Source organism: Thermoplasma sp. Kam2015, assembly GCF_003205235.1.
Taxonomy (GTDB): domain Archaea; phylum Thermoplasmatota; class Thermoplasmata; order Thermoplasmatales; family Thermoplasmataceae; genus Thermoplasma.
In genome coordinates, this window is sequence record NZ_QJSM01000019.1 from 1 (window position 1) to 56,917 (window position 56,917).

At 41.5% G+C, this 56,917-nt stretch carries 55 protein-coding genes and 1 pseudogene; 34 read left to right on the top strand and 22 right to left on the bottom strand.

The features are described from left to right. Window positions 1–255: 255 nt before the first annotated feature. The gene (locus tag DMB44_RS02960; protein WP_110640688.1) at window positions 256–1,422 is read right to left on the bottom strand and encodes an acetyl-CoA C-acetyltransferase; all 1,167 of its coding nucleotides are present in this window, start codon (window positions 1,420–1,422) and stop codon (window positions 256–258) included. Between the two features lie 243 nt (window positions 1,423–1,665). Between DMB44_RS02960 and DMB44_RS02965 the strand changes: the two genes are divergently transcribed. The 9 genes from DMB44_RS02965 to DMB44_RS03005 all read left to right on the top strand — a co-directional run bounded on the left by DMB44_RS02965 (window position 1,666) and on the right by DMB44_RS03005 (window position 11,425). Further along, window positions 1,666–2,646, top strand: coding sequence for an actin-like protein (locus tag DMB44_RS02965; RefSeq protein ID WP_110640690.1), 981 nt, complete (start codon window positions 1,666–1,668; stop codon window positions 2,644–2,646). A 7-nt stretch (window positions 2,647–2,653) separates the two neighbouring features. After that, window positions 2,654–2,962, top strand: coding sequence for a hypothetical protein (locus tag DMB44_RS02970; RefSeq protein ID WP_110640692.1), 309 nt, complete (start codon window positions 2,654–2,656; stop codon window positions 2,960–2,962). 180 nt (window positions 2,963–3,142) lie between these two features. Further along, window positions 3,143–3,490: a DsrE family protein gene (locus DMB44_RS02975; protein WP_110640694.1), complete on the top strand. Its 348-nt coding sequence runs from the start codon at window positions 3,143–3,145 to the stop codon at window positions 3,488–3,490. 10 nt (window positions 3,491–3,500) lie between these two features. Beyond that, window positions 3,501–4,331, top strand: coding sequence for a sulfite exporter TauE/SafE family protein (locus DMB44_RS02980; RefSeq protein ID WP_110640790.1), 831 nt, complete (start codon window positions 3,501–3,503; stop codon window positions 4,329–4,331). A gap of 199 nt (window positions 4,332–4,530) precedes the next feature. Next, entirely contained in the window at window positions 4,531–9,606 is a 5,076-nt protein-coding gene (locus DMB44_RS02985; RefSeq protein ID WP_110640696.1) for an ATP-dependent helicase, read from the top strand. Window positions 9,607–9,693: 87 nt separating this feature from the next. Next, window positions 9,694–10,137, top strand: coding sequence for a universal stress protein (locus tag DMB44_RS02990; protein ID WP_110640698.1), 444 nt, complete (start codon window positions 9,694–9,696; stop codon window positions 10,135–10,137). A gap of 30 nt (window positions 10,138–10,167) precedes the next feature. Beyond that, a complete protein-coding gene (locus tag DMB44_RS02995) occupies window positions 10,168–10,395 on the top strand; it encodes a 30S ribosomal protein S17e (RefSeq protein ID WP_110640700.1) in 228 nt (75 codons plus the stop codon). Window positions 10,396–10,448: 53 nt separating this feature from the next. Further along, the gene (locus DMB44_RS03000) at window positions 10,449–10,838 is read left to right on the top strand and encodes a hypothetical protein (RefSeq protein ID WP_110640703.1); all 390 of its coding nucleotides are present in this window, start codon (window positions 10,449–10,451) and stop codon (window positions 10,836–10,838) included. Window positions 10,839–11,233: 395 nt separating this feature from the next. Further along, window positions 11,234–11,425, top strand: a complete 192-nt coding sequence (locus DMB44_RS03005; protein ID WP_110640704.1) for a hypothetical protein — start codon at window positions 11,234–11,236, stop codon at window positions 11,423–11,425. Window positions 11,426–11,448: 23 nt separating this feature from the next. Here DMB44_RS03005 and DMB44_RS03010 read toward each other — a convergent pair whose 3' ends face one another. From DMB44_RS03010 to DMB44_RS03030, 5 genes are all read right to left on the bottom strand, one after another. Beyond that, complete coding sequence (locus tag DMB44_RS03010) at window positions 11,449–13,359, bottom strand: ATP-binding protein (protein ID WP_110640706.1); 1,911 nt, start codon at window positions 13,357–13,359, stop codon at window positions 11,449–11,451. Next, window positions 13,356–14,291 (bottom strand): hypothetical protein, encoded by a 936-nt coding sequence (locus tag DMB44_RS03015; protein ID WP_110640708.1) that lies wholly within the window; start codon window positions 14,289–14,291, stop codon window positions 13,356–13,358. The genes DMB44_RS03010 and DMB44_RS03015 overlap by 4 nt, the downstream gene beginning before the upstream one ends. Then, window positions 14,288–14,557, bottom strand: coding sequence for a hypothetical protein (locus DMB44_RS03020; RefSeq protein WP_237265260.1), 270 nt, complete (start codon window positions 14,555–14,557; stop codon window positions 14,288–14,290). The genes DMB44_RS03015 and DMB44_RS03020 overlap by 4 nt, the downstream gene beginning before the upstream one ends. 81 nt (window positions 14,558–14,638) lie before the next feature. Beyond that, window positions 14,639–15,961: a phosphoribosylamine--glycine ligase gene (purD, locus tag DMB44_RS03025; RefSeq protein ID WP_110640710.1), complete on the bottom strand. Its 1,323-nt coding sequence runs from the start codon at window positions 15,959–15,961 to the stop codon at window positions 14,639–14,641. 190 nt (window positions 15,962–16,151) lie between these two features. Then, complete coding sequence (locus DMB44_RS03030; protein ID WP_110640712.1) at window positions 16,152–16,733, bottom strand: SMC-Scp complex subunit ScpB; 582 nt, start codon at window positions 16,731–16,733, stop codon at window positions 16,152–16,154. A gap of 229 nt (window positions 16,734–16,962) precedes the next feature. Between DMB44_RS03030 and DMB44_RS03035 the strand changes: the two genes are divergently transcribed. The 9 genes from DMB44_RS03035 to DMB44_RS03075 all read left to right on the top strand — a co-directional run bounded on the left by DMB44_RS03035 (window position 16,963) and on the right by DMB44_RS03075 (window position 26,975). Continuing rightward, window positions 16,963–18,327, top strand: a complete 1,365-nt coding sequence (locus tag DMB44_RS03035) for a cytosine permease (protein ID WP_110640714.1) — start codon at window positions 16,963–16,965, stop codon at window positions 18,325–18,327. 33 nt (window positions 18,328–18,360) lie between these two features. Then, the gene (gene dcd / locus DMB44_RS03040) at window positions 18,361–18,840 is read left to right on the top strand and encodes a dCTP deaminase (protein ID WP_110640716.1); all 480 of its coding nucleotides are present in this window, start codon (window positions 18,361–18,363) and stop codon (window positions 18,838–18,840) included. An 88-nt stretch (window positions 18,841–18,928) separates the two neighbouring features. Beyond that, a complete protein-coding gene (locus DMB44_RS03045; RefSeq protein WP_110640718.1) occupies window positions 18,929–19,426 on the top strand; it encodes an acyl-CoA thioesterase in 498 nt (165 codons plus the stop codon). Between the two features lie 362 nt (window positions 19,427–19,788). Beyond that, window positions 19,789–20,046, top strand: a complete 258-nt coding sequence (locus DMB44_RS03050) for a UPF0147 family protein (protein ID WP_110640720.1) — start codon at window positions 19,789–19,791, stop codon at window positions 20,044–20,046. 327 nt (window positions 20,047–20,373) lie between these two features. After that, the gene (locus DMB44_RS09615; protein WP_255414305.1) at window positions 20,374–20,502 is read left to right on the top strand and encodes a hypothetical protein; all 129 of its coding nucleotides are present in this window, start codon (window positions 20,374–20,376) and stop codon (window positions 20,500–20,502) included. Window positions 20,503–20,751: 249 nt separating this feature from the next. Next, window positions 20,752–21,114 (top strand): ArsR family transcriptional regulator, encoded by a 363-nt coding sequence (locus DMB44_RS03060; protein WP_010901025.1) that lies wholly within the window; start codon window positions 20,752–20,754, stop codon window positions 21,112–21,114. 352 nt (window positions 21,115–21,466) lie between these two features. Then, window positions 21,467–23,461: a hypothetical protein gene (locus DMB44_RS03065; RefSeq protein ID WP_110640724.1), complete on the top strand. Its 1,995-nt coding sequence runs from the start codon at window positions 21,467–21,469 to the stop codon at window positions 23,459–23,461. Between the two features lie 393 nt (window positions 23,462–23,854). Then, window positions 23,855–25,402, top strand: a complete 1,548-nt coding sequence (locus DMB44_RS03070; RefSeq protein WP_110640726.1) for an aldehyde dehydrogenase family protein — start codon at window positions 23,855–23,857, stop codon at window positions 25,400–25,402. A 43-nt stretch (window positions 25,403–25,445) separates the two neighbouring features. Further along, on the top strand, window positions 25,446–26,975 hold the full coding sequence (locus DMB44_RS03075; RefSeq protein WP_110640728.1) for an oligosaccharide flippase family protein: 1,530 nt from the start codon (window positions 25,446–25,448) through the stop codon (window positions 26,973–26,975). 31 nt (window positions 26,976–27,006) lie between these two features. Here the strand turns inward: DMB44_RS03075 and DMB44_RS03080 are convergent, their stop codons facing one another. Next, window positions 27,007–27,636 carry a translation initiation factor IF-2 subunit beta gene (locus DMB44_RS03080; protein ID WP_110640730.1) on the bottom strand — a complete coding sequence of 210 codons (630 nt, stop codon included), beginning with the start codon at window positions 27,634–27,636 and terminating at the stop codon, window positions 27,007–27,009. 184 nt (window positions 27,637–27,820) lie between these two features. Here DMB44_RS03080 and DMB44_RS03085 point away from each other — a divergent pair, with 184 nt between their 5' ends. Then, the gene (locus tag DMB44_RS03085; RefSeq protein ID WP_110640732.1) at window positions 27,821–28,231 is read left to right on the top strand and encodes a ribbon-helix-helix domain-containing protein; all 411 of its coding nucleotides are present in this window, start codon (window positions 27,821–27,823) and stop codon (window positions 28,229–28,231) included. After that, entirely contained in the window at window positions 28,228–28,974 is a 747-nt protein-coding gene (locus DMB44_RS03090; RefSeq protein ID WP_153280111.1) for a hypothetical protein, read from the top strand. The genes DMB44_RS03085 and DMB44_RS03090 overlap by 4 nt, the downstream gene beginning before the upstream one ends. A gap of 407 nt (window positions 28,975–29,381) precedes the next feature. Here the strand turns inward: DMB44_RS03090 and DMB44_RS03095 are convergent, their stop codons facing one another. After that, complete coding sequence (locus DMB44_RS03095) at window positions 29,382–29,813, bottom strand: Lrp/AsnC family transcriptional regulator (RefSeq protein ID WP_110640736.1); 432 nt, start codon at window positions 29,811–29,813, stop codon at window positions 29,382–29,384. A 132-nt stretch (window positions 29,814–29,945) separates the two neighbouring features. Between DMB44_RS03095 and DMB44_RS03100 the strand changes: the two genes are divergently transcribed. Then, window positions 29,946–30,890: an asparagine synthetase A gene (locus DMB44_RS03100; protein WP_110640738.1), complete on the top strand. Its 945-nt coding sequence runs from the start codon at window positions 29,946–29,948 to the stop codon at window positions 30,888–30,890. A 399-nt stretch (window positions 30,891–31,289) separates the two neighbouring features. Here the strand turns inward: DMB44_RS03100 and DMB44_RS03105 are convergent, their stop codons facing one another. Both DMB44_RS03105 and DMB44_RS03110 read right to left on the bottom strand, forming a co-directional pair. Further along, entirely contained in the window at window positions 31,290–32,666 is a 1,377-nt protein-coding gene (locus DMB44_RS03105; protein WP_237265261.1) for an MFS transporter, read from the bottom strand. Between the two features lie 37 nt (window positions 32,667–32,703). After that, the gene (locus DMB44_RS03110; protein WP_110640742.1) at window positions 32,704–33,126 is read right to left on the bottom strand and encodes a cyclic nucleotide-binding/CBS domain-containing protein; all 423 of its coding nucleotides are present in this window, start codon (window positions 33,124–33,126) and stop codon (window positions 32,704–32,706) included. Between the two features lie 373 nt (window positions 33,127–33,499). Between DMB44_RS03110 and psmB the strand changes: the two genes are divergently transcribed. From psmB to DMB44_RS03125, 3 genes are read left to right on the top strand one after another with little or no spacing between them, the layout of a single operon-like run. Beyond that, entirely contained in the window at window positions 33,500–34,135 is a 636-nt protein-coding gene (gene psmB, locus DMB44_RS03115) for an archaeal proteasome endopeptidase complex subunit beta (protein WP_110640744.1), read from the top strand. 40 nt (window positions 34,136–34,175) lie between these two features. Beyond that, on the top strand, window positions 34,176–36,095 hold the full coding sequence (locus tag DMB44_RS03120; RefSeq protein ID WP_110640746.1) for a beta-CASP ribonuclease aCPSF1: 1,920 nt from the start codon (window positions 34,176–34,178) through the stop codon (window positions 36,093–36,095). Between the two features lie 39 nt (window positions 36,096–36,134). Beyond that, on the top strand, window positions 36,135–37,796 hold the full coding sequence (locus tag DMB44_RS03125; protein WP_110640748.1) for a hypothetical protein: 1,662 nt from the start codon (window positions 36,135–36,137) through the stop codon (window positions 37,794–37,796). Between the two features lie 42 nt (window positions 37,797–37,838). Here DMB44_RS03125 and fsa read toward each other — a convergent pair whose 3' ends face one another. The 4 genes from fsa to DMB44_RS03145 all read right to left on the bottom strand — a co-directional run bounded on the left by fsa (window position 37,839) and on the right by DMB44_RS03145 (window position 41,218). After that, window positions 37,839–38,510, bottom strand: coding sequence for a fructose-6-phosphate aldolase (fsa, locus tag DMB44_RS03130; RefSeq protein WP_110640750.1), 672 nt, complete (start codon window positions 38,508–38,510; stop codon window positions 37,839–37,841). Next, window positions 38,494–39,444 (bottom strand): transketolase family protein, encoded by a 951-nt coding sequence (locus DMB44_RS03135; protein WP_110640752.1) that lies wholly within the window; start codon window positions 39,442–39,444, stop codon window positions 38,494–38,496. Before DMB44_RS03135 ends, fsa begins: the two co-directional genes overlap by 17 nt. Beyond that, entirely contained in the window at window positions 39,441–40,262 is an 822-nt protein-coding gene (locus DMB44_RS03140; protein WP_110640754.1) for a transketolase, read from the bottom strand. The genes DMB44_RS03135 and DMB44_RS03140 overlap by 4 nt, the downstream gene beginning before the upstream one ends. Before the next feature lie 98 nt (window positions 40,263–40,360). Beyond that, window positions 40,361–41,218 (bottom strand): dihydrodipicolinate synthase family protein, encoded by an 858-nt coding sequence (locus tag DMB44_RS03145; protein ID WP_110640756.1) that lies wholly within the window; start codon window positions 41,216–41,218, stop codon window positions 40,361–40,363. A gap of 246 nt (window positions 41,219–41,464) precedes the next feature. Here DMB44_RS03145 and DMB44_RS03150 point away from each other — a divergent pair, with 246 nt between their 5' ends. Together DMB44_RS03150 and DMB44_RS03155 are read left to right on the top strand one after the other, a co-directional pair. Beyond that, window positions 41,465–43,060, top strand: coding sequence for an APC family permease (locus DMB44_RS03150; RefSeq protein ID WP_110640758.1), 1,596 nt, complete (start codon window positions 41,465–41,467; stop codon window positions 43,058–43,060). A 46-nt stretch (window positions 43,061–43,106) separates the two neighbouring features. Continuing rightward, a complete protein-coding gene (locus DMB44_RS03155) occupies window positions 43,107–43,400 on the top strand; it encodes a hypothetical protein (RefSeq protein ID WP_237265262.1) in 294 nt (97 codons plus the stop codon). A 244-nt stretch (window positions 43,401–43,644) separates the two neighbouring features. Here DMB44_RS03155 and DMB44_RS03160 read toward each other — a convergent pair whose 3' ends face one another. Next, window positions 43,645–44,244 carry an aspartate kinase gene (locus DMB44_RS03160; RefSeq protein ID WP_110640760.1) on the bottom strand — a complete coding sequence of 200 codons (600 nt, stop codon included), beginning with the start codon at window positions 44,242–44,244 and terminating at the stop codon, window positions 43,645–43,647. Between the two features lie 327 nt (window positions 44,245–44,571). Here DMB44_RS03160 and DMB44_RS03165 point away from each other — a divergent pair, with 327 nt between their 5' ends. Both DMB44_RS03165 and DMB44_RS03170 read left to right on the top strand, forming a co-directional pair. After that, the gene (locus tag DMB44_RS03165) at window positions 44,572–45,390 is read left to right on the top strand and encodes an NAD(+) kinase (RefSeq protein ID WP_110640762.1); all 819 of its coding nucleotides are present in this window, start codon (window positions 44,572–44,574) and stop codon (window positions 45,388–45,390) included. Then, complete coding sequence (locus DMB44_RS03170; protein ID WP_110640764.1) at window positions 45,377–45,739, top strand: Mov34/MPN/PAD-1 family protein; 363 nt, start codon at window positions 45,377–45,379, stop codon at window positions 45,737–45,739. The genes DMB44_RS03165 and DMB44_RS03170 overlap by 14 nt, the downstream gene beginning before the upstream one ends. 64 nt (window positions 45,740–45,803) lie before the next feature. Here DMB44_RS03170 and DMB44_RS09620 read toward each other — a convergent pair whose 3' ends face one another. Continuing rightward, window positions 45,804–45,938: a hypothetical protein gene (locus tag DMB44_RS09620; protein WP_255414306.1), complete on the bottom strand. Its 135-nt coding sequence runs from the start codon at window positions 45,936–45,938 to the stop codon at window positions 45,804–45,806. Between the two features lie 975 nt (window positions 45,939–46,913). On the opposite strand from DMB44_RS09620, the pseudogene DMB44_RS09795 reads away from it, so the two are divergent. Further along, window positions 46,914–47,457, top strand: a pseudogene (locus DMB44_RS09795) (tyrosine-type recombinase/integrase). A gap of 57 nt (window positions 47,458–47,514) precedes the next feature. Beyond that, a complete protein-coding gene (locus DMB44_RS09250; RefSeq protein WP_153280112.1) occupies window positions 47,515–47,700 on the top strand; it encodes a hypothetical protein in 186 nt (61 codons plus the stop codon). A gap of 1,001 nt (window positions 47,701–48,701) precedes the next feature. On the opposite strand, the gene DMB44_RS03195 is transcribed toward DMB44_RS09250, so the two are convergent. The 4 genes from DMB44_RS03195 to DMB44_RS03210 all read right to left on the bottom strand — a co-directional run bounded on the left by DMB44_RS03195 (window position 48,702) and on the right by DMB44_RS03210 (window position 51,955). Then, window positions 48,702–49,163, bottom strand: coding sequence for a hypothetical protein (locus tag DMB44_RS03195; protein WP_153280113.1), 462 nt, complete (start codon window positions 49,161–49,163; stop codon window positions 48,702–48,704). A gap of 227 nt (window positions 49,164–49,390) precedes the next feature. Continuing rightward, window positions 49,391–50,560 (bottom strand): MFS transporter, encoded by a 1,170-nt coding sequence (locus DMB44_RS03200; protein WP_110640776.1) that lies wholly within the window; start codon window positions 50,558–50,560, stop codon window positions 49,391–49,393. 671 nt (window positions 50,561–51,231) lie between these two features. Further along, a complete protein-coding gene (locus DMB44_RS03205; RefSeq protein WP_153280114.1) occupies window positions 51,232–51,468 on the bottom strand; it encodes a hypothetical protein in 237 nt (78 codons plus the stop codon). Window positions 51,469–51,472: 4 nt separating this feature from the next. Continuing rightward, window positions 51,473–51,955 carry a DDE-type integrase/transposase/recombinase gene (locus DMB44_RS03210; RefSeq protein ID WP_153280115.1) on the bottom strand — a complete coding sequence of 161 codons (483 nt, stop codon included), beginning with the start codon at window positions 51,953–51,955 and terminating at the stop codon, window positions 51,473–51,475. 196 nt (window positions 51,956–52,151) lie between these two features. Between DMB44_RS03210 and DMB44_RS03215 the strand changes: the two genes are divergently transcribed. Then, window positions 52,152–52,565: a hypothetical protein gene (locus DMB44_RS03215; RefSeq protein ID WP_110640782.1), complete on the top strand. Its 414-nt coding sequence runs from the start codon at window positions 52,152–52,154 to the stop codon at window positions 52,563–52,565. Next, window positions 52,555–53,097, top strand: a complete 543-nt coding sequence (locus DMB44_RS03220; protein ID WP_110640784.1) for a hypothetical protein — start codon at window positions 52,555–52,557, stop codon at window positions 53,095–53,097. The genes DMB44_RS03215 and DMB44_RS03220 overlap by 11 nt, the downstream gene beginning before the upstream one ends. Window positions 53,098–53,738: 641 nt before the next feature. Here DMB44_RS03220 and DMB44_RS09750 read toward each other — a convergent pair. Next, the gene (locus tag DMB44_RS09750) at window positions 53,739–53,942 is read right to left on the bottom strand and encodes a transposase (RefSeq protein ID WP_110640794.1); all 204 of its coding nucleotides are present in this window, start codon (window positions 53,940–53,942) and stop codon (window positions 53,739–53,741) included. A 293-nt stretch (window positions 53,943–54,235) separates the two neighbouring features. Between DMB44_RS09750 and DMB44_RS09635 the strand changes: the two genes are divergently transcribed. Together DMB44_RS09635 and DMB44_RS03230 are read left to right on the top strand one after the other, a co-directional pair. Next, window positions 54,236–54,364: a hypothetical protein gene (locus DMB44_RS09635; protein WP_255414307.1), complete on the top strand. Its 129-nt coding sequence runs from the start codon at window positions 54,236–54,238 to the stop codon at window positions 54,362–54,364. 323 nt (window positions 54,365–54,687) lie between these two features. Beyond that, window positions 54,688–55,290, top strand: a complete 603-nt coding sequence (locus DMB44_RS03230; protein WP_110640786.1) for a hypothetical protein — start codon at window positions 54,688–54,690, stop codon at window positions 55,288–55,290. A 275-nt stretch (window positions 55,291–55,565) separates the two neighbouring features. Here the strand turns inward: DMB44_RS03230 and DMB44_RS09400 are convergent. Then, window positions 55,566–56,917: hypothetical protein (locus tag DMB44_RS09400; protein WP_110640788.1), on the bottom strand; the 1,352-nt coding region annotated here is incomplete at its 5' end.

Below are 56,917 nucleotides of genomic sequence, written 5' to 3' on the forward strand. Positions count from 1 at the left end.
TTTGGATGTATAAGAACATTTCACTTAATCTTTATATATGTATTATGAATAATATATTATTAAAATAAAAAATTCTGCACTGCAAGATACTCGCATCATGCAAATTTCAGCCGCTTCAGATCGCTAAATGGTAAATTGTTCAATTCTGACGCTTCAATTCTCTTGCGAGGTGCAATCATAAACATAAAATTCAATGCCAGGGAAATTTAATTATTCTGAAAAAATATATCTTATATCAATCGATCAATGGCCCTCTCATTCCACCATTTCCAAGGTTAATGTATGGGCCCCTCCACCGCCATGGCAGAGTGTAGCCAATCCAGTCTTCATATGCCTGTGCTTCAACGCATTTATCAATGTTACTATGATCCTGGCTCCGCTGTTTCCGATCGGATGCCCTATCGCAACTGCACCACCGTTCACATTGAATCTGTCATTATCTATCTTCAGTTCATTTCTGACTATGACCGAGGCTATGGAGAAGGCTTCGTTGTGTTCAACAAGGTCATAGTAATCTATGGTCTTATGCTGTTTTTCCAGCAGCTTTCTCGTTGCCGGTATGGGCGCTTCAACGAAATCAAGAGGATCGAGAGATGCCTGTTCATATCCTGTGATCCTTGCCACTGGCTTAAGGCCATATTCGTTGATGGCCTTTTCAGAAGCTATCATGAGCGCAGATCCACCGTCCGAAAGCTGTGCAGAATTACCGGCCGTTAATATCCCGTTTTTCTCAAATGCTGGAGGTAGTTTTGCGAGATCCTCCATGGTCGTCTTTCTTATGCCCTCATCACGATCCAAGTTTTCAAACGGAACGATCTCGTCTGCAAATTCTCCAGATTCTGTCGCTCTGATGGCTCTTTCATAGCTCTGCACAGAGTATTCATCAGCCATCTCTCTTGTTATGCCGAATTTTCTAGATGTTCGCTCAGCTGATACGCCCATATGTTCGAAATAGAAGGCATCCAGAAGGCCATCAACAAGCATGGCATCATCTATCTTGTAGTTCTTGTGAAGAAGATGCTTCGGTCCCCATCTGAGATCCGCAGGGAGAAGGAAGGGGGCATTGCTCATGCTCTCCATACCTCCAGCGATCACGAGATCTCTTTCACCTAGGGCGATCTCCCTTGCCGCACTTTCCACTGCCAGCATACCCGATGCACATACAACATTGACAGTATATTTAAGGACAGAATTTGGGAGGCCTCCATGGAACGCGGCCTGGCCGGCTGGATTTTGCCCGTTTCCAGCTTGAATTACATTGCCCATTATTACTTCTTCCACCGATTTCGCATCTATGTGTGTTTCATCCATCACCGCCTTAATAGCTGCACCACCCAGCTGGGGGGCCTTTAACTTTGAAAAGGATCTTCCGAACTTGCCGATGGCAGTTCTCTTGGCAGCTACAATATATACATCTCTCATATTCTAAAATGACGAGGCAATTAATACATTTTTACTTTGCACATGCATGAATAGTTTTCCTTGGTCAAGTAGAGAATTGAACATTCCACTATATATCCCTGATGGCTGGTGGAAGATGATAAAAATTTCTACATGTAAAAAAATTAGAAAAGATCCGATATTTTTCTGATTATTTCGGCATTCTAATCGAATCAAAGTTTAAATCATGGACAATGTTAATAAGTTAATGTCAAAGGTGATGCCTTGGTAGTTGTAGGATTAGATGTAGGTTATGGCGATACAAAGGTAATAGGAGTTGATGGTAAGAGGATACTGTTTCCTTCCAGATGGGCTGTGACGGAGACTGAAAGCTGGGGTATAGGAGGCAAGATACCGGTTCTTAGCACTGATGGGGGCCAGACGAAGTTCATATATGGCAAATATGCCAGTGGAAATAACATAAGGGTACCACAGGGTGATGGGAGGCTGGCCAGCAAAGAGGCCTTTCCCTTGATAGCCGCCGCACTCTGGGAAACGGGTATACACAACGATGGAAGCCCCGTGGATCTTGTAATAGGTAGCGGAACACCTCTCGGTACGTTTGATCTGGAGGTCAAAGCGGCAAAAGAGGCACTGGAAAATAAGGTGCTTACGGTCACAGGACCAGAGGGTGAGGTCAGGCAATTCAACATAACCAGGCTTATAATGAGACCACAGGGAGTTGGTGCTGCCCTGTACCTGCTGAATCAGGGAATAATTGAACAGCAGCCAGGTTACGGAGTGGTGATCGATGTAGGATCTAGGACTACTGATGTGCTGACGATAAACCTGATGGACATGGAGCCTGTGGTGGAGCTATCCTTCAGTCTACAGATAGGCGTTGGTGACGCGATTTCCGGCCTTTCAAGAAAGATAGCCAAGGAGACAGGATTCGTCGTCCCATTTGATCTGGCTCAGGAGGCACTTTCACACCCAGTCATGTTCAGGCAGAAGCAGGTCGGTGGTCCTGAGGTTTCCGGGCCAATATTGGAGGACCTTGCCAACAGAATCATAGAGAACATAAGACTGAACCTAAGGGGAGAGGTCGACCGTGTCACATCGCTGATACCGGTTGGTGGAGGATCAAACCTGATAGGCGATCGCTTTGATGAGATCGCGCCAGGTACTTTGGTGAAGATAAAGCCCGAAGATCTGCAGTTTGCAAATGCACTTGGATATAGGGATGCGGCGGAAAGATCGATGTAGATAATGCATGACGATACGAATTGTCCTTGACCTTAGCGACGAGGAGAAAAAAATAGTGGATCTCATAAGGATACAGGGGGAGACGTACGTAGATACCATCAAAAGAATAATAGAGGATTACTATGAATACCAACTGGTCAAGGACGCCGTGAATAAAATTTACGACAAATTGGGCCTGTCCGAAAAGAAGGAAAAAACAGATGATCCACCACCAGAAATAAAGTCTAAGAAAAAGACTGAGATCAGTCAGGGGCATCCCGTCAGTATGACCAAGGTGGAGGAACTTAAGAAAAATCTTGAAAGCAGATGGAAGTGAGGCTTCAATTACAATTTTTTAATATACAGATCCAAATTCAGTTTCATCGTCTTTTATATACTTATCCTAAACGTTAACTTTAAGTTTAATGATATAATACCCGCCTGTAATCATGCTTATGTATTAAATATCATAAGCATGAATATATGAGAATAATGTAAGATATGTGATGGTGGTAATATGGCGAAGATGCTAGTAATGGTGATCACTGGAAAAGAGAACATAAACACGGAAATGGTAGCATTCAATTTTGCCATAAATTCAGTCCAGAATGCACATGCACAGGTCGAAATGCTATTTCTTGGGCGCGGTGTGGAAGCCGTACTCAAGAATCAGAACAATTCAGATACATTCCTGGCGCAGGCTCAGAAAGCAAGATCGCTGAACATACGGCTAACAGTATGCAGCGTTAGTATGAAATCTCTGGGCATAACGGATGAAATGATATTTGAAGGCCTAGATAAGGTTATGGGTGGAGTCGAAACGGCTGCTCGTATCGATGAAGGATACCAGGTGATAACTTTCTAAGTTGATGGAAATGGACATAACACTGCTTCAATATATTTTCTCAATAATATCCGGCGTTATAGTCGGTTTTTCTCTCGGCCTGATCGGAGGCGGCGGATCAATACTGGCCATTCCGCTCCTGATATACTTCGTAGGAATAAGGAATCCGCATCTAGTGATCGGTACGACGGCACTTGCCGTGGGTATAAATGCACTAATAAATGTATACAGTCATTTCAAGAAGAAGAACGTCAATCTCAGGACAGGGGCGATATTCACAGTATTCGGCGTTATCGGCGTCTTGATAGGTACTACGCTCGGGCTAATCACACCCGGCGGAAAGTTGTTGTTTCTCTTCTCATTTCTAATGATGATCATTGGAGCATACATGTTTGTAACCAAATGCAGGACATGCAAGAATTACGACGCTATACCAGGCAACGATCCAAAGGGTAAGGAAGATCCGCCTGACCCACCAAAGAAAAGTTTCTGGCAGAGAGCAAAGCTGGAGATATTTGGAGTACTTGCGGGTTTTGCCTCAGGCTACTTCGGGATAGGCGGTGGATTCCTGATCGTTCCCGCTCTTCTTTATTCCGCCGATATAACTATGAATCTAGCTGTAGGCACCTCACTTCTTTCTGTTGGTACGTTTGGACTTGTCACAGCGTTGAGATATGGAATAGCAGGCAAGGTTTTGATATCCATAGCCCTTCTGTATGTCCTTGGAGGAATTTTCGGAGGATACGCTGGTGCTAGAGTTTCAACTACAATGAAAAGGTCTACTCTTCGAAAATTCTTCTCTCTGATAATAATCATCGTGGGAATATACATGGCTATAGAGTCCTACAGAGCCATGCTGTGATATTATTCCCATCTTTCATATTTTTCAATTTTTGGTCATAGGTCAAAGTAAGTGTACTAACTTTTATGTACGGCGCATATGCCGATTGGCCTATTCAGGGGTTTATTTCAACAATTATCCACAAAGTGTACAGATGAAATGAGTTTAAATGCCACTCAAGTTTTTATAAGATTATAACCTATAGTTTAGACCAAATAAGATGGAATCAGAAACAAGACTATTCAGGATAGAGGAATTTTTCCCGTTCCTTGACAGCCATGTATCGAGATGGTTCAATAATAATTATTCATCCTTAACTGAGCCTCAGAGATACGCCATTCCGTTGATACATGCTGGAAAAAATGTGCTGGTCTCAAGCCCGACAGGAACGGGGAAGACCATGACAGCCTTCCTCACCATCATAAATGAACTCGTCACTCTTGCTAAGGAGGGTCGTCTTGAGGATCGTGTATACTGTGTGTATATAAGCCCACTGAAGGCTCTTGCCAATGATATTAACAAGAATCTGAAATTCCCTCTTGACGGTATCTATTCTATAATGGAATCTGATGGTATGAAGATACCTAAGATAAGAATATCCGTAAGATCAGGTGATACCTCTGAAAGCGAAAGACAGAAGATGGTGAGGAAACCGCCTCATATACTCATAACTACTCCAGAGTCTTTCTCACTTGCGCTTTCATCTCCGCGAATGAGAGAAAACCTCAGAAACGTCAGATACGTGATAATCGATGAGATTCACGAGATTTCTTCCACAAAGCGAGGAAGCCTCCTCTCCGCGAATCTGGAGAGATTGAATGCCATTTCTCCGGAAATGCTTAGGATAGGACTCTCGGCAACGCAGTCGCCCATAGAGGAGATAGCTAAGTATCTTGTTGGTTTTGATGGGGGAAAAACCAGGCCGTGCGAGATTGTAGAGGTCAGAGGGGAGAAACACCTTGATCTCAGGACAATAACGCCAGTACCAGATCTGACAAGAGTGAGTTTTGAGGTTGCCAACGATAGGATGTACGATATAATCGCGGATCTGGTTAAACAATACAGAACAACCCTCATATTTACAAACACTAGGAGCGGAACTGAACATGTTGCTATGCGCCTGAAGAGCAGAGGGATAGAGAGCCTTGAGGCTCATCATTCATCTATGGGCAAGGATCAGAGGCTCGAGGTGGAAAATAAACTTAAGAACGGCGAGTTGAAATGCGTGATAACTTCCACATCGCTTGAGCTCGGCATAGACATAGGTTTCATCGATCTTGTTATACAGATCGGAAGCCCAAAATCTGTTAGCAAGGGGCTTCAGAGGATCGGGAGATCAGGACATGGCATCGATGAGCTTTCAAAGGGCATCTTTATAGTATTCACGCTTGACGATCTGGTAGAATGCGCAGTTCTAACGAAGGCAGCATACAGTCGCCAGATAGATAGGGTGGATATACCTAAGAATCCGCTGGATGTGCTTGCCCAGATAATCGTCGGCATGTCTCTGGAGAGGGTATGGCGTATAGAGGAAGCTTTCGATCTTATCAGAAATTCATATACGTTCCATGATCTGAGCTTTGAAGAGTTCATGATGACCATGGATTATCTATCAGGTGAACTTGAAAGTCTTTCGATATATCCAAAAATATGGGTTGACAGAGAGGCAGGCACATTCGGTAAGAAGAGAAGCACCAGAATGATCTATTTCATGAACGTGGGCACCATCCCTGATGAAGCCAATTATAAAGCTATAAATGAAAAGGGAAAGAACGTTGGTGAACTGAGTGATAAGTTCGTTGAGAGGCTAAAGGCAGGTGATGTCTTTGTACTTGGCGCAAGAACCTATCTGTTCGAAAAAACTGTGAGAAACAGAGTATACGTCAGATCTGTAACAGGTATGAAACCAACCGTACCTTCCTGGACGGGCGAGATGCTGCCAAGAAGCTATGATCTTGGCGTTATGATAGGTGAGTTCAGAAAGAAGATAGCGGCGATGATCGAATCTGGGCAGGACCCAACAGATATGCTCATCACGGAATACCATGTGGATGAAAATGGGGCAAGGAGCATCATATCCTATATCAAAGCGCAGATGAACTATGGTATACCAACGGAGGATCACTGTCTTATAGAGGGATATAAGGAATCAGACGACGTATATGGTCTCATATTCCATGTACCTCTTGGTAGAAAGGTTAACGATGCACTCTCGAGATCCTATGCACTGGCCATATCAAATAGGTACGGTTCCAATACACGCATCACGATAACGGATGATGGCTTCATCATCTATGTAGAGAGGAAGATACCTATAGAGGAGGCAGTCAAGAGTGTAAAGTCAACCAATTTTAGGGATCTGGTACGTAGATCCATAGCAAATACTGAGCTATTCAAGCAGCGTTTCAGGCACTGTGCAGCGAGGTCTTTGATGGTCCTTCGTTCTTATAAGGGATACGATATATCGGTGGCTAGGCAGCAACTGAGAAGTGATAGACTGCTCAATGAACTTCAGAAGCATGAGGATTTTTCCATAATACGTGAGACATACAGAGAGATAATGGAGGATCTGATGGATGTGCCCAGAGCCGAGCAGTACGTTAGATCTGTTATGGACGCACATTCGTATTCTGTGAGAGGTTATTCCACGGAATCTAGTCCATTCTCATACGGGATGATAATGGCGGGATCGTCTGATATAGTGATGATGGAAGACAGATCCAAGATGCTCAGGGATCTGCAGAGCAGGATGCTTGAGAAGATATACGGTGGTGAGTCGATCCACTTCATATTCGAGAATCAGAAGGATGTGGACGACTATTTCAGAAAGAAGATCCCGCGTGTGCACGATGAGGAATCGCTGATCAGATTTGCAAATCACTTTCCATACATTGACATCATCAAGGATCGTTTCAATTCGCCCTACCAATATGCCGATGCTGAGATAAAAGAGATCATAGAGAAGGCTGTCGAGGATGGTAAGATCATATCCGCCTATGTTAGGGGTCTCGTATGGACCTCGTATGAATATTACCCTATGCTATGGACGCTGTTCAGAAAAAAAATAGATCTAAAGGATGAGGATGAGAGGATTCTGGAAAGCTGTGATGGTAAATCCTTCTCTGATCTGAGATCAGAACTCGGTATAGACGATACCACTCTCAAAAATGCCATTCAGAAGCTTGAATCTGCGTATCTAATCATTAGAAAGTCAAAGAATGGCCTAACGATATTCTTCAAGAATAGACGAGATTTCTCTGTGGACGCTCTAACAGCTTCCAGGCGTCTGATAGAGATAACCCTATCTGCCTATGGTCCGATGACCCTGGACGAGATTGAGATAAAGTTGCCGATCGGAAGAGAAACGTTAAGATCAATACTTGATAGCATGGTCGCAAATGGCACCGCCATATACGATTACATAACGCCTGTTTATAGCAAACAGTACATGCTTGTTTCTGATCTTAAGGCGCTGAAGAATGTTGAAGACATAACAAGACTCAGACTTTCTAGAATAACGAAGAAGGTTAAAGATCCCAGGGAATACTTTGACGTTTATGGTTTCGCATTTGATGTGGAGAATATAAACGCTCGTCTGATCGATGGAAGATTAGACAGTTTTGACGATCTGATAAAGGATGGTTATATTATCCGGGGGCACTTTATAAAGAACAAGATCACTTACTCAGCCAGATGGTTCATAGACATGATGTTCAGCCTCAGAGATCATACACTTAGCAACGAGGAGAAAGTTGTAATGGATGCAGTGGATGAGGGAATAACAAGCGAGAAGATCATAGCAGAGAGAACAGGTCTGGACAAAAAGATCGTCAGGCAGATACTGCGATCGCTGGAATACAAGATCATGGTTTCCAGGGATGGGGACTCTGTCTTGAAGATATCTCCGAAGGACATCGGTTATGATAATGCGCTGCGCATGCTCATCGATAAATTTGGGCCGATAACTCAGGATGAAATACGCAAGTTCTTCTGGTTTAATCCAGACATGCGTTCCATAACGGTGAACAGCACATTTTTCAAGGGGGATCTTTACTATTACACTGAAAGATCTGATGAAATATCTGGAGTCTCGGTGACCACGGTCATAGATCCGGTGATGATTTATCTGCAGATATATGTTGAAAACATAGATTACAACAGATTGCTCATCGTTGATGGAGAAGAGATAGCAACTTTCTACCTGGAAGAGAAAGACGGGATCAAATGGATAAGCGATCTGTCAACCGGTGGGAAATATGATGATGCCGTGAGATACGTTATGGATTATCATAAAGAGGGGTGGCTCGTGATAATACCACCAAACGGCATTTCCGGAGATGGCAATCTGGATATAGTGACTAGGCCAAAAGGTTTCATTATAAATTACGATGAATCGGAGATCCTTTCAACAGCCGTAAGAATGATGAAAAAGAAGATCAAGAAGGCAAATCTCTACGAATCATTTTCAGACATATACTTTGGAATTAGGGATTCAATAGAATCTCAGAGGTATGGGATTTCTGAGATGAATCTGCAGAACTATTTTGAGTCATCACTTCTGTACCAGTTCAATGGGCCGTTCAACCGCACTGCAATGGCCACAAGGGAAATAATATCAATCTACAGGTCGCTGACTGATCGCAAGATGACGAGCGAGGAAGAGTCTGTTATAAGATCGATCATGATGCTCGAGGAAGCCACTGAAAGACAGATAATGAGCAGTACTGAGATGGATGCCAGAACGCTGAAGAAGGTTATGGATCTCCTTTACGAACGCAGATATATCGCAAAGAACTATGAGAGAAAATTCGTAGCTATAGCCCAGAGATACACCCCGGACGAAGCAGCAGCATTGCTTGCTGATCAGGTTCTGAAGGATTTCGGTATGATGACGCCTACAAGATTTGCACAGATGACGGACATGGATGTGAACAGATCTCTCAATCTCTTGGATCATGTGGAAGGCTCATCAAGGTTCTTCAACATAAAGACGAAGGAGCTTTATATCAGCAGATTAAATTTAGCCGAGTCATCCCCCATGAATGGAGGAGAAGAGGCCATATTTTCTGCAAAGGACATACTTGCGCTTGCATATGCTGATTATTTCAAAATGATCTTCGGAAATGGCTTTGATATGTTCTATTTTGATGGTAAAACGTTTTCTGCAGCTCTTTCTGTTCAGCGAACAGTGAGACATCTTCGGCTTAAAAAATTCGAGGGCGATTCTAACGCATTGCCAATGATAGCTGAAAAGCTGAGGGAGATGGGGTACCTCCTTTCGACACAGAGGTTATGATGTAGAACAATTCGGCAGATCATTTTTGATGGGGACCTCTATGATCGATTTAGATAAATTTATATATGTCTGTATCTTTAATAATATATGAAGGCTCTTATCGCTTATGATGGCAGTGAAACAGCTCAGTGTGCTCTTGAATTTGCGTTGAATCTCAAAAACTCCATAAACAAATTCCTTGTGGTATACGTAATTCCACAGATAATAGGTACTACACCAACTTATGATACATATGTGCCGGAATCTATGTTCGAAGACGAAAGAAGGAAGGCCGAAGAGATCATAGAGAAGGCCAAGAAACTTGTCAGCAATGAGAATCTGGATATAGAGTTTGAGATCGTTGACTCTGGTACAAAGACAGTGGCCAAGAAAATGGTGGAAGTTGCCGAGGAGAATGGAGTCGATCTTATAATAACCGGATCAAGAAATCTCAAGGGATTGACTAAGATAATATTGGGATCGGTGAGTAGTGAACTGCTAAAGTTGAGTACGGTTCCTGTGATGATCTGCAGTACCAATGCATGCAAGTGATCTTTTTATATAGCTTATCCATCTGGAAATATGGGAAGTATCAGACCATTCAATATCAAACGTACAGCTGAGGAACTTGCAGATAAATTTCCTGACTTATTCGGCGACAAATTTGAGGATAATAAGAAGAAACTGGAAAAGATGATGCCTGACGTCTCAAAGCGTACAATAAACATGGTGGCAGGTTACATCACCAGGTATTCCGTGAAGAAGAAGCAAAAGGCGAAGAGGGAGATCGAAGAGAATTCGGCCACCTGATCTCCCAGGATCATGCTCTTCATCTGAATTATTCGTATTGTAAGATAAGCCGGATGGACAGAAACCAAATAATGAGGCATCTGGAAAGATATTCGAAACTTGTTGATGAAACCGACATCAGAAGTTTCATAGATGCCTATTTATCGAATAGTTTCTACATAGATCCAGATGCGATCAAGAGTGATGGTGAATATTCCTTCATTTCTCAGGTTACCAGGATACTTGGTGAACGATCTCTTGATCGTGACGGTCGCACCATAAGATATGCGAAACTGGTCTTAGGAAATAGGATCACTTTCACGCTGTGGAATGAAGAAATTGAAAGATATTTCGAAATGCTTGCAGAGGGTAGAAACTATCGTTTTATATTCTGCAGCATCAGGTTTACGAGATTCGGCATTGAGGGAAGCCTTGGTCTGCGGGGTTTCATCCTTAACTATTAAATCCTAATCGGTGAGCTGCTCCTCAGCTGAAGCTTCGGATCTTCCTTTCATCGAAGAGACCTCTCCCTCTCCGAACATCCGTACAAGCTATATATCGCCATAACCACAGGCTTGCATTCGGATCTCATCGATCCCACTCAGGTGTCGTACACTTGTTTATCGTGGATGATACAAAATGCGTGAAGACAATTTATAAATCATTCCATTGGAGGATGTCCGTATATCTCTTGTTTGAAGAAGGAGAATTACAGCTTCTTCCAAGGACCCAACTTCTAATTAAATGTCGTCATCCAAAACATGATTATATGATTCTCACCGCTCCACGAGATTATCGATAACATGGATGAGGGTAATAAAGAGTTAAATTTTTAAGAGAGATTATAATGCTTCAGTAAATGATTAACTGGGTAAGGGGTATTTCAGTGGCATTACTATTCATTGGTTTGGCGTTTTATCTATCATGGTCGATTATGTACGGGACATGGTTCGACATTGGTCTTTATTCATTCACCATTGTGTTGATCGTTTTTGGCGTTTTAGGAATAATGCTGACAACGGTTAAAGACGAAGACTCCGTTTCGAGCTGATATGATTGATGATGTAGAACCTTTCAATCACTAGCTGCAATAAGGAGTTTGGTGTACTTGTCCTCATAGAGATAGAAACATTCTGAGAACTTTCTGTTTTTTCCTCCGGCTAGTCTTGTCATATCTTCTTCCTCCGGTATATACTTTTCAATTCCCTCCGTGTTTCTGCTGTTTCTGAAGAAAAATTTGTGGATGCTGTTCTCCTCTATCGTGGCTCCCAGCCTTATGTCCTCAATGCTCTGCGTGATTATGACGACTGCAGTTTCAAAGTGTCTTGAATGCCTAACTGTATTTTCTATTATTTTAAGAGTCTGATCATTTCTGAGCATAATATTGGCTTCTTCGATTATGACAGTCTTTCGGCCCTCGACCATTGACATGTATTCAGATATGGACCGTGCTAGATCCAGTCCTGCATTATCGTCTATTTCAAATTTTATGAGATTATATTTTACTATGATGACCCTTGCTGATTCTATTTTCTCTCTGCTCGTATTTAGCTCTTCTATGTATTCTTCCAGAGTCATTTCAATGCATGGCCCGGAATAGTCTTGGCAATGGTATTCGCTGAGTGGATCCAGCACAAGAACACGTGAATATTCAGAACCGGAAATTCTCTTTATCAGAAGTCCGGCAAAATGTGACTTGCCGGATCCGGTTTCTCCAGTTATCACGAAATTGTAAGAAGGGTGTTCAAAATAATCAAGAAAGATAGGCTTTCCAGTATATTCGTTCATGCCCAAAAATATTCCAGAGAGCTCCTCGCTGGAAAAATAGGCTGGAAAGAAAGATGAAATTGAAATCCTATCCATCGGATATGCTATATTCTCCCTTCTGAAGTCCTCAAATCTAAATATAGATTTGGTTCCAGCTTCGCTCATGTTCTTTGCTCTCATACCTGCTATTTTTAGGCCACGATCGAGTTTAGATATTTCGTGGGTAAGCCCATATGGGGTATTATGAATGACCATAAAGTCAAGTCCACACAGCAATATCTGCGCTTCATCCTTTCTGTACTCATTAGATAGCTTTTCGGCAGACTTCATAACTGAATTCAGATACTCTGTATTTTCATTTCTATTCTTTCTCTGCTTCAACTCGAAATTTATATCAGCGATCCTTGATGATGCTATTCTCAAGAGTCTTTCTCTGTTCATCTGCTTCATGCTGAACTTAACCACTGCATGTATATCGCTCATCTCAATTGCTTCGCAGTAGGTTGGAAAAGCAGGTTTCTCTGCATCTATCAGACTGAAAATTGATCTGTTCATCTCCCCAGAAAGATAGTTTTTTCTCGGCGACAAAACTGATCTATGAAAGATCCTGTGTATATTATCTATATCAGAATCTTCGATATTGAAATAAAGATGTACTTTCTTGCCTTCCCCCGGTATCTGTTTCACTGACTGTTTCAGGTTTTTAATATCATTTGTAGCATTCCACAAAAATAAGTATGTGGAGTAATAGACCTTACCTTTTATCACAGGATCTTCTGACCTTTTCTCTTCAGGGCGATGTGGAATGGAGTACGCGGTGATGTTTAGGCCGGTCTTCATCAGATCCGATATGAATTCTGATATCTCCCCAAATGTTCCTGCATGATTATCGTAGTCGGTCTTCATTTTTGCAAGAACGGCCGTTGAATTTTGTACCTTGATCATTGTCAGACCTTCTGATCTGATGATCACGGAATCTAGGGGCCTATCCCTCTTTATCCTTTGTATTAACCTGATCATTCCTTTTCTGGATCTTGAATGAAGCATTATTATGAGCGGCGGTATGATTATGAATGCATAAACGTTAAATATCTTTATAAGTATGAGCAGCAGAGAGGATGAGATCATCAACATGAGAATGGTGCTTATACGAAATCCATAATATTGAGGTCTGTATGCCAGTACATTTCTCAGGACTCTTTCCTCTTCCTCATTCAATCTGATTCTTCCCTCCTGTAAGAGGCTTCCTTCGAATACACATTGCTCCAGTCAAGTTTTTTACTCATTGAGAAAGCAGCAGATTCCTCCAGCTGTCCTCCGATGAATCCCAGAACCGCACTGGAAGGTATGTTGAGTGGTTTCATTCTGAAGTAGCCGGTTCTTATTTCAAGGAATATGAGGGATGGGAGCACTGGTGCGAGCATAAAGAACCCCAGTTGTAATATCGGATCCGCCGAAAATATGAATGCCAAGTGCAGATCTATGATGACAGGTATCGGAAGAAGATTCAACTCTATAAATGATGAGAAGATCCGTACCAGATATTCCTGGGTTCTTCTGATGAATGCGATGGATGAAAAGATAGGAATAACAGCAATCAGTAGAAGCTCAGCAGCCTCTCTGAATATCAACTCTGCAAGTAAAGAAGACATTGCCAAGAAATAAGACGTAAGATAGAGAAAGACAAGTGCCATCGATGAAGAACTGTCATTGGTTGAAAAATTCAATATCTGCGTTATGCTGAATAATGAATACCAGTTAACGTTTCCATAACTCCAAAGATAATCAAATATATACTCCGAAGCCAGGGCCATATACATGAGAATTTTGAATGAAAGTGCCAAGCTCAGGAATGGAATCAATAAATTCATCAGGATATGCGTGAGTCTGAAATTCATAAGAAAAGCTCTCAAAGCTATGATAATTGAGAACAGAACAATGGATGCAGGAAGAATGATTGAGTATGCCGTATTCAATATGAAACTATACATGCTGTAGTATGTGGGTCCTGGTTTGAGTATCACTCCATAGGAATTTTCAGGGTTCAGCCCATAATAAACTATCAGATGCCAGAGCGGAGTGAGCAAAGTCAGATAGAGGGCTACGATGGATCTTATCACATCGTAGATAAGAGTATCGACGGCGATCATGATCCCGTTATTATATAATTGAAAATGGCATAGAGGAGGCCGCTCACAGCCAAAATATAGATAAACGTCCCGATTGCAGCATTTTTCAGCCTGGATCTGGCTGCCATCCTCTTGTTCTCGTCTGTGCTGAAAAATTGGAAGGCAATCGGTATCCATAGTATGGATATGAGGATAGCTGACACAGATATGGCGATTGTATCAATTCTGGTCAGCATCGCCGATATATTATTGCTTACCATATACGCCATAAATGAAATAATTGCCATATTGGTCGATAATCACAGTATATTTAAATTTATACTTAATAAATGAAATATAATTATTACATCTATTACAATTTTTTACATTTAGGTAAATCGTTCATGTCCTATCAGTTCTCTGGATTTTCTTATCTTTGCCTGAAGGTATTCGGCCTTTCCTATATCCTTTCGCACGTAGTAGTCACCTTTGACGTATTTCAAAGAAGCATCGACCATTTCTGAGGCTTCTGGAATGCTGTCTCCCTTCGCTAATATTGCCAGAGATCTTGAACTGCTCTGCTTCAGCCTACGCATATCTCCGCTCACAGATGCATAGAAAATTTCAACACCCGAATCGAACATCTTATCATCGATCAGTATCTCACCAGGTTTGGGATTTGTTCCATAACCCACCGGAACAAGATATTTGAGTACCGTTGCCTTTTTCTCGAAGATCTTCTCTCCCTGCAAATTACCTTCATATATCTGATGCAATATCTCTACAAAATCACTTTTGAGCAAAGATAATACATTTATCCCCTCCGGATCAGCAAAGCGAGCGTTTATCTCTATAACTTTAACACCCTTGGGCGAATCCATAAACTGACCGTACATTACCCCTTTGAATGGTGTGTTCTCAGAATTCATCGATCTTACTATATCGATCATTATGTGTGCAGCCTCATCCCTTGCATTTCTGCTCAAGAACGGTAGCGTGAAATTTGAGTCGGAGATCGATCCCATACCCCCAGTATTCGGCCCAGAATCACCCTCATAAGCCCTCTTATAATCCTGGACTATGGGCATGAATGAAACATTTTTCCCGTCAACGAATGCCTGAAGGCTGAACTCTTCTCCAACGACCTTTTCTTCTATAAGTACAACACCGTCTCTCTTCAATACCTCAATAGCATAGGACTTTGCCTCTTCAAGGCTATGCAGCTGTTCGCCCATCACACGTACGCCCTTGCCTCCAGTCAGTCCTATAGGTTTAACGGCCACATCATGCATCATTGAAGCAAAAGCATCATTGACGTCATTCTCACTGAAGCATTCTCTGAATTCAATGTTCCCAGGTATATTGTATCTCTTCATCAATTCCCTCATGAACATCTTTGAGGTCTCTATCCTGGCCGCCTCCATTGTTGGGGATGCCACAGGTATGCCATGCTTCATCAGATTATTTACAAGAGGGGTATCAAGCACCGGATCCGGTCCTACGAAAACCATGTCAACAGAATTTTCAAGAGCAAATTCTTCAATCTTTTTATAATCCAGTTCGTTGCCAAGCAGATATTTCGACGAAAGCGATTTGATTGATGGATTTTCATGACCGATAACGGATAAGAGCGTTGCTCCTGATCTTTTTATAGCTCTGGCTATTGCGTCTTCCCTGCCACCACTTCCGACCAGCAATATCTTTTCCGTCATATCATTTCACCGTGATTATTGCATTCAGTTCTTGAATTCTCTCCAAACATATTTCCAATATACTGAACGGTATATTATCAATTCTGTTTTTAGTTTTCCATAAGCTAGTATAGGTTAGCGATCGATCCAATGGAATTTCTCATTCCATATTTGCCCATTATCGAAGAAGCCCTGTCAATCAAAAGATATATCATGACTGCTCGGAATCAATCTTTCCTCCAGTCCCTTCCTGATTCTTCTTCTGTAGCTCAGTTCTTATTCGTCTGGCAAACTCTTCCTTTGAGACTCCAAAATAACTTTCAAATCTACGGCCAAGAATGTAAAACTTAGCATTACCTCTGTTCACGGCCTTTATAAGGCCCATGCCCTCAAGATGATTAATTATTTCGTCTGTTCTCTTATGAGCTATTTTTCTAATGGCACTGGAGCTTATGCCTCTTTCATTCATCGCAATATTCGCCAGGACCTTCATTTCAGATCCAGAAATATCTGGCAGGGATACTGCATAAGCCTCCTTAAAATAATCCGATCTTAGCTGAATTCTATATTTGTATCCATAAGCTGCTAGCTCAAGAGCCCCGCCTCTCTCTTCATATTCCTTTTTGAGCCTTACGATGGCCTTTCTTATATTAGAAGGGTCGGCTGAGAGTATCTGCGATATGAACCTGACATTTAGAGGAGTTCTACTCGAATAAAGAACAGCCTCGACTCGGTTGATCAGATCCTTTTCCTCATCATCGGTCATCAGTAACGCTTCACCCTGAACATCCATAAGTCTATTCAGGACTGGCTTATCAATTTTTTCACATTTTACAGCATAATAGAATAATTTGTTCGGGTACAAAAATCATATCCATGGGTCGTCGTATTGGTGGAGTTTCTGCATTCCCTCTTCTTCTAAACGGGGAACTTTTCCATTGATATATTCGCAATGCTGATGAGACATGCCGTTGATCATTAAAGAACGATAAAATTTAATAATCCTAGCGTATTCCTGGTTTATGAATACCGAACATGAGTTCGGAAGTGATATCAATTCAAAGAATTTTTTAAAGGATAAATTGGATATAGAAAGTGATAAAAGACCGGCATCTATGTTTTACATATGGTTTGCATCGAATCTTACAGTGGGGGATTTTGCGGTTGGGTTTATACCGGTTTACCTTGGGCTTCCGATAATCTATTCCGTTATGGCGATAGTTATAGGTACGGTCGCAGGTGGAATAATGCTTTCCTATATGAGTCAACTTGGCGTTATATACAGGGTGCCACAGATGTACATGGGAAGGGCACCATTTGGAACGATTGGTGGATCACTTCTATCAATATTGCAGTGGGGAAACACAGCAGGCTGGCTTACGGTAAATGTGATCCTGGCTTCACTTGCCATATATGAGATTATGAAGATCCCCTACTATTTGATTATAATGTCAATAGTGATCGCAGTGGCTCTGACCGCTTTGATAGGATACAGGGCGATAAGAATACTTGAAAGATCCATGTCTTATGTTCTCGGGATACTGTTTGTGTTTCTCATCATATTCTTGATATACTCTCACTTCTCCATATCTTATCCTTATGCCCCCGTTTTAGATATCCCTTCTGCATTTGGCATCACATTTGCATCAGCCTTCTCATACATAATGTCATGGGGGCCATATGCCGCTGATTATTCAAGGCATGTTCAGCTGATGAAACCCTCCAGGATAATCTTCTATTATACTCTGCTCGGTTCAGTCATTGCATCCGTATTTGCTGAAATTGTAGGCATGTTGGTTTCTGCGGCTTCAGGTAATCCCTCAGGATCGCCGGCTGCAGATCTCTCAATGTTGATGAATAAATATGCTCTCATAGGCATGCTGGCATTATTCCTTGGCGGGATCGCTGCCAATGCAATTAACCTTTATTCTAATTCTCTGGCGTTTCTTTCAATAGGATTTAGGTCAGAGAGATGGGTGGCCATCATCGTTGCATCCATATTTTCATTTGCGATGGGTATATTGGGATTTTTCAGGTTCTATGGTTTTTATGAAACCTTCCTGTTCATACTTGATTACTGGATAACCCCATGGATAGGCATAATGATAGCTCATTTCTTCATGGTTCGGAAACTTAATCCTGAACGATTCAACGATCTGCCAAGACTGGTGAAGCCAGGCATATATGCGTATCTGATCTCGATAATAGTTTCGATTCCGTTCATGGCTCCAGCAGGTATAATAAGCATGCCAGTTGCTGCACTTCTCCATGGAGTAGATATAAGCTATTTCGTCTCATTCTTCCTAGCTATGATCCTCTATCTCTATTTTTCAAAATTATCGGTCCGTCAAGGAAACATACAGACCACCGTAAAAAATATCCGATAAGTTTTTTAATGTTACACCATAACGCCTCTCTGAATGATACTTAACGATGAAACAATAATTGATATGGTTGCCAAGGGATTTCTCATTTCAGAGAATTTTGAAATAAAATCGCTGACACCCAACGGCTATGATCTACGTATTGATATTATAGACGTTGATGGAAAGCAATATTCAAAAGCCGACATACCTGCCATGAAGCATTTTCTTGTATCAACCATGGAAACGCTCAATATGCCTGAAGATGTTGTTGGGATGATCTGGACAAGATCAACGTTCGCACGAAAGGGAATATTTGGATCCTTTGGTGCTATAGATGCAGGATATCATGGAAATCTAACTCTATCTTTTTTCAATGCAGATGGCCCGATTGAACTGAATAAGGGTGATAGAATTGCGCAGATGCTTTTCGTCAAAATGAACGAAAGAGCCAAGATTCCCTATTATAAAAGATCCGGCAATTATCAGCATTCTCAGGGAATCATTAAGGAGCCATTGAAGGCTAAATCAGATTGATGGAACTGCAAAACAATCTAAGATTTTAAGATTTGTATATTTCAAAATTGGATGGATAAAAATATTAATTATGCAATGATAACGACTTATGGAAACTAAGAAACCGTCAGAATCAGAGACTTATGTTGAAAGAATGGTACTGCCGGAGGACATGGATATTTATGAATATCTTTATGGTGGCAGGCTGGTTGAATGGATAGACAACTGCGCCTCAATAGTAGCTACAAAGCACTGCAGAAAGAGAACAGTCACTGGCAGTATAGACTCCTTGTTTTTCCTGCTCCCAATACATCTGGGCGATATGGTCATATTGCATGGATACATAAATTACACCACAAAATCCACCATGGAAATCGAAATAGACGTCATCAAGGAAGAAGGTTTAACCGGAATAAGGAGATATGCTACAAAGGCCTACCTTACCTATGTTGCGATAGATTCCGATGGTAGGCCCACTGAGATACCACAAATCGCACCGGAGACTGAGGAAGAAAAGAAGAGATTTCAGGATGCTGAAAAGAGAGCTGAAGAGAGAAGAAAGCGTCTTGAAACGATAAAGCAGCAGCTGGCAAATATGATACCATGAAATACATATTTATATTACAATGCAGATTTAATTAAATCTCTAAAATTTTAACATGTGCGGATGCGCACCATATTGGTTCATCATGTTCAACGCATCAAATCATTCTGCTATTTCCATGCAAAGTGAAATATTTGCGGAAGATAGTCAGTAAAGTATATTATATATCTATGCCTTTGAAATGACGATCCATTTTTATGATACTTTGATATGCTGAAAAATTCTCACTACCGGATCGATCATTAAGAAGTTTTATATTTTTTCATGGCATTCGCCCATCATACCTGTCTCATAACCAAATGCATGTATGTTTAACGTATGAAATGTTAGTTTGAGCAGGTAATGGAGATACAAGGGGTGGTGGCATGGATCAGAATCTTTTCAATGAAGTGATGTACCTTCTAGACGAACTATCTCAGGATATAACAGTACCCAAAAATGTAAGGAAGGTTGCTCAGGATTCAAAGGCTAAGCTGTCTCAGGAAAATGAAAGTCTTGATTTAAGATGTGCGACCGTTCTTTCCATGCTGGACGAAATGGCTAATGATCCGAATGTTCCAGCTCATGGCAGAACCGACCTCTATACCATAATAAGCAAGCTGGAGGCCCTCTCAAAGAGTTGAAGTTTTTAATTATCAATGTCTGAAAATATCGAATAACTCTAACATTCGAAAATGTATGATCGTCCAAATAAAATTATTGTTCAGATTTGAAATCTCAATTTGGTTATAATTTTCATCGCTATTTTGGCTGCATTTTTAGAAGAACGTTAAGTGTCTGGGAAGCTTTTGGATTTATAAAGAAGTTAGGAGTTTGAGGGAAGCAGTAAAACTCTCTCTTCGGACAGGAGATACACGGACTTCCTTCAATGGAAATATTTATAGATCGTCTTCCCATATTTTTTTTGTATCATCCATGAAAACCAAGTGGATGATAACTGAATAGGATCGATGAGATCCGAATACAAGCCTGTGGAGATCGCAACCTCCGTAACCCTTCTTCCAGACGTGATCCGAAAGAAAGTTTCCAATGACGGGAAACTGCGATATGGCAGTAGGGGGATCGAGTTTGATAGTTGAAGCAGGAAGATCCGAAGCTTGAGCTGAGGAGTAGCTCACCTAATTAATTCGGTGGCAGGAGTCTGTACATTTTTCTATTCGAAGGAAGATATTTACTGCATTCGCCAAGCCCATAGCATTTCATAAGCGTGTCTGAATCATGTCCTAGTTTGTATCGAATCGATTGTGTGTAACCGACCGATCAAAAAGTATATATAGGTCATTATTTAAAAAAGCTAAATATTTATAGAAATATAATATTATGGTACGATGAACATGGTTCTGAGCGAAGATGCTGAGAAACTGGCTAAATATCTGATGATTGCGGATATACCGAGGAGCGTAGCATACACGCTTGTCTATATGAGAGATAAAGACGAGGTTACCAGCGTAGAAATAGAGAGGGAAACCGGCCTCAGGCAGCCAGAGGTCTCTATTGCGATGCAATGGTTGCGTAGGAAAGGGTGGATTACCAAACGAAATATGAAAAAGGAAGGAAAGGGCAGACCTATTCATGGATACAGGCTCTCGAAATCTTTCAATGAGATCCTTGAAGAGATCATTCAGGATCTTAGCAAGAAGATAAATGAGATAAACTACAACATAGAACAGCTGAAAAATTATAGAAAATAATCATCAAAATGAACATACATAAAAAATCAATTTTTTAAATTGGGCTGGAAGTTGTTTTTCTTATCTTTGTGAGATATACCTAAACTGAATCCTCGGATCTTCCTTTCATCGAAGAGACCTCTACCCTTCCGGACATCCGTACAAGCCATATATCTCTATAAACACAGAGGTGAATTCAGATCTCATCGATCCCGCTCAAGTATCATTCTATTAAGGGAAGTCCATGCATCTCATCGCTGAAGCATTTGAGAGTTACAGATTCCCCAAAATACATAAACTTCCTTTAAATAAAATAAGAAATTTGACTTTCCATAGGGAAAATTAATTAATCACAAATGTGATCCCCAATTTAATGAACCGAAGGATATTATCAGCCTTAGCAGTTATAACATTTGCCGCACTTATGATAAGGCTGATACCATCGATGACCAGCTACGGATGGGGTAATGACTTCGGTATCTATTATTATATAACGCAAGACTATATTAAATCAAGGCTTCTGGTGATTGATGTACCTTCTCAGTGGGGTACATCAGGATATGGATCATTTCCTGTGATGTATTGGATAATTTCATTAATATACTTTATTACAGGTATAAAATGGCATCTTCTGCTGAAATTTGTACCTCAATTCTTCGGATCACTGACCGTGGTGTTGATATTTTTCATAACAAGAGAAATAACAAAGGACGATCGGATGTCGCTCGTTGCGGCCGCATTCCTGGCCGTTAATCCCGTTCAGGCATATCAGACGTCCTTATCTTCTATACTTGTCTTCGGTCATTTTTTCGGGCTTCTGACCGTGCTATCTCTTTTGATATCCCTGAGAAAGAGATACTTCCTGTTCCTTGCTTCCATTTTCGGGATACTGCTGGTGATGTCGCATCAGCTATCCACATTCATGTATCTCCTGGAAATGATCGGTATACTGGTCTATCTGAAGATATCTAATGGATCTCTCGAAAGAAGGTATATATATTTCATATACGGATTTTCGGCTTTCATGTTTGCCTACTGGTTCCTGAATGTAGCCAATACTCCTGGTTTTATTACTGGAGGAGCCGAGGGTCTTCCATGGTATGTGGTGATTGCATTATACTTTTTGATCATCGGCATCTTCTTTAGCATACCAGCGAAATATACATCCGCAATTCGCAATATGCTCTATATTCTGAAACCCATGGATAAGAAATTCACTGCTCCACTTTTTGTTTCCCTATCTTTCGTAGTGCCAAGCATAGCTGTATTCATCTATCAGAGATATATAGTGAATTTAAGCGGAACATCATTCTTAGTGTTCATACCCATACTGCTTTCTGTAAGCCTGGCTGCATATGGTTATATAATCTCATGGAAAAAGTACAGAATCCTTCTGGGCATGTTGTCTCTGCTTCTCATTACGGCCATATATGCATCATTGACTATGAGCACGGTACTGTTGCCGGGTAGATTTTTCGAGTACATATTCGAGGTACTCTCGATATATGACGGCATAGCGATAGTGAGCTATCTTGATTCAAAGAAGCCTAGGGAGATCAGGATAGAGTATAAGATAAAATCAACAAAGCCGTCTCCAGTGGTGGTTGGGCCCTCTATTGGTATAAGCGTGACTGCTCCAAATATATATTATTACCCCACCGCATCGGCGACGGAGAGTGCTAAGTTCTACTATCAGAAGAAGAAATACAGTGCTTCGCAGATCCTTATATCTGTGGTTATGATAGTTATAATAGCCGGATCAGCTGGTTCAGTATATCCATTTGGCCATGTTGTTGTGCCATCTGGTACCCAGACGATATCATATCAGGATTACTATGCTATAGAATGGATAGATTCCCACGTGAATAAAAATTACAGTGTGCTATCAGATCATAGGCTTGGTCTGCTGATAGAAGCTGATAATATAAGCGATCCTTTTGAATACGCTTCATATGTATGGAATTCTACAGATTATCCAATCATTATTCAGGAGCTTTCTGGAAATTTCAAAAATCATACGGCTAAACCGATAGAATTCATTCTTATTGATAATTATATGTATACATACGGTGTATGGGGATATGAAGGTGCAATAAATCCAGACAGACCGCCAATTAAATTCACAAATGAGACATTCCTGAAATTCATGTATGAGCCTTTCATACCGGTCTACTTCAATATATCACTTGACAAAACTCAGTGGGCCCTTGTGCTGCAGGTAAACTGGACGTACATTGATGATCATTATCACGTAAATATAAGCGCCCCACCCTTGATAAATTCATCGATCTCACTGAATGTGCCATACATCCTCAATTCCATAAATCCAGATCTTGTTGCCACCTACTCAAAATACAGCCAGCAATGATATTTATCGACGTTCGTTTATTCATCTTATCTATACATCCCCAGAGGATGCTCGGAAATCAATGTAGATTAGTGGGCTATACCTAAACTGACTCCTCGGATCTTCCTTTCATCGAAGGATCTCTATCTTTCCGGACATCCGTACAAGCCATATATCTCTATAAACACAGACGTGAATTCAGATCTCATCGATCCCGCTCAAGTATCATTCTATTAAGGGAAGTCCATGCATCTCATCGCTGAAGCATTTGAGAGTTACAGATTCCCCAAAATACATAAACTTCCTTTAAATAGTTAGATTGCAAACTGTATTGAAGCGATTACAATGAATTATATAGAAAGTATATGTCTAGCATTCTGCAAAATAATATGTATTGTTTTGCAATAATATGGTATGCCATTCGAAAACGAAAACACATACCTGAGGATGGTGGAAGCAGGCAAAGAAGAGGAGTTCCACAGAAAATATGAGGCGGCTCTGAAGGAGGCTGAAACTCTTTTCCATAAGGAATATCCCAATATAATAGCTGATGATGTTGTCGAGAGCAAAAAAATCAAAGATATAAGCCCAATAGATGGAAGTGAGATCGCTACCTTCCAGCTCGCATCTGAGGAATCTGTCAATCGTGCCGTAGAGATGCTTCACCGGTCATACAAAGGCTGGTATAACCTCGGTTATATGAAGAGAGCTATGACTTTTTTGAAAGCAGCTGATATGCTCAGTGAACAGAAGTTCAAATTTGCAGCCATACTGACCTATGAGAACGGCAAGAATAGATACGAGGCAATTGGAGATGTGGATGAAGCCATAGATTTCATGCGTTTCTATGCCATCAATCTCATAGAGAACCAGGGATTCATAAAACTGACGGGAAAGGCGTACAAGAACGAAGAATCTATGAGCGTCATGAAACCATATGGCGTCTTCGGTGTGATATCGCCATTCAACTTCTTTTCTATCGGAGTCGGAATGAGTTCCGGGCCACTTGTAACAGGAAATGCTGTGATACTCAAGCCAAGTAGCGACATACCGCTTTCGCTATATCTGTGGGTTCGCCTGATGCATGAAGCTGGAGTTCCGAAGGAGGTTCTGGCCTACGTTTCAGGATCCGGTGGAATAGTTGGAAGACACATAGTTGAAAGCAAAAAGGTTGCGGGTATTGTCTTCACAGGATCAAGGGATGTTGGTTTGGATATCCAGAGAAAATCAATAGATAACGGACCGAAGGTAGTTATAACTGAAATGGGCGGCAAGGATGCCATAATAGTTTCAAATAAGGCCGATCTAGATAAGGCTGTTGAAGGTGTGGTCAGGGCTGCCTTTGGTTTCGCTGGTCAAAAATGCAGTGCATGCTCGCTTCTCTATGTCCATAAGGATGTGTACGACGAATTCATGAAGCGTCTGAAGACCAGGACTGAGCAGATAAAGCCAGATGATCCAAGAAAGAGGGAAACATTCCTGAATCCTGTCATAAACAAGGAAGCTTATGATAAATTCATCTCCCTCAAGCCAGAATACAATAAGGGGAAAATACTTACGGGTGGACATGAACTCAAGAGGCCAGGCTTCTACGTGGAGCCAACCATTGTCACCGATCTTCCCAGAGATGCATACATAGCCAGAAATGAGATATTCCTGCCAGTTCTGAGCGTATTCAAATGCAATAGCATAGAGGAGGCCGTGGATGATATAAACAGCATGGATTACGGGCTCACGGGAGGAATATTCACTGAAGATCCAAAGGAAATTCAGTACTACTTCGACAATGTTGAGGTAGGCGTGCTCTATGCGAACAGGAAAAGTGGAGGATCTACCGGCGCAATGGTTGGTTCCCAGCCATTCGTTGGATGGAAGCTGAGCGGCGTATCAGGCAAGGGTACCGGTTCGTACTACTATCTGATGCAGTTCCTGAGGGAGCAGGCACAGACAATAGCCCATTGAAATCATGAAATAATTTTATTCTCATTTTTGCATACCCTCAATATTGTTTAGTCGGAAATCACCCATAATTGTTACCTCAAACATCATAAACGCCATCGCTGGATATCTTGGACTCTTCTTCATTACGAGATATATTGGCATAACAATCTGGGGGTTTGTGGCCTTCGGTATGGGTTTCACGGGTATATTCTCCCTGGCCACCGAACTGGGCTTCACTTCTGCTTACACAAAGAGCGTGTCTGAAGGCTATGATGTCAGGGATGCAACGAGCACATTCTTTGCAGTCAAGCTGCTTCTGGCTGTTTTCTTCGTGATAATAACTATATCCGCACTCATTATATGGACGGACGTACTTCATCGTGGTTTTCAGAATCCAATTGAATACTGGGTGATCATAGCCCTTATACCGTACTACTTTTCAGGCACACTTCTATCGATACCGAGGTCATACTATGCCTCCACATTTTCACCTTACAGACAGGTGCTCCCCTCAATAACGGAGGCTATACTGAGAAATACGTTCTTCATTCTGATAGGAATATTCTACTATTTCAGGATATGGAGATTTCCGGATGCAGACGTTGCAGTTATCATCGCGTCCGTCTATTCCATTACCTACACCATATATTTCCTTTTTATGATGCATCTGGGGAGGCCATGGCATCTTCAGAGACCAAGCCTATCAACGTTGAAGTACTTCGCTGCAGTAGCTATACCTCTGGCCGCGACAAGCGGTATAGCCACCATAAATGGAAATATAGACAAGGTCATAATACAGTTCTACTGGCATGCAGACGCGACCAGCGCACTTTACACCTCGCAGATAATCGGAACGGCTTTGATATCCTTCTCAGGTGCAATCACTGGATTCTTCCTGCCCATACTGGCAAGAAGGTATAAAAAAATAGATATGACCTATGATTCCTACGATCTGGAACGATATGTATCACTCTTCATTCTCCCTTTTGTGATTGTGCTTTCTGTATTTTCCATCTATTTCCTCAATATTTTCAGTGGTGGATACAGGGTTTATTCCGACATACTGGTCTTCGTAGCGCTTGGAAATTACATATCCATCATTACTTCTCCCTTCACCTCTGCAGTGGTGGCAAGTGGGAAAACTTGGAATATAGCAAAGATAACGACGCCTTCAATATTGGCTAACATAGCGCTCAACTTCCTGTTCGTACCCAGATCAGTCTTTGGATTTACCGGTTTTTCTATGGGCCCAGCTGGAACGGTATTCGCATCATTTCTCACAGCGCTGGCTGACTACATAGTGTATCGTTATCTATATTTTCGCGTGGAAGGAAGAAATGACATGGGAATAATTAGACAGATAATCCCAGCACTATCCGAGCTTGCAGTAGGCTATGCCATAATAAAGATAATAAAGCCCTATCCTTTCATTGAACTGTTGGGATCTTCACTTCTGCTCATTCTTGTTTTCTTCCTCGTTGCGATCGCCATAAGGGAGATCACAGGAGCAGAGATACTTGAGTTTTTAAAGAATCTGAATCCCATAAATATTCCCAAGAATATCAGGGAGGAAAGAGAATCGGATAAAAAATGATTTAACCGCCCGCTTAATGTTCAAATGTTGATCAGCGTCTATCCTGTTTTAGTCTATCTATTATCTCGCCAATAGCAACATCATTCTTTATCTTCTTTATTCTGATCTTCACCGTTTCACCCTTCTTCGCACCAGGCACAAATATGGTATAGCCCTTGTAGGTGGATCTTCCTTCACCGGAGCTACCAACTTCTGTTATTTCTACAACGTATTCCTTGCCCTCTTCTATTGTTTCATCTTCTTTTACCTCTCTTACGGAATGTATTGGGTGCTGCGCACCGCATGCTTTGCAAACAAGTAGCGATATTCTCCCAGACTTCTGAATCTCAGTGTCAAGCGAACCGCATTCGTAACATCTGACATAGGTATTGATGTACTCGTTCATCTTATCCAGAAGTTCCTCCAGCGTAAGCTTGCGATTTATAATTAGCCTTCTTCCATTCTGTACTATATTGGTGCCGAACTCCCTAGTGAGGAATTTGATTATATGCTCTGGATCTCTGTTTATGATATCAACTATGTCCTGAAAGTTTCTAATTATCGTGGCCTTTCCTTCCCTTATTATTTCGGGTTCTGGAATCTTCAATCGATCGATATTCTTTGTTGAACTTGAAAGGACATTTTTTGCTTTTTCTAAAAGCTTCTCATAATCATCAGTCATACATGCCGTATGTAAACGTTAAATATTAACTTGAACCATCGTTATATGAGAATACGGATGAGATGTATAGGATACTTATATGCAAAAATTAAATAATATCTTTTTCCATAAAATGTACAAATGTCAGTACATGGTAGAAAAATTAATATAGTGACTATATTATAGTTCTTATGAGGAGTTGAAATTGCTCAATAAGGATGTCAAGCTCACATTGCGTATATCTGAGGAAGACATCAATGAGATCGATAATTTTCTGAATTCGTATCCTGAATTTGGAAGCAGATCCGAATTTATAAGGCACGCGGTGATGTCATACATCTCAAGCAAAAGGGTATCCGTGGTAAAGGATCAGAATCAAAGCGCTTTTGAACTGGATCTGGATGATAATACGACCAATATTATAAAGACTGTCATAGATAAAGGCTTCTTCAAATCAGAGAAAGATCTGATAAGTGCCATAGTGAGGGAATATGTGGACGTTTTTCTTCTGGACTTCGTGAAGAGGAAATCGAAGAATATGAAGGATCTTATGGGTGAGCTATCCTCGTTTGAAGGTGTAAAACACAGTACAATCGAGAGGAGAAACGGAAGGTGATCGGTATTCAGAGGCGTTTTGAAGTTTTTGAAAACAACACGGATTTTAGATCGAGTATGGCAGAGCTTTATTACAGGCAAAAGGCTAACGTTGCGGTAGTTTCCATAGGAGGGGCAGGCTTTAGAGTAATAAAGAGGATGAGACCCATAGAGATAAAGAACGTTGACACCTATGCGATAATTGAAGAAGGTATGCAGGAGACCCGCATATACGACGGTAGAATGTCTGATAAAACTGGAGAGGTAAAAATCTCATTGTATACGCTCAATTCTGAAAGAAATCCTTTCCTCAGATACGCCTCAGGGCCGATAAAGATATTGAACGGGGGGTTGAGCAGTAAGGCAGATGAACAGATGTTCGTGAGGCTATCAGATAATGCGGTGGCTTTTGTAATCCTTAGCGGTTTCGGGGGTACTTTTTCTCAGGATCTGCATATTCATCTTGTTGGATGTTTGAAAGATCTCGGAAAGGAAACACTGAGCGCTGTTATAATACCAAGCAAACTTGAACAGAAACGTAGGCAGAAGGCGCTTTCAGGGATAAGGAAACTTGAGAAGATTGGTGCTCCGTACATAACTTTTGACAATGAAAATTTTACAGACTTGCTAGATACAGCGGCAATAACTGACAGGGTCGATGCAGTCAATTTGAAAATTGCTGATAGTCTTGATGAGTACATCTCTTCCATATCATCTTCCATAGATAACCTTAAATACAATCTAATAGAAGATCTCAGGCGCTGATAAGGATTCTTAAGCCTGAGAAAATATTATCTATTCGGTTATTAACGACGTTTTCTAAGCAAAGTTGGAATTTTGAGGGAAACGATAAAACTGAGATCTTAAGGGGAAAATTTACTGACCTCTCTCAATGGATGGTTTTATGAATTCTCTTTCTAGGTTTCTTGTGGTATACCACACCACATAGGTTTTGTTTGCATCATATCCTTACTGACATGGCTATCTTTGATGAAAGAAAGTTTAAAGGTTCAGCTGAGGGATAACTTAAGGACATACAAAAAGGATTTCATCACATATCGTCTACTGAAACGTAGAACGTGTTTGGATAAAATAGGATGATATGCTCATTTTCGATAATAAATCAGGTAAGAAAACGAGAATATTGATCAATAGGGTATAGAGATGGAATCTCATTTAACTTCAGAAAACACTGTTATTGTTTGGGCCCTCTCAACACCTGGCATCTCCCTCAGCTTATCAAGTACAAAGTTTCCTACGGCTTCGGTCGATGATTCTCTCACCTTTATGAGAAGATCCCATTCACCCGCAATTATATATACATTTTCCACTTCCTTGAAATTCGCTATACGGGCAGCCAGATCACGCTGAGATAGACCGTCCTTTGGTGTATATGCTATAAGTATGAACGCCACAACAGGTATACCCAGGGCCTTGTAGTCCGGAACAATGGTAAATTTTTTAATAATACCTGATTTTATCATGTTCTGCATGCGCTCGTAAATCGTTACTCGCGGTATATCAAGAACGCGCGACATGTCTGAAATCTTGTCTCTGGCATTATCCATCAGATAATTCAGTATCTGAATGTCCTTTTCATCCATAATTCAATGATAATATCTTATTATTTAAATTTAGTCATAATGTCGATTGAACTGAAAATACACGGACGATCATGAACAAAATGTTGAGTAAAATCTAACAAAATTCATAAAGCATGCATTTATATGCATTTTATGGAAGCAAGAGAGATAAATGCACTTGTTGATGAGATAAGTACCCATCTAGAGAAGCCGGAACTGTACCACGCGCTTAAAGTACAGAGCTCAATAAGATCCATAGCATCCGAATTTCTGAAGGAGAGAGGTTTCATAGAGGTTCCACCAGTTATAATCTCCGTACTTACAGATCCGTTGAACCATCCGGTATTCGATCCTACAATTGATTATTACGGATACAGATATTCGCTTACAAAGAGCATGATATTTCATAAGCATCTGCTCACGAAGCATTTTGATAGGATATTCACATTTTCTCCAAATATCAGGCTAGAGGAGCAGGATAAGGTCAGGACAGGTCGTCATCTTGCAGAGTTCACGCAGCTGGATCTGGAGATGAAAGGCGCAACCAGAGATGATGTCATCAGCCTTGGCGAAGATATGATAATAGATCTGTTCAAAAGAATAAAGAAGACAAACGAGGAAGATCTAAAGTTCTTTGGCAGAGATCTCAAAATACCTGCTAAACCCTTCAAGAGGATCAAGTATCTGGATGCATACAGCAAGTACGGTGAAGATTTTGAACATGTACTTTCAAGCGAGATGAAGGAACCATTCTGGATAGTAGATATACCTCTAGAAAAGAGAGAGTTCTATGATAGGGAGGATCCGTCAAGACCTGGCATACTCGTTGATATGGATCTTATATATCCGGAGGGATATGGAGAGGCCCTATCCGGCGGGGAAAGGGAATATCAGCTGGATAGGATAATAGAGAGAATACATAAGAAGGGTCAGACCGAGGAGCAATTCAAATGGTACATAGAATTTGCGAAGGAGGGACTTAATCCATCCGCTGGATTCGGAATAGGAATAGAGCGGTTGACTAGATTCATATGCGGTCTTGAGAGGATAGAGGATGTCCATCCATTTCCAAAGATACCAGGACATCTCTCCCTTTGATACTATTTTTATGATATAAACATTCAAAGAGAGACCTTAGATCTATGATTGTCGATATTATCCTGAGGTATTTTTCTATTAGAATGATTCGTTATAGATCCAGAAATTGATGGGCACTAGCATATCTCTATTTACTATTTTTCTATAAAAATTAGAGGCTTAGGGAAGGTCAAAAACTGGAATTTTATGGATGGGGATGCAGGGGCTCATTCAATATCAGGATCAGTAAGATCTTGCACGTGCTGTAAGAATACGGCTGGTGTAGTATGGTTTCTCTCCTGAAGATATCATGATATATGCTTTGTACGGGATATATACGTGCAGGCAGAGATATTTTCAATGAAATGAAGACTGAAGCTTAAGTTGAGGAGTGGCTCACACATATATTTATGCCATAATTCAGGAATGCATTCTAGATTTGCTTAATCTTTCCATCAGTACCGCCATCAGGGCAAGTAAACTTGCAATGCCTGACACAAGGAAAGTTATGGAAATACCCTTCAGAAAGCTATTCTTTACCGTTTCGAAACCGGATATTTTTATCCCAAGAAAGGCATAGCTGAGAACGTTCTCCGGAACATACAGAGCCACAATTGTGAATACAAGGGACATACCAATGACTGATCCCATGTTCAGGATAACTGTCCTCATACCGGCAGCTGATCCCCTCCTGTCAGGAGGTGCGGCTGACATGAGTATGGCATTGCTGGGTGTATAGAACAGACCTATCCCAAAGCCTACCATTACAAGTCCGATATAGAAGGGTATGTTAACGGATCTTATGAGAGACAAAAGCAGTGATCCGAAGAAAGATAGAAAGAGGCCAGCGTATATTAGATCGTTTTCCATTTTCCTTGTGTCCAGGTTGCCCACAAGATAGGAGGAAACGCTCAGCGATAATGCGTATGGTATCACCAGTATGCTTGAACGTAGCGGCGAGATTCCCAATGGGCCCTGGAGCATTATTATAACTATAAGCAAAGCAGAATACCTTGTTATGGAATTTAGAAAAGTGGCAATTGCCTGTGTCGCAAATTCTCTAATCCTGAAGAGCGAAATATCGATCAGGGAATCGTCTCTGCCTCTCCCGGACATTATGAACAGAATGAAAGATATGATAGATACTATGAGGAAGGCAAGATCTGGCGGGCTGAGCCACATATCGGGTGGCGCAAACGTCAGATAAATAACTATGGAAACTATGAATATGGAGAAGAAGAGGCTCGGCTTCCAGTTTATACTGACCTTACGTTTCTGTATCTCTCTCAGTCGTAACGACATTATGTATCCGACAATACCGAATGGGATGTTGAAGACGAAAACATATCTCCAGTTGAATGCAGTTAGAATTCCGCCAACAAGGGGGCCAACAGCCGTCGCTATTCCAATTATTAGGCTGTTCATGCCTATTGCCCACTTCAGCTCATCCTGTCTGAAGGCATCGGCAATTATTGCAAGGCTGTTTGAGAACAAAAGTGCACCTCCAAGCCCCTGGAATATCCTCGATAGTAATAAGATAGGCGCGTTGGGGCTGAGAGCAGCAAGCGTGGAACCCACTATGAAGAATAGATATCCAAGTCCATAGAGCTTGTTTCTTCCAACAAAATCAGAGTATCTGCCGAATAAGGGGGCACCTATGGTCATAACAAGCGGATAAACCACAAGTATCCAGATTATGAAGAAGAACGAAGTGTGTAGCGATATCATTATGGTTGGTAGAGATATCAGTAGCGATGTACTGTTTATCACAGCAAGCAGGGAACCTATACTCGTCACAGATATAGCAATTAATTTATAGGTATCCATTTAAAAATCAGAGATTTCCGAATCTTGATATTATGTCAGATATGCTGTCCATGTAATCCTTGAATATCCTCAGAATATCTCTTGAGGTTATAACTCCAAGGAGTTTTCCATTTTTCATCACCGGCAACCGTCTGATTCCGTTTTTTGCCATGATTTCAGTCACCTTGAAGGTTGGAGTATCCGGTTCAACCGAAATTATGGGCGAATTCATTATCTCATCTATCCTCACTTTCTTAGGATCCCTATCCTGCGCAATTATCTTGTTGATGTAGTCCCATTCAGTAACCATGCCTCTGATCTCTCCATTCTCCGCGATTATAGCGAAGCCAACGTGATCCTGTGCCATTATTTTTGCGGCCTCATAAGCTGAGGTTTCTCCAGGCATAACCTTGTCGTATTTTCTCATAACGTCTGAAGCGTAAAGCACCATGTCTCCACATCACAATTCTATATTTACAGATTTGTCAGTCATGTGAAGACCGAATGACCTGATGCCTAACAAAAAGGATCTATTTCATTTGCAATGTCTGCAGGATCGATGTACTCATAAACTATACGATACGCATTAGCGCTTTTTCATTGGAATGTATTTAAAATAGTGAGAATTTTCTATTTTGGCTTTCCTTTTGATCCAATATCGGTCTTCTCCATTAATATCTTCTTTTAACTCGAATTATTGAATTTTCCACGATTGTATAATCGTGAATATATACCATGAGCAATGAATGTTGAATGACACAGACGGAAAACATTTAATATCATAGGTCAATTATGAGTTAGCCTTTTTAAAAGGAGTTGATGTTATGAATCAGACTTTAGAAACTGGTACGACTACGGTTGGTATCACATTGAAGGATGCCGTGATAATGGCAACCGAAAGGCGTGTCACGATGGAGAATTTCATCATGCATAAGAATGGAAAGAAGCTGTTTCAGATCGATACATACACTGGAATGACCATAGCCGGGCTTGTTGGTGATGCTCAGGTTCTCGTGAGATATATGAAGGCGGAACTTGAGCTCTACAGACTCCAGAGGCGCGTTAACATGCCCATAGAGGCTGTGGCCACATTGCTTTCTAATATGCTGAATCAGGTCAAATATATGCCGTATATGGTCCAGCTGCTTGTTGGTGGCATTGACACGGCCCCACACGTCTTCTCCATAGATGCTGCAGGGGGATCCGTTGAGGATATTTATGCAAGCACAGGATCTGGTTCACCATTTGTTTACGGTGTTCTAGAGTCTCAGTACAACGAGAAGCTGACTGTGGACGAGGGTGTGGATCTCGTTATAAAGGCGATAAGTGCTGCCAAACAGAGAGATTCTGCATCAGGTGGTATGATAGATGTTGCCGTAATAACGAAGAAGGATGGATATGTCCAGCTTCCGACTGATCAGATAGAATCCAGAATAAGGAAGCTTGGATTAATTCTATAAAATTATACGATATTTTTTAAATTTTAAAGGTGTACGACCTATGGGTTTTCATGACTACATTGAGGAAACGAGACAGATATTTGACCGTCTGTATCCGGATAACAAGATAACGGAGATAGATTATGAGGGTCCAACGATAGTCGTTTATACGAAAGACCCTGAGTTATTCGCAAAGAGAGATGACCTGGCAAGGCAGATCGCGCAGGAGATCAGACGCAGAATAGCTATAAGACCGGATCCATCGATACTCTTACCCGAGGATCAGGCGCGGGACTCGATAGAAAAGATAATTCCGAAAGAAGCTGGTCTCGAAGATATATACTTTGAGCCAGATACAGGGGAAGTTGTTATAGAACTTGATGAACCCTCTATAATCACCGCGCGTGGAACTGATTACGTCCAGGAGATAAAGAGCAGGACGCAATGGTCTCCCAGAATTGTCCGCGCACCGCCCATGTATTCCAGAACAGTCAAGGAGGTCAGGGAGTTTATGCGCGAGGTGAAGCAGGAACGAAGAGAATTCCTGCATAATCTCGGCGTTAAACTGTCCGGACCACCGATGGTTGGCGAGACATGGGTCAGATTGACTGCCCTTGGTGGCCATTCTGAGGTGGGTAGAAGTGCCACTCTGGTATCCACAAAGAATTCAAAGGTGCTCATAGACTGCGGTATGATGAACGTCGGCCCAGACGCAGATCCATGGGACGCTGCACCATATCTCTATGTTCCTGAGGTACAGCCACTCAGTTCCATCGACGCAGTGATACTCACGCATGCGCATCTTGACCATTCTGGTCTGCTACCCCTGCTTTTCAAATATGGATATGACGGGCCAGTTTACATGACCCAGCCGACAAGGGATCTTGCCGCCCTACTTCAGAATGATTACATCAAGGTGGCGAGGATGGAAGGTGGTAAGGTTCCATACGAATCGAAATTCATACGTGAGGAACTGAAGCATACGATAACGCTTAGGTACGGTGAAACAACCGATATAACCAGAGATATGAGGCTTACATTCTACAACGCTGGTCACATTCTTGGATCGGCCTCGGTGCACCTTCATATTGGTGATGGTCTTTACAACGTTGTGTTATCTGGCGATGTGAAATTCGAAAAGACATGGCTTTTCAACCCAGCAAACAACAAATTTCCAAGGGCAGAGACATTTATGACCGAATCTACCTATGGTGGAAGGGATGACTATTCGTTCACCAGGGAAGAGGCAACGCAGACCCTTATCGATGTGATAAATAGAACGCGTGATCGAGGAGGATCTGTACTCATACCAGTTTTCGCAGTGGGCCGCAGTCAGGAGGTCATGATAGTGCTTGAAGATGCTATGCGCAACGGCAAGATACCACAGATGGATGTGTATCTCGATGGTATGATAATGGAGGCCACCGCAATTCACGCTGCATATCCAGAGTATCTAAACAAGGAGCTACGTGAAGCCATAATGGTGAGAAAAGAGAATCCATTTTTAAGCCCAATATTCAAAAAGGTGGAAACGAAGGAGCAGAGGGAAGACATAGCCGAGAATCCCGAGAGCAAGATCGTTCTGGCCACGTCCGGAATGATGAATGGAGGCCCGGTTATGGAGTATTTCAAGGCATGGTCTTCAAACCCTAAGCACACTCTCGTCTTCGTCGGTTATCAGGCCGATGGTACCCTTGGAAAGAAGATACAGAGCGGCGCTTCAGAGGTAACTCTGTCTGACGAAGGTAGAAACGTCACATATCCCATAAAGATGGACGTTGAGACCGCAGAGGGCTTCTCTGGGCATTCTACAAAAAAGCAACTTCTGGCCTACATTGCCACAATGCAACCAAAACCAAAAAGGATCCTGGTTAATCATGGGGATAACGGAAAAACTGCCGAATTCGCCCGCCTTGTCAGGCAGAGATTTAACATAGAAGCTTATGCACTTAAAAATTTAGAGACCATAAGACTTTTGTAACGGCATAAACATTATATATACATAATTAGATGCACAGGTATGAACATCAAAATAATAGCGATTTCCGTGGCGATTTTTTCTGTCATAGGATTCGCTCTAACGAGTGTGGCTGCCACAGGTCAGACGCCCTATGCGGCCAGTGCCGGCAACTACACTATAAATATATACACCAATAGTGTAATAAAAAATATAACCTACAATGGTACAGCAATTGTTAACTATGGTAAGGTTTCAGGAAGCAACCTATCCGCACAGACAGGAATGTCAGATATGATGGACAATATGAATCAGTTCATCAACTTTCACAATCTGAGCTACATGAGCACTGAAGACGGAAACGGGCTCATAATGGCAACCTATGGGGCGTCTGCCCAAATACAGCTGAACTTTTCTGGAAAGCTGAAGCCTTTCGCGATGGATCAGAAGGATGACATGGGTAACTATGTGAGCCTGTACTATCTTACGATAAGCGGATACAATTTCACGGTAGGATCCAATGTGCAGCCGACCTCTGCGAATAACAACTACACATTCGGTGCGCCCACGCTATCAAAGATCGTGTTTGTTGTAATAATCAGCAACAGCGGACTGCAGGACATGTTCAATCACTTCGAACACGAGCTGAACGGATTCAAGTTCACATACAACAGCACAAGTGGTTTGGTTAACGGAAAATTCCTCAACTTCACCTTCGACAAATCCACTCAAAAGATATCAAAATTCAATGACAAGCTATCGAACCTGACCGTGTTTTCAAACGTAACGGCAAACGCTACTGGCAAGAATAATTTCTCATTCTATCCTGGTATGTACATTGGAAACATCTTCTTTGATTCTTCAGCTTATTATGCCCTGCTGATTCACGACAATCCGGCGCTTCAGTCATCGTTCATGGTGATAAACGGTACAATATACTTCAATGTATCCAAAGACATATCCATAACGGAGAAGAATTTCACCTACAATGCGGCATTCAACTATAGCGGCGAGTTCGATAACATGATCATGGATGCGGAACAGAACTTTTACGGTGGTGCAACTTTCGTATTCCTGAGCGCTCCCCACTTCTATGGAATGATGACCTTCGCAGGTGCTAAGAGTGTCGTTGTGAATGGCACAGAAATAAAGGCCATGACAAATGGCACGATGGTAGCATCATTCGTTTCGCCTCCCGGACTGTCCAATGGCGTGAAGAACTTTGCGCCTATGACATACGCCATGGAGCACGGAAAGCTCGGGCTTCAGATGGCTATAGAAAAAGTTAATTCAACACTCAGCAACATATCGCTGGATCTCAACACATCCGTGCACGCTGTTCTGAAGAGCGCCAATTCCAGTGGAATAGTCATAAATGTCAATTCCTCAGAGTCGGCAGGGACTATAATAGCGGTATACGTCTCACACAGTGTAATGAATGCATCAAAGCTGGTAGTGAAGTTTGACGGATCTGCTGCGGTGCAGGTTTCAGCCTCAGCGCTTGTTAACGAGACCTCAACGACAACAGCATATTACAATGCAACAGCCGATGGCAACGGGACGCTTGTTATGATATATATACCGCATTTCTCGGATCACACCATTGAGATAGAACCTTACGTCGCCACATCATCACTCTCACTGTACTATTACATCGCAATTGTCGTAGTTGTAGTTGCCGTGATAGCTGCAGTAGGATATGTGATGATCAGAAGAAAACAGTAAGAAATCTATTTTTATAATATTTTTATAAAATTTTTATTTTAACTATAGAACAAGTTTTCCATCAGGAGAAACTTTCTTCCAGTCCTCCAGGAATTTTGCCAAGCCTTCATCTGTTTTTGGATGCTTCATAAGAGACTTCAGCACCGAAAACGGTACGGTGACAACATCTGCCCCAATGACAGCGGATCTGAGCACATGGATTGGATTTCGGATTGAGGCCACCAGGATCTGTGTCTTGATGATGTAATTGTTGAATATCGTTCTGATCATATCTATGATCTGCATGCCATCTTCCCCTATGTCATCCAGCCTTCCGACAAAGGGTGATACGTAGGTGGCTCCAGCCTTCGCAGCCAGCAGCGCCTGAATTGGATTGAAAACAAGCGTGCAGTTAGTGTTTATATGTTCGGACGTAAGCGTCCTTATTGCACGCAGACCATCCTCAGTCATGGGTATCTTCACCACTGCATTGTCACCAAGCCCATGGATCTTTCTGGCCTCTTCCACCATGCCCTCGTATTTTGTCGAAACCACCTCAACGCTGACCGGCCCGTCAACCGTTTTCAATATCTCCCGTATGATATCACCATACTTCTTACCGTTGACGGCTTCTTTAGATATAAGTGTTGGATTTGTCGTGACGCCATCCACTATACCCCAGCTTACACCCGTCCTTATCTCATCTATATTTGCGGTGTCAAGGAATATTTTCATAGCTCTTCTCCTCCAGGCAGGTCATGGCTTCGTTTATTATATCTTTAACATCCATGTGGAAATAGGAAAACAGTTCCCATGCCTTTCCAGATTTACCGAAAGTATCCCTCATGCCTATGCGCCTTACAGGAACAGGATAGGACTCTGAGACCACCTCAGCAACGCGACTTCCCAGACCGTTGTATACGGAATGCTCCTCAGCTGTGACTATATGCCCCGTCTCCCTTGCGGATCTTATTATGACGTCTCTGTCGATGGGCTTTATTGAAGACATATTTATGACTCGAGCACTTATGCCTTGCTTCTTGAGCTGTTCGGCCGCCTCCATGGATTTTGAAACCATGACACCATCTGCTATAATTGTCAGATCGGTTCCATCCTTCATAGTGACTGATTTTCCCATCCTGAATTCATAGTCCTCTTCATTGATGACGGGGAATTTCTCCCTGCTCAGTCGGACGTAGTGCGGTTTATCCACATTTGCCAGATAATCGATTACGCTCCTGGTTTCTATTGAATCTGATGGTACTATCACATTCATATTGGGAAGACCGGACATTATGCCCACATCTTCGACGATCTGATGCGTCGCTCCATCCTCTCCAACAGTTATACCACCGTGCGTCACAACGAATCGTACAGGTGCATTATTGTAACAAACGGACTGCCTGATCTGTTCATAGGTCCTCGTTAAGAAAATGGCAAAAGTAGAAACGAATGGCTTCTTTCCGGATAAGGCCAATCCGGCCGCAGTCGTCACCATGGACTGTTCAGATATGCCCATGTTGAAGAACCTGTCAGGAAATGCATTTGCAAAATAACCAGTTTTTGTGGATGAGGAGAGATCAGCATCAAGCACAACTATATCAGCGTCCTTGGAACCAAGCTTTACAAGTTCCTTTCCGTAGGCGTCTCTCAGGCTATCCGATTTCATAGTTCCTCACCAAGCTGTCTCATAGCTCTTCTGTAGAGTTCTTCCGATTCCGGAGGACTGCCATGGTATTTGGGATTGTTCTCCATGAAGTCGACACCCTTTCCCTTCACTGTGTTCGCGATTATGAACGTTGGCCTCTCCGATGTCTTCGATTTTTCGATGGCACTCTCTATCTCACTGAAGCTGTGCCCGTCGATTTCGATCACGTTCCATCCAAAGCTTTCAACCATTGAATGTATATCGTGCAACGGCATTATGTCTCTTGTATATCCGTCAAGCTGTATGCCATTCCGGTCAAGAATCGCAGTTAGATTTCTGAGATTATATTTGTATCCAGCCATGAGGGATTCCCAGACATTCCCTTCCTCCATTTCTCCGTCTCCAAGTATGACGTAAACATGATAATCCAGGTGATCCAGCCGTCCGGCCAGAGCCATCCCCACACCTACACCCAGACCCTGACCGAGTGAACCGGTGGATACCTCAACGCCGGGGATCTCTCTTGAAACATGACCCTCCAGATGGGAATCTATCTTTCTGAAACCGGAGAGTTCTGAAATAGGGAAAAAGCCACGAATCGCCAGTGTCGCATAAAGGGCAGGAGATGCATGTCCCTTGCTCAGAATGAGACGGTCTCTCTTCGGATCTGTAGGGTTCTTCGGATCGATATTCATCTCCTTAAAATATAGAACTGTTAGAATATCAGCGATGCTTAAGGAACCACCAGGATGGCCACTCTGAGCACTGTAGACCATCCTTACTATCTCCCTCCTTATCCGGAGGGCAATCTCGCTCAAGTCTACCTGATAGGTTTCCATTTTATTTACGGGAGATCATATCAAACAAATATATAAGCAAGTATTCATGGATGGAGTAACAAGGCTAGAGTCGCATTCTGTCTGGTGAGATAGACCGATCATTTCCTGTATCTCTTCAGTACAGCCTGCACTTCACGTTTTAGTTTTTCTTCGCTTTCAGGATCCAGCGGATAGAAAGGTGGCCTCGGATTACCTGCATCGTACCCTCTGAGTATCCTTACAAGGCTATAATTGGAAGCCCACTGCCCATATCTTGAGGCAATGTCTATTATTTCATTTATCACCATCTGATTTATTCTACCGAATCTTGCCGTATCCCCAAGAATCTCAACGAACATCCTAGTAGCATAATTTCCAGCTGCAGCAACTGCACCATCTAAACCATTCAATGCAGCATAGAGAATATACGTACTCGGACCAGAGAATACCATAAAATCATCAAGCAGGTATTTGTATCTCATCATATGGTCGATATCATTCACCGTATCCTTAACCCCGATTATATTCCCACCATGGCGCCTTATCTCAAGTGCCATCTTTGCGTTGACATCGTATCCTGTGAACTTTGGATAATTGTAGATGAAAGTATCGGTGATTGAGGATATCTCTGTGTAATACCGTACAATCCATTCATCAGGTATGCCACCGAAATAATATGGAGGTATAGCAGCCACGGCGTAAAAGTTCTTATTCTTAGCGATCTTGGCAAGTTCGATACTCTCCTCTAGATTGAGTGAACCCACCTGAAATATGACCTTTCCGGGAATATCTGAACAGTATTCAGCTAGCTGCGCTCTCTCCTGAAATGACAGTGAAGGTCCCATTCCGTTTGTACCGGCAACAAATATCATATCTACATGATCATCCAGTAGTCTTTTGCAGTGATTTCTGAATTTCTCTTCGTCTATTTGTCCTCCATTGAATGGAGTCAGCACGGGCACAATTTTCAATGGCATATACGAACATTGGTGAAACAGGCATAAATTTATCCCATTCTAGGCTGAACAAATGTTTTTATACTAGAATGCAATACAATTAATTACACATTTTTACACAAAAGTAAAAATGAACCTGTTTCCACCCCTAGGGTGAAATTCCCTGGGGAACAAGATGTTTTATGATTAAATCATATTGCTGATAATTTTTGATTAGATATGTTTGCTAAATTTTAAATATATATTCTGCAATAATCATTAGATAAAATGGAAAACAAGGATGGCGAAATAAAGCTAAATAAAGCACTGACGTTTCCACAGATGCTGGTCATCGGCCTGATCGCCGCAGTTGGTACAGGTGCACTCTTTGCACCCGTTGCCATGGTCAGTGCAGCGGGACCTTCAGCAGTGATTGGCTGGGTAATTGGAGCCATAATGTATGCATTCGTATCCCTAACCTTTGTAGAACTTTCAAAGACCTATCCGGAAGCCGGGGGGCCTTCCAGATATTCTCTTTACACGCATGGCCGTTTTACCAATGCACTCAATGCATTTGCCAGTTTGATATGGTATATATTCATACCGCCGATAGAGGCTCTCGCCACTGTTGAAGGTCTTCAGTACCTGTACCCTCATTTCATCTCAAGTACGGGTGCGCCGACGCTGCTCGGTGCAGGTCTTGGTGTTGTGATCCTTTTGCTGTTCCTTCCGCTTAACTACTTCGGTGTCAGAGCGTTCGGGAGATACTCGTTTTATATAGGAATAATAAAACTTCTGGCTTACCTTCTGGCGGCCTTTGGGATGGCATTCGTATTCTTCAGGTTTCAGAATTTTTATGCGTATAAAGGAGGGTTTGCACCATTTGGCTTTTCTGGCATACTCTTTGCTATACCATTCGCAATGTTTGCCTTTGGCGGTATAAGGGTAGTCCCAGATTACTCAGAAGAGACAACGGAGACAAAGGAAAAGAGGTTCCTTGGCAGAACCATAATATACACCGTTCTGGGTCAGTCGCTAATATACATACTCTTTTCCATTGTATTCATAGCAGGTGTTAAGTGGTCTGCAATAGGTGGAGGTATATCGCCAGGATCCTGGGGAGTTCTGGATACCGTTATAACTGAGAATCCATTTGTATACCTGGCAAGTACGTTCCATTCCTATCCGGTTCTTATAATCGTGCTGATAGTCTCCATACTTGGTCCGTTTGTCACAGGCTATGTTTACGTAGGCGGAGGTGCCAGAGTCCTACTCGCAACGGCAAGATCCAAGATAATGTCCTCCTCTATGAAGAAACTAAGTGAGACCTACGCCGTTCCATACTGGGCAATAATTGCATTTGTTGTAGTTGGAGCCATCGTTGCATTCATCTCAGCGCCTGTTCCAGGTATTTACGCCCTGCTAACAGATGCCGTGGTTGCAGGATATCTCGGCTTTGCAGTAACTCCGGTTTCTATGATAGTAAGCAGGCGCCAGTCAATGACTAAAGAGAGCGACAGGATACCGGGAGGACCGGCTATTGCAGTTATAGCCTTCGTGAGTTCCTCACTTATAGCATTCTGGAGTGGGTGGCCCTCAGTACCGTATGCACTGCTCATATTGACTATAACCATGGTCGTGTTTGGCGCAGTGTTCAAGATAAAAGAACATTTTGTGAACTCATTATGGTACATACTCTACATGGTGTTCATATTGGTGATGTCGTACATCGGTAGCGATGGAGCGCTCAACATCATATCGTTCATCACATCGACGATAATCGTGGTGCTTGTGTCTGCGATTGTCTTCTTCCCATGGGGTATAATTTCAGGGCTCAAAGAGGCGTATGTACCAGAGGGGCAGATACTTCCAGAATTAGACTGATATGGGAAAAATAAAATCTTTTAGTATTTATAGAAAAATTAAGAGTTTGAGGGAAGCAGTAAAACTCTTTTTTTTTAGAACTGGAGATATAACCAATAATTCCAATAACTCGTTTCTTGATAACGAAAGCATAGAACACCATGAGGCGTACATGGGAAAGAGAATAGAGAGAGGTGTATTTCAGTCTGCAAATGGAACATTAATACATGCGGATCTGAACGCATCCTACAACACAATAAGAAAGGCAGTCCCTGAAGCATTTGACGGGATAGAGGGTATTGGGTTATACCCACGAAGTTTAAGCATCAAAGAGATGATAACTTCCAAAGGTGGATGTTAACATGTTTAACAGAAACCATAACCTGCGAACCCCTTCTATGGATATATTTATAGAAAGATCTTTCTATGTTATTTTGCATTCTTCACAATAACCAAGTGGCTTAGTACGCGAATGGGAATTGTGCTATCCGAATTCACACCAGTGTAATATCAGGATATACTTTATTCGAGGTATACTGATATGAGTGTAAATCCCTTGGTTTAAATGAAGATTCGAAGATTCGGACCAGGAATAGCTCGCTAAATCATCCCTGAACGATGTTAACTGGGCCGCTTTCTTTATCGCTGGATCTGTAGAGTAATCTGTTTAGAGCGTCTGCAGTTTTTCCAGCAGATTCTGAATCCACTATTATCCATATCTCACGACTGAGTCTATATATATTCTTTACTGAAACCCCATTTATCTCTAGAAATTCTGTGATCAAAAGAGTTATTCCAGCGGTTGTGCATGAACCAGGCGGCAAAAGTATCTTTGCTATTACAAGTGAATTGCCTTCTGTAGTTTTTATTATGGCTGAATATCCGTTCGTTTCCTTTATAATAAGTATGGCATCTTCCGGTATATCATTTTTATTTTCAGTATTTATCTCCTTATAGTTATATTCCAGTGTCAGGATCGATTGTTTTAATATCAACAATATGTCTTTTGGTTTTGCCTTGACCTCAATATTCGTCAGCGCTTTAACTATGGTGTTTATTTTCACTTTTTTTCCTGTAAGAAAATCTACCTGACTCTTTATTTCCCTAGCAAGTTTTGTATAATTAACCAGACCGGTGTTCAGAAGCAAGGTATAAATATTGTTGCTATTTATTATCCCCTTAACGGCATCTGTAGCCTTGGTCATATCCTTATATATAATTATAAAAGATAAACTTTTCTAAAAAATGAATTTATGCAATTTCATTCATGGTAATGATTAAAATTCTAAATTCATACATAAAAGAAGAAATGTACATGATGATAGTTCGCTATGAAGCAAGGACTGTGATCCATATTTTCTCTCTCCATAGTCATGATCAGAATATGCTGCTCATTCATGAAAGGCATAGCATTCTTCGCCACACACATTTATCATCCATCAGACCGAATTGATTAAGTCTATGATTCGCATTATCCACCTATTGAAGGGTCAACGCTACGTTCATATCCAAAAATTCAGAAGGGATCATTTATGAAAATTGCATTTGTCATAAGAAAGGACTGCAGCAGATGTGCAAAGATAGCCGAGAGCATTATAGAACTTCTCCCTAAAGACTGGGAATTGATATACGATCACGAAGCCGCAAAGTATCTTAATGGAAATGGCGTTGATCTTACAAGAATGGAGGCCGATGTCATCATAACCATCGGTGGCGATGGAACAGTCCTCAGGACATTGCAGTTGGCCAGAGGCCCGGTATTAGGTATAAATATGGGCGGGCTCGGATTCTTTACCGAACTAGAAGTGGATGAAGTCGGACCGGCTGTATTCAAGCTGTTGAAGGGTGAATACAAGATCAGCGAAAATATGAAGCTGCGTGTCGAGATAAATGGGGAGAGGGTTGAGGATTGCACCAATGAAGCAGTGGTACATACCGAAAGAATAGCACGGATAAGGCAGTTCAAGATTTACATTGATGGGCATTTCCTTAGCACCATGAAGGCTGATGGCATAATCGTTGCGACGCCCATAGGATCATCATCATATTCATCATCTGCCGGTGGTCCACTTCTTCTTCCGACGCTGAAGGGAATGGTAATATCATATCTAGCGCCGTATTCCTCAAGACTTAAACCGGTGGTTGTTCCTTCCGATTCAAAGGTGGAGATAAAGATAGCAGGTAAGGATCAGGAATGCATTCTTATACTCGATGGACAGCGTGAATATAAGGTGAAGAGCGGCGACACCGTCAGAATATCCCGATCTGAGAACAATGCAAAGTTTATTTCCTTCAGAGAATCAATATATGACAGAATAAGGGATAAGGTAATAAGACATGTGGTTAATTAAGCGAAACTTGCTGCAGATGATAATGGAGGCATCAAAGGATTCCTATCCGCGAGAATTCGGTGCCCTTCTTAGGGCCGAGGGAAACATAATATACGAAATAGCTCTCGTACCTGGAACCATACAAAGCGAAAGATATACGCTTTTCTATATGTACAATAAGCCTATAGATTTTTCAATTGTTGGATCTGTGCACTCGCATCCATCCGGAGTGATGCTTCCATCTGACGAAGATCTTCACATGTTCTCAATGACAGGCAGTGTTCATATAATAGTCGGATATCCGTATAATCTGGATAATTACAGAGCCTACGACAGATCAGGAAATCCCATACAGGTAGATATCCTCTGACATGCTCTCCTAGTCAAAGCATAGGATTTTTCACAAATCTATAACTAAAACTAGTGAGCTACTCCTAAGCTAAAGCATCGGAGCTTCCTGCTTCAACGACCGGCATCCGCCCGTAAGGATATATCCCGTACAAGCCCGAAGCAACGATCTCCACAGGCGTGAATTCGGATCTCACCGATCTTACTAAAGTATTATTCACTTGGTTATGATGGAAGATACAAAATAATATGGGAAGATCATACATAAAACTTTACATTGAGGGGAGTCCGGGTATCCCTTGTCCGAAGAAGGAGAATTACTGCTTCCCCCAAACTCCCAACTTCTCTTTTAAGTGCTGATAGCTGGGTTTCCGATATTCCTTGTACTTGATCTCAAGGCTTCAGTCTATATTCTTGAAATTGCAATGGCTATAGCATACGGAATAGGCTCCATTTTTGCGTATATCGGAGGACCTCTATCTGATAAATATAGAAAGAAAAAATTGCGATCGCAGGAAATCTGCTGATTCCGATCCTTTCATTCAGAGGTCTTTCCATTACTTATGCAGAAGCGATTGGGCTCTTCTCCGTAGGATGGTGGGCCAGAAATTTTTGTATACTGGCGATAAGGGCTCTGATTGGTGATATCACTTTATGCACCTATAACAAAGTATGAGTAGTAAATATATTTATCTACCATACATAATAAATATTGTGAATATATTCTGCATTCTTTTCGTCAATGACTCATTGGGAGGATCAGTTACACCTTTTGTATTACATGTGTATTCGCGTTCTTTGGAAATTCATCTCCTCCATAAGTGAAGGAGCATCGTTGCTCATATATTGCAATGTATATATGCGTGGGGAGGAATTTGAACTAAAGGATTTGATGCGTATTTATACCAAAACTGGCTAATGATGCATAGCCATCTACGACTTGGATCGCATTGTTAGAGAATGAGAGCAGGCTTCTGCCTAACGCCTATCCCGCCGAGGCAAGGGATTCGATAAAGGCGTTTCTCGATCATGGGAGGATACGCAAGGGATGGTCAGCTCACAGGATATATTACTACAGCGTCCGCCTTAGGATAACATTAGAATGCCTGGGTGATAGTTTCCTCGATCCAGTTCCGGAGGACGTGACGGCACTCATCAGCGGTCTGAGAGGAAGGGGAAATAGCGACAGGACGGTAATGGATTACCTCGATGCCTATAGGCGTTTCTTCAGATGGAGAAAAGGGACGCTGGGCAGCGATCCGGTCGGGGCGTTCGAGTTCAGGTCAGCGAAGAAGAGCAAGAGGCCGGAGGACCTGATCACGTCGGATGAGGTGCAGAGGCTAATCGATCATGCCACGAATGACCGCGACAGGGCACTGATATCGCTGCTTTGCGATGGTGGCTGCAGGATCTCCGAACTGCTCACCATGAGGAAGCCGGATGTGAATTTCGATGAGCATGGCATGATGATCGCCGTCATAGGAAAGACCGGATACAGGCATGTGTACGTTATTGGAAAAATCCGTTCCGTTATTGAGGAAGTGGTTGCAGTCGCACCCGGGTCTCCGCGATGACGATCACGTTTTCTGCATGATCGGCGATCCTGGAGAGCCGATGTCCTACGCCTCTGTCAGAAAACTGTTGAAGACCGCTGCAGCTAAGGCAGGGATAAAGAAGAGGATACACCCACATCTGTTCAGGCACACCATGGCATTATTTCTTGCGACGCAGATAACATAGGCACCGCTTGAAGCCCAGATGGGCTTGGTTCATGGGTAGAGGCAGGCGCAGACGTACGTGCACCTGTCGGGGGAACAGCGGAGGAACGCCATACTCAGGGCCTATGGCCTAATAAAGGAGGATAGGAAGATAGATGCTCAGGTCAAGACATGCCCGGGATGCGGCAATGAGATACGTGTCGACGCCGAGTACTGCCAGTTATGCTATGTGGAATTTCCCAACAGGAGCATGCTTACCATATAACAGCTCAGGGAGGGGCTGTTCCTTCAGCTTGAAGGATTCAGGGAAGGGATAAAAATGAAGGACGCCACGGTTGTGGTCAACGGTAAGGATTTCCCCAACAGCTAGTTCAGACTGGATAGGGGCGTAGTTGATTATATAATCAGGGAGGTCATGAAGCGCATCGGATCGGAGAAGCCCAGTCGTGAATGAGAAGACTTGCCTTATACGCAGACAAATAAAGATAACCAAGTAGTTGAGAACGATTCTCAGGAGATTCCGAATCGGAAAAAACGAAAGATCGACGGGATGAGGCAGCATCTCGTCTAAAATCCCGGCCATACCATTCTTCGGTAAATGTTAAGTTTTCGAATACTTTGATACATTCCTGCTGCCTCAGGTTTCACCAGGATAGATTCAGATTCCTTCATAGATTAAAAAAATCTTGTCTCAGGAGGGGAATTTTTTGAAAATTGCGTCTGACCGCATGTTTTATAGCAGTGATCTGAGTTTCGGCGTTCATTGAGATCGAATTTTTCCTGACTTTTTCGCGGTTTCTGAAGTCAGACATTTCGAATTCGGAAGCCTTCCATTCTTCTATTGCTCATTCTATATTATGCAAAAAATTGCATGCTATACATATATAATGTAAAAAATTACATGCCCTATACATATATATGACATGTAATCTTTGTGCGTATACATACGCATGAGGAGGTAGTAGATCAGTAGTAGGGATGTAGCATAGGGAGATGCATACATGTAGACGTTAGCATGCTTAAGCTCACATATGCAAATGCGTTCATAGCCATTTTTGTAATTCCGATATATGAAGTCGGATCGATTGATGACCTCACCATCAGGATCGCTGGGATTGAATACTCCAATCACATACCATGTCGCTGTTTTCATATCATAAATTTCAACATCCAAAGCTATCCTGTCTGAGTCATTCATACCTGAAATGCACGATAACAGAACTTTTTGGAAGTCATTTTTGTTTTACCTTTTTACTTACCCCTGCCTCATTTCTTTCCGCTAATTTCTGTTGATAAGCAATTCTCCAAATTCTTAAGAGAATTCTCAAATTCGTTGAGGATCTTATACCAAAGGTCAATATAATTGGGAGGGAACTTGCCTGTTAATTTTATAATGAGATCTATAACCTCGAGATCCGTATCATGAACGGGATATCTTGCGCTCCTAAGCTTATGAATTTTTCTAAAAATGTCTATTATTGCTTCATCACACTTTATATTTTTGTCTTTTAATAATTCAGATAAGAGGCCGATAAATGCAAGATTATCTTTTTTGCTACTTACTTTTTTCATATCCTCGGGGTCCATATTTTCTATTAAGAGATACAATGCCTGAATATGATGATTAAACTCCTCCTCAGAGTGGCATGGTTTCATAATATCGAAAATTGCCTTTTCAAATTGCTTGAATAGATCAAATCCATAGTTTTTCTTAAAAAGGAGATTCACGTTTAACCTTTTATTTGTAATAGGCTGTCTCACATTCCATGATAAGTCAGACGGACGTCGAACATTATCTACAAGTTCGTAATTATCCTATGATCTGGGACTTTTCCCGGTTATTCTTATACAAAATTCGGGATACTATCCCTATTTAGAGTTATAAGTAAATCTCTTATCTTAAAGAATAGAAATGGATGAGTTATTGTTATTTGAATAGTGTCTTAAAGAAGATGTTAGATTAAATTTCTTTCAACATAAATATAAATTGGAATGAGCAGGAGAATGACTACAATTTCAGTATAAAAGATAATTCTCATAGGATTAAAAATTGCTCCTAAGGCACTGTATACAAAAGCCAGCAGAGGTGCATTCGAGGCTATCATTGTATAGTAGAGCGCATTCACCCGGTCAATCATTTCCTTGGGTGTTTTTATGGTAATATATATTGTTATTTTAATTGTAAGAAATGGACTTATTATGCCGAGCAAAATAGCTGCAATTACTATTTCGAATGCGTGAGTTGAGAAGGATATTAATAAAAGTAAGACAGCGAAAGGCAACATTAAGAGAACAAAAAAATTGTCAATATCGGTTTTAGTACCATGACCGGCAATATAAAGACCAGAAATAATGCTGCCAGCTGAAAATGCCACTATAAACAAAGTATACCATAATACGCCAGACTGTAAATAGGTGGAGATAATGTATGCACTATACACATCCAATGTCGAAGAACTTCCAGCTAATATAAAGCTTAATGTCATCACCGGTAAGACAGCTAAAATATAAGGAAAGACGTCCCGATATCTTGTTTTCTCTCGATTCAATGGAAGCTTTACGTCCTTTAACACCGTATCATAGAGCGTAATGATTGATAGAGCCACAACGGTGATAAAGAAAACGAAAAAGATTCTTTGAAAAAATACTAGGAAAGCCCCAGCCAGCAAATCCCCAGATATGTATGAGCCTCCTCTTCCTATCTGAGAGATTGATATACCCTTCGCCAGTTCGTCTTTATCTAAAATATCTTTGGTAATAGCTCTCAAGGAATCGACTGATATAGCAGTTATTGCCTGAGAAAGAAATGAAAGGGCGTATAACCATAATAGGGACATCTCAAAAGTAAGGGTCGAATAAAGAAAAAGTAAAAGAACATTGGATATTAAGAATAGTTTCTTTCTGTTAAATCTATCAATGAGATAGCCCTCAAGGTATAAAGATGATAATAGTCCTACCAGGGAAAAAGAAGGAATCATACCTGTTAAGAATACCGACATGGTATGCCGGTATACAAACCAGATAAAATATACATTAAAAAAAGCTACATTAACCCTCACGAAATCATGAGAAAGCCAAAATTTGTAAAATAATTTCCAATTGGAATTTAAGGGCAATCTTAACACCTAAATTGTATAATCCTTTTTATGAATTGGTACGCCTCTGTAGGAACAAGAGCAACGATTTTAGGATTTTTAGCGATTGAACTAAATATATGATAAATTACTGGATACCAATAATCGCAATATGGGTCTTTCTTAAACAAAGAACCGGTGCTTCGTAAAGCATTAGCCGGACATCCATCATTACATAGAATTTGCAAGGCACAATCCTTGCATTACTCCATATTTTCTACTCCTCCTCTTAAAAACATAGGAGCAACCTCTCCGTTCATAATCCCTTCAAAGCTCTGGTTTTTAATATCGCTCATTATATATATGAAAAATCGGTATACTTATTTTTCTTTGATTAAACTTTCCTTTTTAGGAAAGGTTATCGCAAATGAAAGCCCATATTATTACACGATGAAAAACTTGAGGCTTTCCTGCGAACCCTCTCCCCGCCGAGCGGAGCGAGGGTCAAGACAAAGACACAGCGAAGCAAGAAAAGAGGGGTGGCTAAGCGAAGCGAAGTCGGGGTGAATTTTCTTGCTGTGCTTCTTTTGGAAAGAAGCCATAGGGTCTATATTTTTGATATGTGATATGAAAAATATGGAATAATTCTGAAAATGTTTTAGAAATCAATTGTATTACAATGTGATGTTGTATAGTGATTGTTAAACAAAAATCTTTCCATTTTATGAGATATTCATCCTCGATCTCCGATAATAATTGTTCCTTCTTCTCCTGTAGCCATCCTTCAGATTCTTTAAAAAATTCCTGTAATGTTCTCTGAAACTGCCGTCACTGTTCCATTTTTCTAAGAATTGCAATGGTGAATAGTAATCCAGGGTAGAATGAGGCCTTATATTGTTGTAATCATGGAATGCATTTTCAATTATCTCTTTTCCCTTCATTGAAATTGTCGATTTCATTGATTCATATGTAATCTGTCTTTATTGAATTATGGAAACTTTCAGTATCTCCGCTTTCCTCGGGTGTTTCTCTTTCTATGTATTCGTGCTTTATTCCAATTAATTTAAGGTAATCATTGAACTCTTTTGAAATATACTGTGTACCATTGTCAATTCGTAAAGTAATGTTATCTGGTATATTTCCGTTGAACTTCCTTATAATAGCATCATCAACTGCATTGATAGTATCCTTTGCAGTGCATGAAGTATTATAGCTATAGCCATACCATTCTTTTGAGAATACATCCTTTATATACATCAAATAGGTCATTCCATTGTCTGTGGGAATATATGTAATATCGGCTTCAATCAGCATCCAAGGCTTATCAGCTTTCAAGAGTTTCAATTCCTTTCTGTACTTATGCGTATACAATGGTAGTGTAATATTGTCGTTCTTCATTATTTTGTACACTGCTTTCCTGGCTATTCTTATGCCGGAATTCCTCAATAATGCTCATATCCTGTTATAGCCATATGTTATTCTTTCTTCGCATAATTCTATTATTTTATTCACTATGCTGCTGTCTACTCTCGTTATACGCCTATTTTTTCCATGTTTTTCATGCTTCTTCCCGTAATTATTGGTTTATGTTACCCGGAAATAAGTGAGTTAGGGTTTAAATATTATTTATCGTTCTCTTTTCATGGAATTGACCACAGATGATGGTATCATCTTTGGCGAAATTAATGTTTCACGTTTACATGAAAAATTTGCAGCTAAGGGATGTGAAGAAGGTTGTGCCTATTCTGATGTGCTCATAGAAGGCGGGGTAAGTTTACTTGATAACGATACAATGATCAGATTGTATGTTGCTTATTGCAATTGCCACAGGTGGCAAGATACTTTTGAAATAGATGGCGTACAGGTATCACTCACTAAGGATGATGGGAAGGAATATAAATCACAGGTCTTTAGCATTTACAATACCACGCCAGAACTGGCTGTTTACGATATTACTGTAAAGTATGCAGGCAAACTTAAATTATATGTTCCATCGACTTACTATGTCGACGGGATACAGGATATCATACGGGGGATGAGGATCAATGAACAGTAAAATAAGGGTAGCGATAGCAGTCGTTCTCGCCTTAGTGATAATCGCTGTTGCAGTTGTTATCATTAGCTATTCGAATCGAAATAACATAGTTATAGCCGAAACTGGTACATCGATGACTATCGGAAACTACACTTCGAATGGATGGAGAACCGATTCGCTTCCTCCTACATCGTCATATCCCAACACAATATACGTCGATTATTACGTATTTTCCGTCAGCTACAATTTCTCCCTATACGGTAATCTGTCGATCCCGGACACGCCAGGCATCATAATCGGCATCGAGAGCTATTCAGTATTTGAACAGTCGAGTAAAAATGTTTTCATGCCTAATGCGTATTCTGAGAGTTATAGCCCAAGTGGTTCCAATGCGTCAGCAAGGATAAATGTTACATTGGCAAATGTCTTTTCTCTTCCTCTTCTGCACGGAAAGTATGTGCTGATATTCGAGAGCATGGGTCTGATGAAGGATCAGCGCAGCGTGTACGTGAAGTCGAATATACATCCAGTGGAGGTAACAACTTTCTATTGATTGTCAGCGCATGCAAGATAATGTGTTTAAACTTAAACTAACCATAACCAAATATTACTTTTTTTCTAAAAATGTCTTGACGGGGGTATTTTTTACTGCCTCTACGTGCATTTCATAATTCTTATACGGGTATATGACATGTGTATTACACTCCTCCTTTCTTGGAGATAGTAATAAATATCTTTCCTTCTTAATATTAATTGTGATTGTATGAACGAAAACGAATACGGAATAGAAGAAGGCACACGTGCAATGACACGGGATAAAGAAAGCCTTATCGGTTTTCCTCTCCTCTGATTCAAAGCTCCTAGGAGCTTGGATTGTGCATAACTGAAAGTCAGCCCTTAGACTTAGATAAACTTCCTTATCTCTTTGTCAAACCTCGGTTTTTCATCTGCTATGAACACCTTACCCTCACCCCCTGTTGTATAGATACTTAACAACCTCTACATATAAGAAATAAGATTCCATTGATGCCAGATAGAATCTCAGGATCTCATATTCCCCAAATTCCCTTATTCCGTTGTAAAGAGAACAGGCTCATTTTCAACACTATCGCTTCCGAGAAAGAAGAATAAAGCATCAAGGAATATGGCGATATAGCGAGGATTAGTTGGCCTTGACTGGAATCTCTTGACCTCTTACATGATGGCCTCTGTTATCCTTGAGATTGATGATCTTGAATATATGTTCTGAAACATCGTCTCCAGTATTTCAGAAGCTTTCCCTGCGGATATACCTCTGGAGTATACGGATACGATGAGTTCATCTATCCCTATTTGCCTTGAATATGGATCAAATATTCCAGTTCTGAAATTACCTTCTCTCTCTAGGTGCTGATAGATTTTCTATCTCCCCCTAATTTGCTTTAATTGATCTCTCATAGAATCTGTTCTTTATTCAGCTATGTTCCTCTATGAAAACATTCCTCTCCGTTCTCGTCAATGCCTCTAAATATTCCTTAACTGTCCTCCTCAGAACCTCCATTATGTTATTATCTATTTCTTCCATAATCATTCGTACCTCCGTTGTTGTAATGTTCAGCAGAGGTATGTCTCCTTGTTCAAGAGATTTGCTTCTCTTGTTCTGGGGATTTACATAAGATTCGTGACATTAAGATGATACTTTAGTAGGATCGGTGCCATCCAAATACACGCCCGTGAAGATCGCAACACCCGTAATCCTTCTTCCAGACGTGGATAGAAATAAAGTTTCCAATGACAGGAAACTGCGTTCTTGCTATATGGGGATCGAGTTTGGTCGTTGAAGCAGGAAGCTCCGATGCTTTAGCTTAGGAGTAGCTTACACAGGACATAGAAGAAGTGGATGTCTTCGTTTTGGTATCTCTCATAAAAAAACTATAGCTCCACCTTGCCGGATCCCTTAGCCTCTGCACCCAAATCCTAAATGCGTCCTGTCCGTAATATACGATAGCGGGGCACCCATATGGATCTTTGTATCAGGAATATTGACAGGTTCTGCCAGAAATTTCTCTACTTTTCTTTATTTCCTTTGCAAGGTTATGGACGCTGCATTACTAGTTAGTATGGGAGCTGCAACACTTAAATACGCATTTTCCATGAATAAACAATGAGACATGGCGTGGTGTTCCTTGTCGTATTCATCGCTGTGGCCATCATAGCCGTCCCAGTCTCGTACCATATCTATTCATTTAGTAATGTGCGGACTAGACAAAAGACGCAGCTTCCTAGCGTTCCCGAGAACAAGACGCTGACCGTTAGTCCTCTCATCGGGCCGAAACTCATACTGAATATAGACGCACCAAACGATATTAACTTGGACATGCAGTATATAAGCATGACCGTGCAGGTCTTCGGTTCGGACTTCATGGGTTCGCAGGTCTACTGCCTCCTGAACACAAGCGTACCACACAACGGGAACTACACCTTCTTGATCAACAGCACCTTCTACAACATATCCATGTCATACGTGAGGGGGGGTTTCGGAGACAATGGTGCTTCTCTGAATGCAGTGGCCTTGTACAACACGAAGGATGGCGGTCAGGCCGGTTACAACAACATAGACTTCTTTCCGGAGCAAGTACACATTGCAAGGATGCGTGTGTCTGGCAACATGACGTTTCTAAACGAATACTTTGAGAACACAGGTTTTGATTTCCAGCAGTATGGGGTAGTACAGTTCGTCAACGTGACGCTTTACTGCGACCTCTGACCTGCCATGGCCATCAGATCCCAGGAGCGATTATGGTAAAGCTACGAACGTAATCGGATAAATAAGCATTATAATAGACAGTTTCAGGAATATTAATTAGTATAGCAATCGAGAACTGTCTTGTATTTGCCCCATGATGTAGTCTTTATATGTTCAAGTTTTACATTATGGCATTAACCGATATACTTTTTTAATTCATGGGAGACTGCATCCTAATACCCTCAGTGATAAATAAAAAACAGGGATTGTGAATATATTGAATATTTTAAATAATTTTATGGTATTATCGATGTCGCATCGAGATAGTCCTCAGGCGCATAGAAGCTGTAATAATTGCCGTTGACCGTGAACGAAACTGGCATATAGGAGCTGTAGTCGGATAGTTTATAATTCGATCCGGGATTTATCAGCGCTTGGTTATTCAAAGCGTATCCAATACTGGCAATATGTATAGAAGTAAAGTAGCTTATGGAAGTAAGATCGGCAAGTATGTTGAGCCCCATACCTGTAGCCGCAGTAACAAGACTTGCAGCATCCAGAGTCTCAGCACTGATTCCAAGATCGAAGTCAAAGAGGTTTCCAGCAGAGATGGCTGTTATTATGGCTAGACCGAGACCCAGCGCTGAGACGAATGTAGACACTGCATTGTTTACCTCTGCGATTTCATCGGCAGCGTTCGAATAGCCCTCCTCGGAGTACCATACTGTATTTGAATTCATGCTTTTCGACACGTTCAAGGTATAGTTCTTCTCTGTGCTACCACGGCTCATCATATACGATACTGCGTCCGCCACGTTGTTTGGAAGCGTGCCAGCCTCCACAACAAGGTTGCCACGTTGGGTCTGTATGGACGATATGTACACTTTGGAACCGTTTCCATCGTACGTCGTTCCCACGTAAGTTGTCCCCTCGTTCTCCCTGTACACATGGCATATCGCAACCTTACCGTCCACGAATTCGTAGTACACGATCTCATGCCACTTCGTTTTATACTCGCTTGTGTACTGATCGTAATGGACGATCGTATAGGTTGCATTGTTGATCGCTACGTAGCCAGTGGTGTTGTTGTTTGCCTGCGAGACGCTGAAATGGCCGATATTAACTGAGTAGTTATAGGGAAAGACCTCCTTTAAGTTTATTCCACCTGTGAATGTCAGGTTCTTCAGGATCATGGTAGACGGCGATGTGCTCATTGACGATGTGGCTTCACCGCTCACAGGTTTGTACACATCGTTCCCGTTTATGTACATATTTGCGCTTATGAGCGATATGTAGGCGCTCAGACCAATTTGTGATAGCCCGTTTGAAACATTCTTTGAGAGGTGTACAAGCAGGAGAGGGAACATGCCTTCCATGTTCTTGTGCCAGACAGTATCTTGATATGTATCATACGAATACGTGTAGTAATCGAACTGGTACTCCTCGCAGTATGGATCCACGGTTGGCTGTCCGATGGTGTTGCTGAAAACGGATGCATTTATGACCTGTATCGGTTTCTTCGAGAAAGACAACGAGACGTTGATGACGTACGGAGTGAACGTTAAATCCGAGTAATTGCCAACATTGATGCCTGTGCCATTGAAAACGTTAAGTGCCATCGATGCCTGAACAGACTTATTCGTCATTG

Excerpts from the sequence above, each read along its gene's own strand:
- dcd (WP_110640716.1), top strand. The coding sequence starts at position 18,361 with ATGATACTTAACGATGAAACAATAATTGATATGGTTGCCAAGGGATTT.
- DMB44_RS03145 (WP_110640756.1), bottom strand. The coding sequence starts at position 41,218 with ATGCCATTGAAAATTGTGCCCGTGCTGACTCCATTCAATGGAGGACAA.
- DMB44_RS02975 (WP_110640694.1), top strand. The coding sequence starts at position 3,143 with ATGGCGAAGATGCTAGTAATGGTGATCACTGGAAAAGAGAACATAAAC.
- DMB44_RS09615 (WP_255414305.1), top strand. The coding sequence starts at position 20,374 with ATGAGATCCGAATACAAGCCTGTGGAGATCGCAACCTCCGTAACCCTT.
- DMB44_RS03140 (WP_110640754.1), bottom strand. The coding sequence starts at position 40,262 with ATGGAAACCTATCAGGTAGACTTGAGCGAGATTGCCCTCCGGATAAGG.
- DMB44_RS03120 (WP_110640746.1), top strand. The coding sequence starts at position 34,176 with ATGGGTTTTCATGACTACATTGAGGAAACGAGACAGATATTTGACCGT.
- DMB44_RS02980 (WP_110640790.1), top strand. The coding sequence starts at position 3,501 with ATGGACATAACACTGCTTCAATATATTTTCTCAATAATATCCGGCGTT.
- DMB44_RS03095 (WP_110640736.1), bottom strand. The coding sequence starts at position 29,813 with ATGGATGAAAAGGACATTCAGATACTGAATTATCTGATGGATAATGCC.
- DMB44_RS02990 (WP_110640698.1), top strand. The coding sequence starts at position 9,694 with ATGAAGGCTCTTATCGCTTATGATGGCAGTGAAACAGCTCAGTGTGCT.
- DMB44_RS03030 (WP_110640712.1), bottom strand. The coding sequence starts at position 16,733 with ATGGATGTTCAGGGTGAAGCGTTACTGATGACCGATGATGAGGAAAAG.
- DMB44_RS03035 (WP_110640714.1), top strand. The coding sequence starts at position 16,963 with ATGAATACCGAACATGAGTTCGGAAGTGATATCAATTCAAAGAATTTT.
- DMB44_RS03065 (WP_110640724.1), top strand. The coding sequence starts at position 21,467 with ATGAACCGAAGGATATTATCAGCCTTAGCAGTTATAACATTTGCCGCA.
- DMB44_RS03070 (WP_110640726.1), top strand. The coding sequence starts at position 23,855 with ATGCCATTCGAAAACGAAAACACATACCTGAGGATGGTGGAAGCAGGC.
- DMB44_RS03150 (WP_110640758.1), top strand. The coding sequence starts at position 41,465 with ATGGAAAACAAGGATGGCGAAATAAAGCTAAATAAAGCACTGACGTTT.
- DMB44_RS03230 (WP_110640786.1), top strand. The coding sequence starts at position 54,688 with ATGAGACATGGCGTGGTGTTCCTTGTCGTATTCATCGCTGTGGCCATC.
- DMB44_RS03000 (WP_110640703.1), top strand. The coding sequence starts at position 10,449 with ATGGACAGAAACCAAATAATGAGGCATCTGGAAAGATATTCGAAACTT.
- DMB44_RS03005 (WP_110640704.1), top strand. The coding sequence starts at position 11,234 with ATGATTAACTGGGTAAGGGGTATTTCAGTGGCATTACTATTCATTGGT.
- DMB44_RS02985 (WP_110640696.1), top strand. The coding sequence starts at position 4,531 with ATGGAATCAGAAACAAGACTATTCAGGATAGAGGAATTTTTCCCGTTC.
- psmB (WP_110640744.1), top strand. The coding sequence starts at position 33,500 with ATGAATCAGACTTTAGAAACTGGTACGACTACGGTTGGTATCACATTG.
- DMB44_RS03215 (WP_110640782.1), top strand. The coding sequence starts at position 52,152 with ATGGAATTGACCACAGATGATGGTATCATCTTTGGCGAAATTAATGTT.
- DMB44_RS03160 (WP_110640760.1), bottom strand. The coding sequence starts at position 44,244 with ATGACCAAGGCTACAGATGCCGTTAAGGGGATAATAAATAGCAACAAT.
- DMB44_RS02970 (WP_110640692.1), top strand. The coding sequence starts at position 2,654 with ATGACGATACGAATTGTCCTTGACCTTAGCGACGAGGAGAAAAAAATA.
- DMB44_RS03080 (WP_110640730.1), bottom strand. The coding sequence starts at position 27,636 with ATGACTGATGATTATGAGAAGCTTTTAGAAAAAGCAAAAAATGTCCTT.
- DMB44_RS03125 (WP_110640748.1), top strand. The coding sequence starts at position 36,135 with ATGAACATCAAAATAATAGCGATTTCCGTGGCGATTTTTTCTGTCATA.
- DMB44_RS03060 (WP_010901025.1), top strand. The coding sequence starts at position 20,752 with ATGAACATGGTTCTGAGCGAAGATGCTGAGAAACTGGCTAAATATCTG.
- DMB44_RS03135 (WP_110640752.1), bottom strand. The coding sequence starts at position 39,444 with ATGAAATCGGATAGCCTGAGAGACGCCTACGGAAAGGAACTTGTAAAG.
- purD (WP_110640710.1), bottom strand. The coding sequence starts at position 15,961 with ATGACGGAAAAGATATTGCTGGTCGGAAGTGGTGGCAGGGAAGACGCA.
- DMB44_RS03220 (WP_110640784.1), top strand. The coding sequence starts at position 52,555 with ATGAACAGTAAAATAAGGGTAGCGATAGCAGTCGTTCTCGCCTTAGTG.
- DMB44_RS03170 (WP_110640764.1), top strand. The coding sequence starts at position 45,377 with ATGTGGTTAATTAAGCGAAACTTGCTGCAGATGATAATGGAGGCATCA.
- DMB44_RS03165 (WP_110640762.1), top strand. The coding sequence starts at position 44,572 with ATGAAAATTGCATTTGTCATAAGAAAGGACTGCAGCAGATGTGCAAAG.
- DMB44_RS03110 (WP_110640742.1), bottom strand. The coding sequence starts at position 33,126 with ATGGTGCTTTACGCTTCAGACGTTATGAGAAAATACGACAAGGTTATG.
- DMB44_RS03015 (WP_110640708.1), bottom strand. The coding sequence starts at position 14,291 with ATGATCGCCGTCGATACTCTTATCTACGATGTGATAAGATCCATCGTA.
- DMB44_RS03205 (WP_153280114.1), bottom strand. The coding sequence starts at position 51,468 with ATGAAATCGACAATTTCAATGAAGGGAAAAGAGATAATTGAAAATGCA.
- DMB44_RS03020 (WP_237265260.1), bottom strand. The coding sequence starts at position 14,557 with ATGGCAATTATTTCATTTATGGCGTATATGGTAAGCAATAATATATCG.
- DMB44_RS02995 (WP_110640700.1), top strand. The coding sequence starts at position 10,168 with ATGGGAAGTATCAGACCATTCAATATCAAACGTACAGCTGAGGAACTT.
- DMB44_RS03100 (WP_110640738.1), top strand. The coding sequence starts at position 29,946 with ATGGAAGCAAGAGAGATAAATGCACTTGTTGATGAGATAAGTACCCAT.
- DMB44_RS02960 (WP_110640688.1), bottom strand. The coding sequence starts at position 1,422 with ATGAGAGATGTATATATTGTAGCTGCCAAGAGAACTGCCATCGGCAAG.
- DMB44_RS03050 (WP_110640720.1), top strand. The coding sequence starts at position 19,789 with ATGGATCAGAATCTTTTCAATGAAGTGATGTACCTTCTAGACGAACTA.
- DMB44_RS03045 (WP_110640718.1), top strand. The coding sequence starts at position 18,929 with ATGGAAACTAAGAAACCGTCAGAATCAGAGACTTATGTTGAAAGAATG.
- fsa (WP_110640750.1), bottom strand. The coding sequence starts at position 38,510 with ATGAAAATATTCCTTGACACCGCAAATATAGATGAGATAAGGACGGGT.